Origin of the sequence: Streptomyces sp. DI166, assembly GCF_900091315.1 — a bacterium.
GTDB lineage: Bacteria > Actinomycetota > Actinomycetes > Streptomycetales > Streptomycetaceae > Streptomyces > Streptomyces fuscus.
Genome location: NZ_FLSP01000066.1, coordinates 1 through 49,847, shown reverse-complemented (window position 1 = coordinate 49,847; position 49,847 = coordinate 1). Strand labels below are relative to the sequence as shown.

38 protein-coding genes and 2 pseudogenes are annotated in these 49,847 nt (G+C 70.9%); 15 read left to right on the top strand and 25 right to left on the bottom strand.

Annotated features, from left to right (window positions below; genetic code table 11):
• From GA0115233_RS27635 to GA0115233_RS27600, 8 genes and pseudogenes are all read left to right on the top strand, one after another.
• Nucleotides 1-1,304 (top strand): annotated as a pseudogene (locus GA0115233_RS27635) (hypothetical protein); the annotation flags it as partial.
• A gap of 9 nt (nt 1,305-1,313) precedes the next feature.
• Nucleotides 1,314-1,728 (top strand): annotated as a pseudogene (locus tag GA0115233_RS27630) (roadblock/LC7 domain-containing protein).
• 113 nt (nt 1,729-1,841) lie between these two features.
• Entirely contained in the window at nt 1,842-2,240 is a 399-nt protein-coding gene (locus GA0115233_RS27625; RefSeq protein WP_015657618.1) for a DUF742 domain-containing protein, read from the top strand.
• A complete protein-coding gene (locus GA0115233_RS27620; protein WP_015657619.1) occupies nt 2,221-2,796 on the top strand; it encodes a GTP-binding protein in 576 nt (191 codons plus the stop codon). Before GA0115233_RS27625 ends, GA0115233_RS27620 begins: the two co-directional genes overlap by 20 nt.
• A 377-nt stretch (nt 2,797-3,173) precedes the next feature.
• Nucleotides 3,174-6,392 carry a sensor histidine kinase gene (locus GA0115233_RS27615; RefSeq protein WP_176711957.1) on the top strand — a complete coding sequence of 1,073 codons (3,219 nt, stop codon included), beginning with the start codon at nt 3,174-3,176 and terminating at the stop codon, nt 6,390-6,392.
• A 10-nt stretch (nt 6,393-6,402) separates the two neighbouring features.
• Entirely contained in the window at nt 6,403-6,816 is a 414-nt protein-coding gene (locus GA0115233_RS27610) for a roadblock/LC7 domain-containing protein (RefSeq protein ID WP_004983065.1), read from the top strand.
• 95 nt (nt 6,817-6,911) lie between these two features.
• Nucleotides 6,912-7,487 (top strand): DUF742 domain-containing protein, encoded by a 576-nt coding sequence (locus GA0115233_RS27605; RefSeq protein WP_093723022.1) that lies wholly within the window; start codon nt 6,912-6,914, stop codon nt 7,485-7,487.
• The gene (locus tag GA0115233_RS27600) at nt 7,468-8,049 is read left to right on the top strand and encodes a GTP-binding protein (protein WP_003997631.1); all 582 of its coding nucleotides are present in this window, start codon (nt 7,468-7,470) and stop codon (nt 8,047-8,049) included. Before GA0115233_RS27605 ends, GA0115233_RS27600 begins: the two co-directional genes overlap by 20 nt.
• Before the next feature lie 146 nt (nt 8,050-8,195).
• Here the strand turns inward: GA0115233_RS27600 and GA0115233_RS27595 are convergent, their stop codons facing one another.
• The 3 genes from GA0115233_RS27595 to GA0115233_RS27585 form a co-directional block, all read right to left on the bottom strand.
• Entirely contained in the window at nt 8,196-8,384 is a 189-nt protein-coding gene (locus GA0115233_RS27595) for an acyl-CoA carboxylase subunit epsilon (protein WP_093723021.1), read from the bottom strand.
• A gap of 46 nt (nt 8,385-8,430) precedes the next feature.
• A complete protein-coding gene (locus tag GA0115233_RS27590) occupies nt 8,431-10,014 on the bottom strand; it encodes an acyl-CoA carboxylase subunit beta (protein ID WP_093723020.1) in 1,584 nt (527 codons plus the stop codon).
• 154 nt (nt 10,015-10,168) lie between these two features.
• Nucleotides 10,169-12,463 (bottom strand): polysaccharide lyase 8 family protein, encoded by a 2,295-nt coding sequence (locus GA0115233_RS27585; RefSeq protein ID WP_093723019.1) that lies wholly within the window; start codon nt 12,461-12,463, stop codon nt 10,169-10,171.
• Between the two features lie 157 nt (nt 12,464-12,620).
• Here GA0115233_RS27585 and GA0115233_RS27580 point away from each other — a divergent pair, with 157 nt between their 5' ends.
• The gene (locus GA0115233_RS27580) at nt 12,621-13,226 is read left to right on the top strand and encodes a YceI family protein (RefSeq protein ID WP_093723018.1); all 606 of its coding nucleotides are present in this window, start codon (nt 12,621-12,623) and stop codon (nt 13,224-13,226) included.
• Nucleotides 13,227-13,252: 26 nt separating this feature from the next.
• Here the strand turns inward: GA0115233_RS27580 and GA0115233_RS27575 are convergent, their stop codons facing one another.
• The gene (locus GA0115233_RS27575; protein ID WP_093723017.1) at nt 13,253-13,846 is read right to left on the bottom strand and encodes a YdeI/OmpD-associated family protein; all 594 of its coding nucleotides are present in this window, start codon (nt 13,844-13,846) and stop codon (nt 13,253-13,255) included.
• Between the two features lie 184 nt (nt 13,847-14,030).
• Here GA0115233_RS27575 and GA0115233_RS27570 point away from each other — a divergent pair, with 184 nt between their 5' ends.
• Entirely contained in the window at nt 14,031-14,810 is a 780-nt protein-coding gene (locus tag GA0115233_RS27570) for a serine protease (RefSeq protein WP_093723016.1), read from the top strand.
• An 87-nt stretch (nt 14,811-14,897) separates the two neighbouring features.
• On the opposite strand, the gene GA0115233_RS27565 is transcribed toward GA0115233_RS27570, so the two are convergent.
• The 8 genes from GA0115233_RS27565 to ureA form a co-directional block, all read right to left on the bottom strand.
• A complete protein-coding gene (locus tag GA0115233_RS27565; RefSeq protein WP_093723015.1) occupies nt 14,898-16,253 on the bottom strand; it encodes a hypothetical protein in 1,356 nt (451 codons plus the stop codon).
• Nucleotides 16,254-16,335: 82 nt separating this feature from the next.
• A complete protein-coding gene (locus GA0115233_RS27560; RefSeq protein ID WP_093723014.1) occupies nt 16,336-19,341 on the bottom strand; it encodes a glycoside hydrolase family 3 protein in 3,006 nt (1,001 codons plus the stop codon).
• A 174-nt stretch (nt 19,342-19,515) separates the two neighbouring features.
• Nucleotides 19,516-21,120, bottom strand: coding sequence for a citramalate synthase (gene cimA, locus GA0115233_RS27555; RefSeq protein ID WP_093723013.1), 1,605 nt, complete (start codon nt 21,118-21,120; stop codon nt 19,516-19,518).
• A gap of 337 nt (nt 21,121-21,457) precedes the next feature.
• Entirely contained in the window at nt 21,458-22,714 is a 1,257-nt protein-coding gene (locus tag GA0115233_RS27550) for a TolB family protein (protein ID WP_141689573.1), read from the bottom strand.
• Nucleotides 22,715-22,834: 120 nt separating this feature from the next.
• Nucleotides 22,835-23,434 carry a TetR/AcrR family transcriptional regulator gene (locus GA0115233_RS27545; RefSeq protein WP_093723011.1) on the bottom strand — a complete coding sequence of 200 codons (600 nt, stop codon included), beginning with the start codon at nt 23,432-23,434 and terminating at the stop codon, nt 22,835-22,837.
• 10 nt (nt 23,435-23,444) lie between these two features.
• The gene (locus tag GA0115233_RS27540) at nt 23,445-24,461 is read right to left on the bottom strand and encodes an agmatine deiminase family protein (RefSeq protein WP_093723010.1); all 1,017 of its coding nucleotides are present in this window, start codon (nt 24,459-24,461) and stop codon (nt 23,445-23,447) included.
• Between the two features lie 47 nt (nt 24,462-24,508).
• On the bottom strand, nt 24,509-26,218 hold the full coding sequence (locus tag GA0115233_RS27535) for an urease subunit alpha (protein ID WP_093723009.1): 1,710 nt from the start codon (nt 26,216-26,218) through the stop codon (nt 24,509-24,511).
• Nucleotides 26,215-26,913 carry an urease subunit gamma gene (gene ureA / locus GA0115233_RS27530; protein WP_093723008.1) on the bottom strand — a complete coding sequence of 233 codons (699 nt, stop codon included), beginning with the start codon at nt 26,911-26,913 and terminating at the stop codon, nt 26,215-26,217. The genes GA0115233_RS27535 and ureA overlap by 4 nt, the downstream gene beginning before the upstream one ends.
• 154 nt (nt 26,914-27,067) lie before the next feature.
• Between ureA and GA0115233_RS27525 the strand changes: the two genes are divergently transcribed.
• Complete coding sequence (locus GA0115233_RS27525; RefSeq protein ID WP_107406463.1) at nt 27,068-28,501, top strand: cytosine permease; 1,434 nt, start codon at nt 27,068-27,070, stop codon at nt 28,499-28,501.
• Nucleotides 28,502-28,559: 58 nt separating this feature from the next.
• On the opposite strand, the gene GA0115233_RS27520 is transcribed toward GA0115233_RS27525, so the two are convergent.
• The 4 genes from GA0115233_RS27520 to GA0115233_RS27505 form a co-directional block, all read right to left on the bottom strand.
• Nucleotides 28,560-29,648 carry a branched-chain amino acid aminotransferase gene (locus GA0115233_RS27520; RefSeq protein ID WP_093723007.1) on the bottom strand — a complete coding sequence of 363 codons (1,089 nt, stop codon included), beginning with the start codon at nt 29,646-29,648 and terminating at the stop codon, nt 28,560-28,562.
• Between the two features lie 236 nt (nt 29,649-29,884).
• The gene (locus GA0115233_RS27515) at nt 29,885-30,928 is read right to left on the bottom strand and encodes a 3-isopropylmalate dehydrogenase (RefSeq protein ID WP_093723006.1); all 1,044 of its coding nucleotides are present in this window, start codon (nt 30,926-30,928) and stop codon (nt 29,885-29,887) included.
• A gap of 143 nt (nt 30,929-31,071) precedes the next feature.
• Nucleotides 31,072-31,200 (bottom strand): hypothetical protein, encoded by a 129-nt coding sequence (locus GA0115233_RS41925; protein ID WP_093723005.1) that lies wholly within the window; start codon nt 31,198-31,200, stop codon nt 31,072-31,074.
• A 260-nt stretch (nt 31,201-31,460) separates the two neighbouring features.
• Complete coding sequence (locus tag GA0115233_RS27505) at nt 31,461-32,015, bottom strand: GNAT family N-acetyltransferase (RefSeq protein WP_093723004.1); 555 nt, start codon at nt 32,013-32,015, stop codon at nt 31,461-31,463.
• Between the two features lie 108 nt (nt 32,016-32,123).
• Between GA0115233_RS27505 and GA0115233_RS27500 the strand changes: the two genes are divergently transcribed.
• Complete coding sequence (locus GA0115233_RS27500) at nt 32,124-32,330, top strand: DUF5988 family protein (RefSeq protein ID WP_093723024.1); 207 nt, start codon at nt 32,124-32,126, stop codon at nt 32,328-32,330.
• Nucleotides 32,331-32,398: 68 nt separating this feature from the next.
• Here GA0115233_RS27500 and pruA read toward each other — a convergent pair whose 3' ends face one another.
• Both pruA and GA0115233_RS27490 read right to left on the bottom strand, forming a co-directional pair.
• Entirely contained in the window at nt 32,399-34,030 is a 1,632-nt protein-coding gene (gene pruA, locus GA0115233_RS27495; RefSeq protein ID WP_093723003.1) for an L-glutamate gamma-semialdehyde dehydrogenase, read from the bottom strand.
• A 251-nt stretch (nt 34,031-34,281) separates the two neighbouring features.
• Complete coding sequence (locus GA0115233_RS27490) at nt 34,282-35,208, bottom strand: proline dehydrogenase family protein (RefSeq protein ID WP_093723002.1); 927 nt, start codon at nt 35,206-35,208, stop codon at nt 34,282-34,284.
• Nucleotides 35,209-35,371: 163 nt separating this feature from the next.
• Between GA0115233_RS27490 and GA0115233_RS27485 the strand changes: the two genes are divergently transcribed.
• Nucleotides 35,372-36,559 carry a PucR family transcriptional regulator gene (locus tag GA0115233_RS27485; protein WP_093723001.1) on the top strand — a complete coding sequence of 396 codons (1,188 nt, stop codon included), beginning with the start codon at nt 35,372-35,374 and terminating at the stop codon, nt 36,557-36,559.
• Here GA0115233_RS27485 and GA0115233_RS27480 read toward each other — a convergent pair.
• The gene (locus tag GA0115233_RS27480) at nt 36,556-37,137 is read right to left on the bottom strand and encodes a TetR/AcrR family transcriptional regulator (RefSeq protein ID WP_093723000.1); all 582 of its coding nucleotides are present in this window, start codon (nt 37,135-37,137) and stop codon (nt 36,556-36,558) included. The two genes, GA0115233_RS27485 and GA0115233_RS27480, sit on opposite strands and share 4 nt — an antisense overlap.
• A gap of 97 nt (nt 37,138-37,234) precedes the next feature.
• Between GA0115233_RS27480 and GA0115233_RS27475 the strand changes: the two genes are divergently transcribed.
• Entirely contained in the window at nt 37,235-38,770 is a 1,536-nt protein-coding gene (locus tag GA0115233_RS27475; protein ID WP_093722999.1) for an MFS transporter, read from the top strand.
• A 74-nt stretch (nt 38,771-38,844) separates the two neighbouring features.
• On the opposite strand, the gene serA is transcribed toward GA0115233_RS27475, so the two are convergent.
• The 6 genes from serA to GA0115233_RS27440 all read right to left on the bottom strand — a co-directional run bounded on the left by serA (nt 38,845) and on the right by GA0115233_RS27440 (nt 48,754).
• Nucleotides 38,845-40,434, bottom strand: a complete 1,590-nt coding sequence (gene serA, locus GA0115233_RS27470; RefSeq protein WP_093722998.1) for a phosphoglycerate dehydrogenase — start codon at nt 40,432-40,434, stop codon at nt 38,845-38,847.
• A 232-nt stretch (nt 40,435-40,666) separates the two neighbouring features.
• A complete protein-coding gene (gene ilvC / locus GA0115233_RS27465) occupies nt 40,667-41,665 on the bottom strand; it encodes a ketol-acid reductoisomerase (protein WP_093722997.1) in 999 nt (332 codons plus the stop codon).
• Nucleotides 41,666-41,783: 118 nt separating this feature from the next.
• Nucleotides 41,784-42,308 (bottom strand): acetolactate synthase small subunit, encoded by a 525-nt coding sequence (ilvN, locus tag GA0115233_RS27460; protein ID WP_093722996.1) that lies wholly within the window; start codon nt 42,306-42,308, stop codon nt 41,784-41,786.
• A gap of 21 nt (nt 42,309-42,329) precedes the next feature.
• Nucleotides 42,330-44,177 carry an acetolactate synthase large subunit gene (locus GA0115233_RS27455; protein ID WP_176711956.1) on the bottom strand — a complete coding sequence of 616 codons (1,848 nt, stop codon included), beginning with the start codon at nt 44,175-44,177 and terminating at the stop codon, nt 42,330-42,332.
• 218 nt (nt 44,178-44,395) lie between these two features.
• Entirely contained in the window at nt 44,396-47,383 is a 2,988-nt protein-coding gene (locus GA0115233_RS27445) for a putative bifunctional diguanylate cyclase/phosphodiesterase (RefSeq protein WP_176711955.1), read from the bottom strand.
• 396 nt (nt 47,384-47,779) lie between these two features.
• Nucleotides 47,780-48,754 (bottom strand): 2-hydroxyacid dehydrogenase, encoded by a 975-nt coding sequence (locus tag GA0115233_RS27440; RefSeq protein WP_093722992.1) that lies wholly within the window; start codon nt 48,752-48,754, stop codon nt 47,780-47,782.
• A gap of 76 nt (nt 48,755-48,830) precedes the next feature.
• Here GA0115233_RS27440 and GA0115233_RS27435 point away from each other — a divergent pair, with 76 nt between their 5' ends.
• Nucleotides 48,831-49,829: an aldo/keto reductase gene (locus GA0115233_RS27435; protein ID WP_093722991.1), complete on the top strand. Its 999-nt coding sequence runs from the start codon at nt 48,831-48,833 to the stop codon at nt 49,827-49,829.
• Nucleotides 49,830-49,847 lie beyond the last annotated feature (18 nt).

Sequence of the window (49,847 nt, the reverse complement as noted above, 5' to 3'; positions counted from 1 at the left end):
CGGGCCGTCCGGCTCCGCAGTCCGCGTCCGCCTTCGGGCAGGCGCCCGCCGCGCCGCAGGGCCTGCAGTCCCCGGGCAACGGTGCCGGTCAGGGCCAGGACGCCTTCGGCAACAACCGTCCCGCCCCGTCCGCGTCCCAGGGTCAGGACGCCTTCGGCGGCGGTCGCCCGACGCCTCCCGCGCCGCAGCAGCAGGCGGGCGGCAAGTCGGAGCAGGGCAACGCCGGCCGCCGCCGTCGTCCGCAGCTTCCCGGGGCCCGTCGCGGCCCGCGGGCCGAGCTGCCGGGCGCCGGTACGGGTGCCGGTCAGCCGCGTACCCCGAGCTGGAGCGACGAGAACGCCCAGCCGTCGGTGCCGCGTGCCTCGCTGGACGCCCCGCGCGGCCACGACGAGCAGGACCCGGCGCAGACCTCCCGGATGCCGCGGATCGACGACCGTCAGGGCCCGGCCGCCACGGCCGAGATGCCCGCGGTCCCGCGCGACGGCGGCCGCCCGGCCCCGTCGTACGACTCCGGGCAGAGCACCGGCCAGTTCCCGCGGCCGAGCGCGCCGCAGAACACGGGCCAGGACACGGGCCAGTTCGCCCGCCAGGACCTCTACGGTCCGGGCGCGAGCCAGTCCACGGGTCAGTTCCCGGCCCCGAACGGCTACGACAACGGCTCGACCGGCCAGCACCCCCTGCCGCCGCGGCAGGACCCGGCGAGCACGGGTCAGTTCGAGCGGCCCCAGGTGGGCGGCCCGGCCGACTACAGCCCGCCGCGTCCGGCCACTCCGCCGCGTCCTCCGGCCCGCCGGCCCGAGCCGGAGGCGCTGCCCCCGGCCACCGGTCCCGGTGACGGACGGACGCCGCTGTACGACACGCTGGAGACCAACTGGTTCCGCGGCCAGCAGAACCAGGGCCAGCACCAGGGCCAGAGCCAGGGCCCGGGCCAGCAGGGCGGTGCCGCGCCCGCTCCGGCCCAGCCGCAGTCTCCGGCACCGCAAGCTTCCGCTCCGCAGCGTCCGGCCGCGACCGGCTGGCGCAGTTCGCCGAACGACGATCTCGTCCGGCAGGCAGAGCGGGTCCGTCAGCCGGCCGCGGGCGGGGTCACCACCTCCGGCCTGCCACGGCGGGTGCCCCGGGCGAACCTCGTCCCGGGCACGGCTCAGCAGCAACAGCACCAAGCCGGTCCGCAGGTCTCGCGTGCGCCTGACGACGTGCGCGGGCGGCTGACCAATCTCCGTCGGGGTATCGCGCAGGGTCGTCAGGCCGGTAACGGCCAGACCGGCAGCTTCCCGAGCCCCACTCACCAGCAGGAGCGTTAGTTGAGCCAGATGAGCCAGGCGGCACAGAATCTCAACTGGTTGATCACCAACTTCGTGGACAACACCCCCGGGGTGTCCCACACCGTCGTCGTGTCCGCCGACGGTCTTCTGCTGGCGCTCTCGGAGGGTTTCCCGCGCGACCGAGCCGACCAGCTGGCGGCCGTCGCGTCCGGACTGACCTCGCTCACGGCCGGTGCCTCCCGGATCTTCGAGGGCGGCGACGTGGCACAGACCGTGGTGGAGATGGAGAGGGGGATTCCTCTTCCTCATGTCCATCTCCGACGGCTCGTCACTGGCCGTACTCGCGCACCCGGAGTGCGACATCGGCCTCGTCGGCTACGAGATGGCGCTGCTGGTGGACCGGGCGGGTGCGGTGCTCACGCCCGATCTCCGTGCCGAGCTGCAAGGCAGTCTGCTCCACTGACCCACCTCGGATCCACCCGCCTCACCAAATCACCGTCAGGCCGACACAAGTCCCCCCACCGGCCCCGTTCAGACGGCACGACTGACCCACTTGCTGTCCCGCCCGGAGGATTCATGACCCCGCCCAACGCCTCTCATGATCCGTACGCGGAGCCGTACGAGGATGAGGGCGACCAGCCGCTGGTCCGTCCCTATGCGATGACCGGTGGCCGGACCCGGCCGCGCTACCAGTTGGCCATCGAGGCCCTGATCAGTACGACGGCCGACCCGGCAGCGCTCATGGGGCTGCTCCCGGAGCACCAGCGCATCTGCCATCTGTGCCGAGAGGTCAAGTCGGTAGCCGAGGTGTCGGCGCTGCTGTCCATGCCTCTCGGTGTCGCCCGGATCCTCGTCGCGGACCTCGCGGAGGCCGGGCTGGTCGCCATTCACCAGCCGGGTGGCGACGAGAACAACGGCGGCGCTCCGGATGTGACGCTGCTCGAAAGGGTGCTCAGTGGACTTCGCAAGCTCTGACGGAGGCCGGGCGACCACCTCCGCGAAGATCGTGGTGGCGGGCGGCTTCGGCGTCGGCAAGACGACGTTCGTCGGCGCCGTCTCCGAGATCAACCCGCTGCGCACGGAAGCCGTCATGACGTCCGCGAGCGCGGGCATCGACGACCTGACCCACACCGGGGACAAGACGACCACCACGGTCGCCATGGACTTCGGCCGTATCACCCTGGACCAGGACCTGATCCTCTACCTGTTCGGTACGCCCGGCCAGGACCGTTTCTGGTTCATGTGGGACGACCTGGTGCGCGGTGCGATCGGGGCCGTGGTCCTGGTCGACACCCGGCGTCTGGCGGACTGCTTCCCGGCGGTGGACTACTTCGAGAACAGCGGACTGCCGTTCGTCGTGGCCCTCAACGGCTTCGACGGGCACCAGCCGTACGCGCCCGAGGAGGTGCGCGAGGCCCTGCAGATCGGGCCCGACACCCCCATCATCACCACGGACGCCCGGCACCGCTCCGACGCCAAGAGTGCGCTGATCACGCTGGTCGAGCACGCTCTGATGGCACGGCTCAGGTAGGCGGGCAATTCAGCCATCGCGTACGGCAGTTGCCGTAGGAGTCCCGGAGCCGGCTGTGGCCTTTGACACGGTCGGCTCCGGTGTTCATAACGTTTCGGCAGAGGAATCGAGTGGGGCGGCCACGCGTCGCGGTCAACCGGTCTCGCTGTGCGCACGAAGGCCCCGCCTTTTGGCGGGGCTCGCTCTTTATGACCGTTTTATCTGGGGCTTACATCACGTGGAAAGATCGCATTCCCATGTTTGGAACTGCGCAGGTCCACGTGCTGGAATGCCTGAACTGCCCAATAGTCAAAGACGTACTCACAAGTCGATGACGTACTGGGCCTGAGACACTGCGGCACACCGAAGGTGCCGACCGCCGGAAGGTTGTTGGTCGAGTGAGGCGAAGCAAGAACGGTCCCGAGCCGTCGGCGCGGGGCAACTTCACCCCGCCGCCGCGCGGAGCGGCGCCCGCCCCTGTGCCCGGACCCGAGCCGACGGCCGCGCCCGCTCCGAGCGGCGGCCGTCTCTCCCCGCGCAACTGGCGAGTGCCGACCCGGCTGAACGCGATCCTGCTCATACCCGTGCTGGTCGGCCTGGTCATGGGCGGCTTCCAGGTGAAGAGCTCGATCGACACCTGGCAGGAGGCCGAGGACGCCGCGGACACCGCGCGCCTGGTCCGGGCCGCCCTGAACTACGCGGACGCCCTCTACAACGAGCGCGACATCACCGCCGCGCCGCTGCTGAAGGGCAACTCCCAGACCGACAAGGACAAGGCCACCGTCGAGGCCGCCCGCAAGGCGACCGACGAGGCCGGGGACGCCTTCGACGAGGCCGCGCAGAGCGCGCCGAGCAAGCCGGGCCTGGAGCGCCGTCTGGGCCTGTTCCGCGACGTCGAGCCCGACCTGGCGAAGCTGCGCGAGGACGCGTACACGACCAAGCTGCCCGGTGTGGACACCGAGGAGGGCTACGTCGACGTCGCCCATCCGCTGACCGAGTTCGCCAACGAGCTGGGCCTCGGCACCGGCAACGTCACCTCCTACGGCCGTACGGTCTACGCGATCCATCTGACGAAGGCGGCCCTGTCGCTGGAGCGCTCGATCGGTATGCACATGCTGGTCAAGCCCGGCCCCGGCACCGGCAGCTTCACCAGCCAGAAGGTCGCCCTGTCCTCGTACGCCTACCTGGAGGGCATCGCCCGCCAGGAGTACATCGGCGGCGGCACCGAGGCCGACACGCAGACGCTCCAGGCCGCCGAGGCGGACCTCAAGGCCAAGGGCGCGGCCATGGCCAAGGAGGCCAAGGCCAAGAACCCGGACTACGTGCCGCCGCCGGAGGACCCGGTCCAGATGGTGCGGGGCGTCGCGAGCATGGAGTCCACCGACCCGATCGTGCGCCAGGGGCTCGCCGCCAAGGGCATCACCGCCGAGAACTGGTGGGCGGTGAACACGCTCAAGTACGGCGCCTACCGCCAGATCGAGTCGGACATGGCCGACAACGCGGTGGACCTGGCCGAGGAGATCGCCGAGGACGCCAAGCAGGACACCTTCATCGTGGGTGCCTCCGTCGTCGTCGCCCTGCTCGCCGCGTTCATCCTGGCCGGCATGGTGGCCCGCCAGATGTCCCGCTCGATGCGCCAGCTGCGCAACGCCGCCTTCGGCATCGCCGAGCAGCGCCTGCCGATGCTGGTCGACCAGCTCTCCCGCACCGACCCGGGCCGGGTCGACACCCGGGTGGCCCCGATCCCGATCACCTCCACGGACGAGATCGGCGAAGTCGCCCGCGCCTTCGACCAGGTCCACCGCGAGGCCGTCCGGCTCGCCGCCGAGCAGGCCCTGCTGCGGGGCAACATCAACGCGATCTTCACCAACCTCTCGCGCCGCAACCAGTCGCTGATCGAGGGCCAGCTGACCCTGATCACCGACCTGGAGAACAACGAGGCCGACCCGGACCAGCTGGAGAACCTCTTCAAGCTGGACCACCTGGCGACCCGTATGCGCCGCAACGGCGAGAACCTCCTGGTCCTCGCGGGCGAGGAGCCCGGCCGCCGCTGGGACCAGCCGGTCCCCCTCATCGACGTGCTGCGCGCCGCCTCCTCCGAGGTGGAGCAGTACGAGCGCATCGAGCTGTCCGGCGTCCCGGAGGCCGAGATCCACGGCCGCGCGGTCACCGACCTCGTGCACCTGCTCGCCGAGCTGCTGGAGAACGCCACCACGTTCTCCTCCCCGCAGACCAAGGTCCGCGTCACCGCGACCCGTCTCCCCGACGGCCGCGTGATGATCGAGATCCACGACAAGGGCATCGGCCTGACCGCCGAGGACTTCGCGGACATCAACCACAAGCTGGCCAACCCGCCGACCGTGGACGCCGCGATCTCGCAGCGCATGGGTCTGTTCGTGGTCGGCCGGCTGTCCGACCGGCACGGCATCCGGGTCCAGCTGCGCCCCTCGGGCGAGCAGGCCGGTACCACCTCGCTGGTCATGCTGCCCGACGCCATCACCCATGGCGGTGGCGGCGAGGCGGCGCCGATACAGGACGAGTTCACCGTCTCGCAGATCATCCCGGAGCAGAACTTCCAGGGTGAGAACTTCAACGGCCAGCCGATGCGCACGGCCGCCGAGCTGGGCTTCGACGACAGCCGCTACTCGGACGTCCCGGACGACATCCGCGAGCTGGACCCCGTGGGCCGCTCCCTGATGCGCGAAGAGCGCCGGGCGGCCCTGGAGGCCCAGACGAACGGCCCGCAGCCGGCTCTGGAAGGCTCCCAGGAGGGCGCGTACGACGAGTACGGCGCGCAGCAGGGCTACGACAACGCCGCGTCGAACGGCCACGGCGGCTACCCCGAGCAGCAGCAGGCGTACGACCCGCAGACGGCGTACGAGGAGCCTCAGCAGCCTGCGTACGAGGAGCAGTACTACGCGCCGAACGGCGGCCTGCCGCAGGACGACACCTTCTCGTCGAACGGCGGCTACCCCGAGCCGGGCTATCCGGAGTCGGCTCAGGAGGCCCCCGGGGCCGGGCACGCGTCCGCCCAGGAGTCCTACCCGGCCTTCGAGGAGAGCCGTCAGCAGGACGACTGGCCGCAGCAGGACGACTACCGCGGCGGCTACTCTGACCAGTACTCTCCGGAACCGGAACCTGTGCAGGCCGCTGACACGGATGAGCGGGACCGCGTAGGCTTCGACCGTCCGGGACCGGCCCCCTCCGCCGCCCACGAGCTGACCGACGCCGGGCTCCCCCGCCGCGGATCCACCGCGAGCGGCGCGAACGGCGCCAGGCCCGTACGGCAGGAGACGCCGGCCCCCGCGGAGAACCCCACCGACTCCGGCTGGCGTTCGGCGAACGACGATCGCTGGCAGCAGGCGGCGCAGCTCCGTAAGCCCAAGGCAGGCGGAGTGACCTCTTCCGGTCTGCCTCGGCGGGTACCCAAGGCCAATCTGGTCGAGGGAGCCGCCGCAGCCACCCCCCAGGGCGGCCCCCAGGTCTCCCGCGCTCCCGAGGACGTCCGGGGCAGGCTGAGCAACCTGCGCCGGGGAGTCCAGCGGGGTCGCAGTGCGGGAAGTGAAACGAACGGCCAGGGCTTCGGTCCTGACAGCACCTACAACCAGGAGCGTTAGTGTGAGCCCGATGAGCCAGGCGGCACAGAACCTGAACTGGTTGATCACCAACTTCGTGGACAACACCCCTGGGGTGTCTCACACGGTGGTGGTCTCCGCCGACGGACTCCTTCTGGCGATGTCCGAAGGCTTCCCGCGCGACCGCGCCGATCAGCTTGCGGCCGTCGCCTCCGGTCTGACCTCGCTGACCGCCGGTGCCTCGCGCATCTTCGAGGGCGGCAGCGTGAACCAGACGGTTGTGGAGATGGAGCGGGGATTCCTGTTCATCATGTCCATCTCCGACGGTTCCTCGCTCGCGGTTCTCGCCCACCCCGAGGCCGACATCGGCCTCATTGGGTACGAGATGGCCCTTCTGGTCGACCGCGCGGGCACGGTCCTTACCCCGGATCTGCGCGCGGAACTCCAGGGCAGCCTTCTCAACTAACTAAGAGACGGTGCGTTTTGGCGTCCCGTGGCCGTAAGGTTTCGGGACGCGGCTCCACATGATGGGTGCCAGGCACAGTCGGAGGAGGAGAGAAAGTGGCAACACCCCCAGACGGTTCACATCCGGGCAATTGGTCGTACGGCCCTGCCCAGGGTCAGCACGACGGTTCCCAGAACCGGTACAACTTCCCCTCCGCGCCGGGTCATCGGCAGCCGTACGCGCCCCAGGGTCCGCAGGGTCCCGGTCCGTACGACCAGCCGCAGTCCCCGCGCATCCAGCCGGTGCAGCCGCAGCGACGTGCCCCCGAGCCGTCGCCCGCCGGGGCGTCGAACAACCCTCTGGTGCGCCCGTACGCGATGACGGGCGGTCGCACCAGGCCGCGGTACCAGCTCGCCATCGAGGCGCTGGTGCACACCACCGCGCAGCCGCACCAGATGCAGGGCCAGCTGCCCGAGCATCAGCGGATCTGCAACCTCTGCCGGGAGATCAAGTCGGTGGCCGAGATCTCGGCCCTGCTGACCATTCCTCTCGGCGTGGCCAGGATCCTCGTCGCCGACTTGGCGGAGGCGGGCCTGGTCGCCATCCATCAGCCCGGCGGCGACGAGAACGCCGGCGGCCAGCCAGACGTGACACTGCTCGAAAGGGTGCTCAGTGGACTTCGCAAGCTCTAGCGGCGGTCCTTCCCGCTCCACCACCTCCGCGAAGATCGTGGTGGCGGGCGGCTTCGGCGTGGGCAAGACCACGTTCGTCGGCGCCGTCTCGGAGATCAACCCGCTGCGCACAGAGGCCGTCATGACGTCTGCTTCGGCGGGTATCGACGACCTCACCCATACCGGGGACAAGACGACCACCACGGTCGCCATGGACTTCGGCCGTATCACCCTGGACCAGGACCTGATCCTCTACCTGTTCGGTACGCCCGGCCAGGACCGTTTCTGGTTCATGTGGGACGACCTCGTGCGCGGTGCGATCGGGGCGGTCGTTCTCGTCGACACCCGGCGGCTCGCCGACTGCTTCCCGGCTGTCGACTACTTCGAGAACAGCGGTCTGCCCTTCGTGATCGCCCTGAACGGCTTCGACGGCAATCAGCCGTACAGCCCGGACGAGGTGCGCGAGGCGCTGCAGATCGGTCCCGACACCCCGATCATCACCACGGACGCCCGGCACCGGGCGGACGCGAAGTCGACCCTCATCACGCTGGTCGAGCACGCGCTGATGGCCCGGCTGCGCTAGCCGGTCCCCGCGTCAACTGAGCTGCCCCGGACGGATGTTCACCGTCCGGGGCAGCTCTGTTGTGCCCGGGAACGGCTTCTGCGGCCCTCTGGGCGCACGAAAGGGCCCCTCCCGAACGAGAGGGGCCCTCAGGTTTGTTGCGGCGCTCAGCGCCAGCTGTGCGGCGCGCGGAAGCCGGACTCGCGCTCCAGGCGGCGCCAGCCGGCCCTGGCCCGGCCGGGGTGGGCGGCGTCGGGCTCGGGGCGGGCCGCCGCGCGGGCCAGCAGGATGGCCGTGATGGCGGCGACTTCCTCGGGCTCGGCGTGGCCCTTTTCGACGCGGATGTCAGCGTTCATGGGTGTCAGTCTCCGTGAGAGAGGTTTCCGCAGGGGAACCGGTGGGTTACTGCGGGGGGTTGCCGTGCTTGCGGGACGGCAGGTCGGCGTGCTTCGACTGGAGCATCGCCAGCGAGCGGATCAGTACCTCGCGGGTCTCCGCCGGGTCGATCACGTCGTCCACCAGGCCGCGCTCGGCGGCGTAGTAGGGGTGCATCAGCTCGGACTTGTACTCCTTGACCATGCGGGCCCGCATGGCCTCGGGGTCCTCGGCGTCCGCGATCTGCCGCCGGAAGATGACGTTGGCGGCACCTTCGGCGCCCATCACGGCGATCTCGTTGGTGGGCCAGGCGTAGGTGAGGTCGGCGCCGATGGACTGGCTGTCCATGACGATGTACGCACCTCCGTACGCCTTGCGCAGGATCAGCGAGATCCGGGGCACGGTCGCGTTGCAGTAGGCGTACAGCAGCTTCGCGCCGTGGCGGATGATTCCACCGTGCTCCTGGTCTACACCAGGCAGGAAGCCGGGTACGTCCAAAAGGGTGACGATCGGGATGTTGAAGGCGTCGCACATCTGGACGAAGCGAGCCGCCTTCTCGGACGCCTCGATGTCCAGCACGCCCGCCAGGCTCTGCGGCTGGTTGGCCACGATGCCGACGACCTGGCCGTCGAGCCGGGCCAGTGCGCAGATGATGTTGCGCGCCCAGCGCTCGTGGACCTCCAGGTAGTCGCCGTCGTCGACGATCTCCTCGATGACCTTGGCCATGTCGTAGGGACGGTTGCCGTCCGCCGGGACGAGGTCGAGGAGCACGTCGCCGCGGCGGTCCGGGGCGTCGGTGGACTCCACCCGCGGCGGGTTCTCGCGGTTGTTCTGCGGGAGCATCGACAGCAGGTAGCGCACCTCGGCGATGCACGTCTCCTCGTCGTCGTACGCGAAGTGGCACACACCGGAGGTCTCGGCGTGCACGTCCGCGCCGCCCAGGCCGTTCTGGGTGATCTCCTCGCCGGTGACCGCCTTGACCACGTCCGGGCCGGTGATGAACATCTGCGAGGTCTCACGGACCATGAACACGAAGTCCGTCAGGGCCGGGCTGTAGGCCGCGCCGCCCGCGCACGGGCCGAGCATCACCGAGATCTGCGGGATGACACCCGAGGCCTTGGTGTTGCGCTGGAAGATGCCGCCGTACCCGGCGAGCGCCGAGACGCCCTCCTGGATACGGGCGCCCGCGCCGTCGTTCAGGGAGACCAGCGGGGCACCGGCCGCGATGGCCATGTCCATGATCTTGTGGATCTTGGTGGCATGGGCCTCGCCCAGCGCGCCGCCGAAGATCCGGAAGTCGTGCGCGTAGACGAAGACCGTACGGCCCTCGACCGTGCCCCAGCCGGTGATCACACCGTCCGTGTACGGCTTCTTGGCCTCCAGGCCGAAGCCCTGGGCACGGTGCCGGCGGAGCTGTTCGACCTCTCGGAAGGAGCCCGGGTCGAGCAGCAGCTCGATCCGCTCCCGGGCGGTCAGCTTGCCCTTGGCGTGCTGCGCCGCGGTCGCCTTCTCGCTGGGACCGGCCAGTGCCTGGGCACGGATCTCGTGCAGCTCGGCGACCCGGCCGCGCGCGTCCGTGGGCTCACCCGTGGTCTCTTCCAAAACGGTCATGTAGTGACCTTACGAAGCCCGCGAAGGAAAGCGGGCCGTCGACTCCGTACAGTCTCCGGCCCGTTTTCCTGGTACCACTGAACAGAACCATCGCCCCATGCAGCCGTTCCGACTGCTCAGGGGGCGTGCCGGTTGTGGGGGTCGTACAAAGCCGTCAGTGGAGAGTCACCTCACAGCGGTGGCTCGCACATGCCCTCCCCGGGGTGACACGGACGCGCAGTCGGCGGCCTGTGGCGAGCACCTCGACGGTGTCGTCGGCGCGGATCACCGAGCGCACGGGCCGGTCCCAGGTGATCTCCAGCGGGGCTCCGGTCCGGGGCGGCTCGCTCACCGAGAGGGTAGCGGTACGGCCCTCGCGGCGGACCAGGGCACTGGCGGGTGCCGAGGCGGTGAGCGGGCCCGCGGTGCCGGGGCTCCAGAAGTTCGCCGCGGTCAGGCCGAGGGCGGGGAGGTGGACGGCCTGGCGTCCGGTGTCGTTGGCGAGGACCGACAGCCAGTGCCGGTCGGCGGCGCGGGCGGCGGTGGCGCGGCGGAAGGCGCCGGGGAGCAGGACGTACCGGTAGGCCGCGTCCTCGGGGTCGGTGCCGTGGTCCAGCCAGAGGGTCTGCCAGCGCCGGGTGCGCCGCTCGGTGGCGCCGCCGGTGTTGATGTCGGCCCAGGCTCCGGTGCGGTCCTCGCGCAGCACGCGCAACTCGCCGTCGGGGACCAGCCAGCCGCCGTGTCCTTCCAGGTGGGCCCAGCCGCGGCCCCGGACGAAGGCCTGCTCGCCGCCCTCCCCCAGGTTCCGGTTGTCGACGACCGTCTCGACGGGGACGCCGTCGGCGCAGGTGATGCCGGCGCCGAGGCAGACGACGGCGTCGTCGACGCAGAACCACGACTTGTGGGCGACCAGGGTGGAGCCGAGCCCCTTCAGGTGCTGGCCGATGGCCGCGTACTCGCCGTCGGTGACCCCGCCGACCCAGCGGGCGTCGGGTTTGGGCTCGCCCCACTCGCCGCCGGCCCGGTCGGGCAGCGGGCGGGTGGAGACCGTGGTGCCCGGGAGCCGGTACCAGTCGACGGTCGGCCAGAACCAGTCGGTGTACTGGCCGCCCTGGCCCGGCACCCACCAGGTGAGCATTCCGGCGCCGGTGTGCCAGCCGCGCGGGTTCTCGCCGTTGCCGCACTCGTAGTACGCGATGCGGTCGCTGGCCATGGCGATGTTCGCGACGAAGCCGGGGCGGCGGTGAACGGCGCGGTCCATGGCGGCGAAGAGGTGATGGCCGACGGGTTCGGGTGCGGCGGGCACCTCCGACTCGGCGACGGCGTGCAGCCGGGCGAGGTCGGCGACCGGGTACTGCGGCGCCGTCAGGACCGGGGAGACGGTGTCCCGCTCGATCCAGCCCTTGATCCTGCCGTACCAGCGCTCCCGCTCGGCCTCGCTCGCCCCGCCCGCGAGCAGCGCGATCGCGGCGATGACGCCCTGGCCGTGGAAGTGGTCGCCGCGCAGGATGCTCCGATCGCCCTTGAGGAGGCCGCGGCTGATGGCCCTCCCGTTGACGCTGTCCATGATCAGCCCGTCGTGGATCAGCGGGGCGAAGGCGTGCTCCACGCTGTCCAGGACGATCTGCCGGTTCGGGTCGGTGACCTCCCACGGCGACCCGGCGAGCAGGGCGAAGAGCCGCCCGAGCCCGTCGAGGAGGACCTGGCCGTAGGTGCCCGAGTAGGCGACCCAGGTGTGCTGGACGAAGGAGCCGTCGGCGTAGAGCCCGTCCCCCTGCGTCACGTGGGGGAAGACCGGGGAGAGCGCGTCCCGGGCAAGGATGATCCTGGCCGGTTCCCGGCCGAGGATGCCGCGCAGGGCGACCGAGCGGCACAGGTCGACGCGGTTGGCGCCGGTGGAGGTGCCGGAGTAGTCGGCCAGCACGGAGTCCGGCACGAAGTGGTCGACGGCGGCACAGGTCGCCGCCCGGCGGTCCTCGGTGAGGTGGTCGTACAGGGCGAGGGCGATGTCCATCAGCAGGCGCGGGCTGCCGATCTGCCATTCCCACCAGTTGCCGTAGCGGGTGGTGGTGGGGTTGTAGACGGTGGCGGACAGGTGGTCGAGCCCTCGGACGATGTCGTCCCGCAGTCCCTCGTCCCCGGTCGAACCGGTGCCGGGCTGGAGGTAGGCCTGGGTCATGGTCCACAGGCGGCTGTAGCTGCGGGTGATGCCGGAGGGCGGGTCGTAAGGGTAGCCGGGCCACAACCAGGCCGGGGCGGGCGCCATCGAACTCCGGTACCCCCGGGCGAGCGCACCGGTCTCGGCGAGCCGGGAGGCGTACGGCTCGGCGGCAGGGTCGTAGCCGGTCCCCAGGGCGAGGTCGAGCCAGCGGCGCCGGAGGACCTCGTACGGGTCCTCCGCGCGGCGCGCGCCGACGGCGGCGAGGCCGAGGGCGGCGGCGAGGAGCAGTGCACGGCGATTCATGCGCATGCCTGGTGATGCCCTCGGCCGTGCGGCGGCGAACGCTCCACCGAGGTTGTCGAAATCGAGTTGTTGAAATCTAAACGGAATAGGTCTATCGTCGTGGGTGTTGGTTAGTTCAACGTTCAACATCAGTGAGCGAGACCCGTCCCCCAAGGAGAACGTGATGAGCATCTTCGGCCGCAAGACCACCGCTGAGACCGAGACCCCGGCCGCCGTGAGCGCCGACCTGGCCGCGCTGACCGGTGAGTACACCATCGACACCGCCCACTCCACGCTCGGTTTCACGGCGCGCCACGCCATGGTGACCAACGTCAAGGGCAAGTTCCTGGACTTCTCCGGCTCGCTCAGCCTGGACGGCTCCGACCCCGCGAAGTCGAGTGCCTCCATCGACGTGAAGATGGACAGCATCGACACCGGGTCCGCGGACCGTGACGGCCACCTGAAGAGCGCCGACTTCTTCCGGACGGACGAGTTCCCGACGATGACCTTCCGGTCCACCAAGGCGGAGGCCCTCGGCGGCGACGACTACCGCATCACCGGTGACCTGACGATCCTCGGCACCACCAAGCCGGTCACCATCGACCTGGAGTTCAACGGCGCCGCGAAGGACCCGTTCGGCAACGAGCGCATCGGCTTCGAGGGCAAGGCGGAGATCCTGCGCTCCGAGTGGGGTCTGACCTGGAACGCGGCCCTGGAGACGGGCGGCGTCCTGGTCTCGGACAAGATCAAGCTGAACTTCGACATCTCGGCCATCCGCAACGCCGCGTAACACGGCCCCCTGAGCGCGCCCGCCCTTCACTCCCCCGTAGGTGAGGGCGGGCGCTCGGCTGTCCGCATCCCTTCCAGCCGGGCGACAACCGCGTCGAGCCGGGCGGCGCGCGCCTTGGCGGTACGGGCCTGGAGCAGCCCGAGGACGAGCTGGTACCGCCCGGTCCTCCCGAGCGACTCGAAGGCCGCCCGCGCCCCGGGACTGCGCTCCAGCGCCGCCGTCAGTTCCGCCGGGACGGCGGCGTCGCGCTGCGACTCGTACGCCGCCTCCCACCGCCCGTCGGCCTTGGCCGCCTCGACCTCCGCGAGCCCGGCGGGGCGCATCCGCCCCTCGGCGGCCAGTTCCGCCACCCGCCGCACATTGACCATCGACCACAGGCTGCCGGGGCGGCGCGGGGTGATCCGCTGCAGGAAGTACGACTCGTCCAGCGCCCTGCGCAGACCGGTGATCCAGCCGTGGCACAGCGCCACGTCGTTGACGTCGAGCCGGCCGACGGACGTGATGCCCGAGCCCTTCTTGGCGACCTTCACCCAGATCCCGGGATGCGGAGCCGGGTGCGCGGCGAGCCAGTCGTCGAGGGCGTCGACCGAGGCGAAGAAGAGCGGTTCGTCGGAGGTCATGAGACGACCGTACGGCCGAATCAGGTCGGTTTCCGTCCTCTTCGCCGGTGGGCGGCCTGGCCGGAATTGCCTCCTTGCCGCTCGCTCACAGCCTTTCCATAATCCGAGCAGGATTGACGTGCTCGCGACAATGATCGGGGCACGCCGGTACGCCTCCATCAACCCCCCACGGAAGGCAACCCCGTTGAAGTCTCTCCTCAAGGCGCTCAAGAGATGCGCCGTGGCCGGTACGGCCGCGCTCGCCGTCCTCAGTCTTCAACCCGTGTCCGCCGCGCAGGCAGCCCCCGCGCCCGTCGTCGGCGGCACCCGTGCCGCCCAGGGTGAGTTCCCGTTCATGGTCCGGCTCTCCATGGGCTGCGGCGGGGCGCTCTACACCCAGCAGATCGTGCTGACCGCCGCGCACTGCGTGGGCCGTACCGGTCCCAATACCTCCATCACCGCCACCGCCGGCACCGTGGACCTCCAGTCGAGCAGCCGGATCACGGTCCGCTCGACCTACGTCTACCGCGCCCCCGGCTACAACGGCGACGGCAAGGACTGGGCGCTGATCAAGCTCGCCCAGCCGGTCAACCTGCCCACGCTGAAGATCGCCACGACCACCCAGTACAACAACGGCACCTTCACCGTGGCCGGTTGGGGCGCCAACCGCGAGGGCGGCTCCCAGCAGCGGTACCTGCTGAAGGCGAACGTGCCCTTCGTCAGCGACGCCCAGTGCCGCTCGTACAGCGGTTACGGCGGCCTCATCCCCAGTGAGGAGATCTGCGCCGGTTACACCGCGGGCGGGGTCGACACCTGCCAGGGCGACTCCGGTGGTCCGATGTTCCGCCGGGACGCCTCCAACCAGTGGATCCAGGTCGGCATCGTCAGCTGGGGCATCGGCTGCGCCCGGGCCAACGCCCCCGGTGTCTACGCCGAGGTGTCCACCTTCGCCGCGCAGATAGCCTCCGCGGCGGCCGGACTCTGAGCACCCCTTCGCACCTGACGGGCCCGGCGCCGCGCGCGCCGGGCCCGTACCCGATCCCCGCCCGGCTCCTGGTGCGAGGGTCCTTCCTCAGAACCCTCCGCCGAAGTCCCCGCCCCCGAAGCCCCCTCCGTCGAAGCCGCCGCCGAAGCCTCCGGTGAAGTCGTCGGAGGCGAAGTCGGCGCCCGAGACGTCGCCGCCCTCGTAGCCGCCGCCGAAGTCGCCGTAACCCGCGCCGTAGTCCGCCGCGTAGGCGGGGGAGGCCATCATGCTGCCGAGCATCGTGCCGATGAGCAGGCCGGGCAGGATGCCGCCGCCGAAGTAGCCGCCCGCCCAGGGACCGTAGGCGGGTCCGGCCTCCCAGTACGGTCGGCGGGCGCCGGTGTCGGTGGTGACCTCGCGGATCATCGGGTCCAGTCCGTCGTCGAGGCGGGCCTTGTCGGCCGCGCACACCGGCACCTCACGGGTGGCGCCGCCCACCGGGGTCCAGCTGACGTCCTCAACCGACGGGCCGTGCCGCGGGTCGAAGAAGCAGGGCGGCCGGCGCTCGGGCAGCGGACGGTGCGCACGGCGCGCGGCGAGCACGGCGAGAAAGTGGCGGCCGTCGTCCAGGGCCTGGGTGACGGCCTTGACGTCCTCGGGTCTCGTGGCCGCGTCCATCAGGCGCTTGGCCTGTTCGTAGGAGTCCAGGGCGTGTTCGTAGTCGGTGCGCATCGCGTCGTCGGCGCCCGCCTCGCCGGGGTGGAAGTCCAGGCGCTCCAGTTCCTCGCCGAAGGCGGTGATGTCCTCGTCGACCACCACGCGCAGCTTCTCCAGCGCCTCGCGCTGCTCCTCCTCGTGCTGGAGGCGCCGGCGCCGCACCAGGGCGTAGGCGCCCGCGCCGCCCGCCGCGAGCACCACGCCGGTGGTGACCAGCCCGGCGACCGGGACTCCGTCGTCGGTGGCGGTGCCGCCCCAGGAGGCGGGTGCGGAGCCGCCGACGTTCCGCAGGGCCGCGTCGACGAAATCGTTGAGCTGGGCCTTGACGTCGTCGGTGCCCTCGACGGAGGCGACCAGGTTCTCCACACCCTGGCTGCTCATGACCGAGGAGTCGGCCCGGGCGCCGAAGCGGTCACCGCTGCGCACCGCGTAGAGGCCGGTGATGCCGGTCTCGGTGCGGAGCTTGAGGAACAGGTCGTCCTCGGGCTGGTCGGCCGGGAGGACGGCGACGAAGACCGGCTTGTCGGCGTCCTCGATCTTGTCGGCGAGCGCCTCGGCGTCCGAGGCCGAGAGCTGGTCGGAGGCGGCGGGGTCCACGTAGACGGGGCTTTCGCGCAGCGCCTCCGCCACCGTCGACAGGTCCGCCGCCGCGGACGCGCCGGGCGCACCGGCGGTCAGCGCCGCCAGCGTGGCGACGACCGGGACGAGGGCCCAGCGCACAAGGCCCCGGAGCATCGGAGTCCTCATACTTCGACGCTACCCGACGAAACGGGCAAACGTGCCGGGCCCGGCGGGGCAATCCCGCCGGGCCCGGCAGTCGTACGGCCGTTCAGCCCTCCCGGTAGGCGGTCGTCAGCCGCTCCACGGCCGCTCCGTACCTGCCCTGGGTCAGCAGCCGGTCCGCCTCGGCGAACGGCTTGGCCAGGGCCGCGGTGACCGGCTTCTGCTGGACGATCAGCCGTGCCTTGGTCACCAGGGCCCGGCCCGCCTCGTCGGCCCCGGCCCGCTCGGCCGCCGCGGCGGCGGGACCGAGGGCCCTGAGGGTGGCCGTGCCGCCGTGCGGGACCTTGGTGAGCGTGGTCAGGCCCCAGCCGTAGGGGAACTGGGGGTCGTACGAGGCGTCCCCGACGTTGATCGGGAGCTGGGCCTCGGACTTCGGCCAGGTGACCGGGAGCTGCCCGGTGAAGGGCCGCTTGCCGTAGAGGACATCGGCGACGCCGTCGCCCTCGGTGCCGGGCAGCCAGGAGGCGACCAGTGCGTCGATGCCGGCGAGCCGGTCCCCGATCAGCTGGGGGCGCCCGGAGACGATCAGCACCGCGCACTTCATCGCGGCGCACACCTTGTCCACGGCTGCCTGATCGGCGGCCGACAGTTCCAGGTCGTGGCCGTTGCCGACATCGCCGACGCCCTCGGCGTAGGGCGTCTCACCGACGACGACCACGCCGACGTCGTGACCGGAGGTCGGCGCGGAGGCGTCCTTGGAGTACGTCAGCCGCGAGGTGTTCTTCCTCATGGCCTCCAGGACGGTCGTACCGGGGGTGATGTCGCCGGAGGAGCCCTGCCAGGTGACGGTCCAGCCGCCGGACTGGTTGCCGATGTCGTCGGCGTTGGACCCGGCGACGTACACCTTCTGCGACTTCTTCAGCGGCAGTAGGCCGCCGGAGTTCTTCAGCAGCACCTGCGACTCGGCCACCGCCTCGCGCGCCACCGCCCGGTGCTGCGCGGAACCGATCTTCCGCGCGCCGCTCGTGTCGGCGTACGGCTGCTCGAAGAGCCCCAGCTTGAACTTCTGCGTGAGGATGCGGGACACGGCGTCGTCGATCCGCCGCTCGCTGATCCGCCCGGCGTTCGCCTCGGCGACCAGGGCGGAGTGGAACTCCTTGTAGGAGTAGGGCGCCATCACCATGTCGACCCCGGCGTTGACCGAGGTGCGCACGTCGCTGGCGTAGTCGCCGGGGATCTGGTCGATGCCGTTCCAGTCGCTGATGACGAAGCCGTCGAAGTCCATCCGGCCCTTGAGCACGCCGTTGATCATGTCGCCGCGCGCGTGCATCTTCACCGGGCCCTGACCGTCCCCGATCAGGTCGAGGGAGGAGTACGAGGGCATGACGCTGCCGACCCCGCGGTCGACGGCCTCCTGGTACGGGGACAGGTGCACCGCCGCCAGCTGCTTGCGGGTGACCTTGGTGATGCCCTGGTCGATGGTGTAGCTGCCGGTGGTGGAGGAACCGAACTCGGTGCCGCCGTCACCGACGAAGTGCTTGGCGGTGGCCAGAACCTTGTCGTCGCGGTCCAGGTCCCGTCCGTCGCGGCGGCCCTGGAGGCCCTGGATCACCGTCTCCATGGACTCGACCAGGGCCGGGTCCTCGCCGAAGGCCTCGTAGGAGCGGCCCCAGCGTTCGTCGCGGGTGACGCAGAGGCAGGGTGCGAAGTCCCAGGGGACGCCGGTGGCGCGGACCTCGGCAGCGGTGACCTCGGCGGTGCGCCGGGCGAGCCGGGGATCGCGGGTGGCGCCGATGCCGATGTTGTGCGGCATGACCGTGGCGCCGACCAGGTTGTTGTGGCCGTGCACCGCGTCCACGCCGTAGATCAGCGGGATCTGGAAGCGGGTGGCCCGGGCCCTGAGCTGGTAGGAGTCGATCATCTTCGCCCAGGCCTCGGCGGTGTTGGGCGTCGGGGTCGAGCCGCCGCCGGAGAGCAGCGAGCCGAGGTCGTAGGCGGCGATGTCACCGGGCTTGCCCATCGCGCCGCGCTCGGCCTGGGTCATCTGCCCGGCCTTCTCCTCCAGTGTCATCCGCCCGAGAAGGTCGGCGACGCGCTTCTGCACGGGCAGCTTGCTGTTCAGATACGGCAGCCCGTGGGCGTTCACGACGATCTGCGGGTCCTCGGCGGGCGCCTTGGCTCCGGTGACGGTGAGCTTCAGCGGGACCGTCTCGGCGGGTTCGGCGCTCTTGTCCTTGAGGGTGCGGACCTGGATGGCGCGGGTGGTGCCGGAGGCGGTGCCTGCGGGGAAGGTGAACTCGCCCTTCACGGGCGCGTAGTCACCGCCCGAGGCGGTTCCGCCGGAGGTCTCGTAGGCGACGGTGACGGGCTGCTCGACGGGGACGGCGCCGGTGGTGGAGAGGGTGACGCGCACGGTGGCGGTGCCGCCCTCCTTCACCGGGTGGACGGCGGCGTCGGTGGTGACGGAGGCGCGCAGCGCCGGATCGGCGCGGCCGTACAACTCCACGCCGTCCATGGCGAATTCACCGGGCTTGCCGACGGGGAGGGTGACGGCGTAGCCCCACATCTCGGTCAGGCCGAGGACCTGGTCGATGCCGCCGACGGGCTGGTAGTCGGTGCGGTACACGAACTCCGTGAAGGGCAGCTCGATCTGCTTCCAGCCGGTGAAGTCGTCGGTGAAGGCGGCCTGCCACAGCTCGGACGCCTCGCCGTTGGCGCCGCCGTCCTTGAGCTCGAAGAGGAACCTGTCGCCGCTGTTCCTGCCGTCCCACCAGAAGCGGATGCCTTTGCTCGCCGACCAGTTGTGGGGCTGCTCGTCGAAGGCGTAGCCGTGGCTGAAGCCGCCGTAGCCGCTGATGTCGTAGGTACCGGAGAGGACCTTCTCCCCCTCGGGAGCGTCCTCGCGCGCGCCGAGCCGGAGCGTGGGCGGATCGTCGCTGTCGCCGCCCCAGGTGAAGATGCCGTGGGCGGGCGGCTTGGCGAAGGGGACTTCGCCCTCGAAGCGGTCTATGGGGACGGGGGCGGGTGCGGGATCTTCGGCCGCGCCGGCCGCGGTGAGCGGCGTCAGGGCGGCGAGCAGAGCGCTGGAGACGAGCAGGGCGGTTCTTCGCATGGACCTTCCCTCGACTCTCAAGGTTCACTCAGGACTTAGATCACGCCGTGAGTTAACTAACGGCACGTAGCCCCGTCAAGACGCCACGTCAGACATTTCGGGAAGGCAGGCAAACGGCGCCCGTGTACGGATCCGTGACCGCTCGGGCGCCGTCGGTTGTCGGGCTCTGCCGGACTACTCCGCCGGTGACACCCCCGCGCGCAGGAGGCCGTAGGTGTAGGCGTCCTCCAGGGCCTGCCAGGATGCGGCGATGACGTTCTCGGCCACGCCCACCGTGGACCACTCGCCGGTGCCGTCGGAGGTGGAGATCAGGACCCGGGTGGTGGACTGGGTGCCGTGGACGCCCTCCAGGATGCGGACCTTGTAGTCGACGAGGTCCAGCTTGGCGAGCTGGGGGTAGATCTTCTCCAGGGCGACCCGGAGCGCGCGGTCGAGGGCGTTGACGGGGCCGTTGCCCTCGGCGGTGGCGACGATGCGCTCGCCCTTGGCGAAGAGCTTGACCGTGGCCTCGTTGGCGTGGCTGCCGTCGGGGCGGTCCTCGACGATGGCGCGCCAGGACTCGACGTCGAAGTACTTCAGCGGCGCGCCCTCGACCTCGGCGCGCAGCAGGAGTTCGAAGCTCGCGTCCGCCGCCTCGTAGGTGTAGCCCGCCAGCTCGCGCTCCTTGACCCGCTCGACCACGCGGCCGACCACTTCCCGGTCGCCGCCGAGGTCGATGCCGAGCTCCTTGCCCTTGAGCTCGACCGAGGCGCGGCCCGCCATGTCGGAGACCAGCATGCGCATGGTGTTGCCGACCTGCTCGGGGTCGATGTGCTGGTACAGGTCCGGGTCGACCTTGATCGCGGAGGCGTGCAGGCCCGCCTTGTGCGCGAAGGCCGAGACACCGACGTAGGGCTGGTGGGTGGAGGGGGTGAGGTTGACGACCTCGGCGATGGCGTGGGAGATGCGGGTCATCTCGCGCAGGTGGCCCTCGGGCAGCACCTTCTTGCCGTACTTCAGCTCCAGGGCGGCCACCACCGGGAACAGGTTGGCGTTGCCGACCCGCTCGCCGTAGCCGTTGGCCGTGCACTGGACGTGGGTCGCGCCCGCGTCCACCGCCGCGAGGGTGTTGGCGACCGCGCAGCCGGTGTCGTCCTGGGCGTGGATGCCGAGCCGGGCGCCGGTGTCGGCCAGGACCGTCGAGACGACCGCCTGGACCTGCGCCGGGAGCATGCCGCCGTTGGTGTCGCAGAGGATCACCACGTCGGCGCCCGCCTCCGACGCGGTCCGGACGACCGCCTTGGCGTACTCGGGGTTGGCGCGGTAGCCGTCGAAGAAGTGCTCGCAGTCGACGAAGACCCGGCGGCCCTGCTCCCGGAGGAAGGACACCGTGTCCCGGACCATCTCCAGGTTCTCGTCCAGGGTCGTGCGCAGCGCGAGTTCCACATGCCGGTCGTGCGACTTGGCGACCAGCGTGACCACCGGGGCGCCGGAGTCCACCAGGGCCTTCACCTGCGGGTCGTCCGCCGCCTTGGCGCCCGCGCGCCGGGTGGCGCCGAAGGCGACCAGCTGGGCGTGCCTGAAGTCGATCTCCTGCTGGGCGCGGGCGAAGAACTCGGTGTCCCGCGGGTTGGCGCCGGGCCAGCCACCCTCGATGAACCCCACGCCGAAGTCGTCCAGGTGCCGTGCGATGGCCAGCTTGTCCGCGACCGTGAGGTTGACGCCCTCGCGCTGGGCGCCGTCGCGCAGGGTGGTGTCGAAGACGTGGAACGAGTCGTCCAGCTCGCTGGTTTCCGTCATGGTGTGAAGGCTCCTGATGTATGGATCTCGGTCTGTACCGGAATGACCGGCTCCACCGTCCTCCAATGATCCCTCGCGCTGCTCTCCCGGCTGAAGGTGGGCCAGAAATGCGAAAAACCTCTCGCGGGTGCGAGAGGTCTGCGCGCGGGTCGAGGACGACGATGGCCGCCCGTACCTGGTCGTACAAGGCGGTCACTGCGGACCGGCGCGCCTGCTGCCAATAATCATGGCGAACGAGAGCACGGGGGCAGTCTGGCACAGTCCGCCCCGCGTGCTCACCGCTGTCTCAGTATGCGAACCTCGTCCTGGTCACCGGAGCCCGGTCACCGGCGCCCGGTCACCGGAGCCGGAAGAGGAAGCCGTCGCCGACGCCGTTGGTGTCGCCGGGGACGAGGTCGGGCGCGTACGAGTAGACCGCGAGCAGCCCGCTGCCCCGGGCGAACGCGCTGGGCACCGCCGACCCCTCGGTCTGGGGTCCGCCCGCCAGGGTGCGGGTGACGAGCTTCGTCCGTCCCGTCCGCAGATCCTGGACATGGACGTTCTCCGCGACCGCCTCGTCGCCCGCCTCGGTCTCGACGCTGTACGCGATCAGCCGGCCGTCGGGGCTGAGCAGACCCGCGCCGACCCCGCCCCGGCCCTCGTGGGTGATCCACCGCGTGCCGCCGGTACGGCTGTCGTAGAGGTAGGTCTCCCAGGTGTGGTCCGGCGCCTCGGGGACCACCTCCTCGGCGAAGGACGAGTAGGCGACGTACCGGCCGTCCGCGGAGAGGGTCGGGTAGCCCGGGCTGCCGTCGGTGGGCTCGCCCCCGACCTGGTTCACCAGTTTCTGCTCACCGGTGCGCAGGTCGGCGTGCCACAGCTCGTGCCGCCCGCCGCGCGGATGCCGCTGCACATAGGCCAGACGGCTGCCGTCGGCGCTCAGGGCGACGTACGGGACGTACCAGTCACCCGGGATGCGGTCGCTGACGCGCTCGACCGCCCCGGTGCGGCGGTCGACGACGTACGCCAGGGTCTGGTTGTTCTGCCCGCTCTCCATCCGCCGCGCGCCGAAGGCGACGAAGCGGCCGTCCGCGGACATGTCGAAGGTGTCGAACGTCAGGGCGGTGCCGCCGCCGACCCCCGCACTGACCCGTTCCGTGCGGCCGGTGCGCCGGTCGTGGACATAGACGTCCTCCACACCGCCGCTGGGCGGTTCGGGCCAGTGGACGAGGTTCGTCGCGTCCGACATGAAGGCGACATAGCGGCCGTCGGCGCTGATCCGCACCCCGTGCGAGCCCCGGCCGCCCTCCGCCTGCGTCCCGTCCGACGCGACGTTGACCCGCTCCACGGCCCCGGTGCGCCGGTCGCGCACGAACACATCGCTGTTCCCGTTGGTGTCACCGGGCACCACATCGGCGTCGCTCGTGACGAACGCGGTGTAGCGGCCGTCGGCGCTGAGCCGCGGCCCGCCGGACCCCCGCTCGATCTGCTCCCCCGTCGACCGCAGTGTGATCCGCTCGGGCCCCGGCCGCGGTGCCGCCCCCGCCAACGTTGTCGACCCCGCCACCAGCGCGCCCGCGAGCACGGCGACGGCCACCCCACGCATGGTTCTCAACACGTTTCCCCCGTGTGACTGCTTCTCCCCCGGCCCCGCGCCGAGGGGCTTCCATCGAAGGCAAACGCACCCCGCATCGGGGCGTCAATCCCCCGAATTGAGTACAACCCGGGCGCGGTCTCAGTCGTCCGCGAGGAGGGTCTGCTCGATGAACTCCCGTACGTGGCCGAGAATGTGCGCCCGGTCCGCGCCGCGCAGGCCGATCGCCACATGGATGGAGAAGCCGTCGAGGAGGGCCCGGAGCCGGGCCGCGTACCGGTCCGCGTCGACCGGGCGGAACTCACCGCGCGAGATGCCCTCGGCCAGCAGGGCGACCAGGTCGCGGTGCCAGGCGCCCTCGATGGCGGCCTGCCGGTCGCGGGCGGAGGCGTCGGCGTTCTGCGAGCGGTTCCAGACCTCCAGCCAGAGCGTCCAGTGCGGGTCGCGGTGACCGTCGGGGACGTACAGGTCGACGTACGCTTCCAGCCGTTCCCGGGCGGAGGCGGTGCGGGTGAGGAGGCGGCCGCGTTCGGCGCCGAGCCGGCCTTCGCTCCACTCCAGGGTCTCCAGCAGCAGCTCGTCCTTGGAGCCGAAGTAGTACAGCAGATGGCCGCTGCTCATCCCGACCTCGCGGCCGAGCGCCGCCATGGTGAGCTTCTCCAGACCGCGCTCGGCGATCATCGCCATGGCGGCGGCGAGTACGTCCTCCCGCGGCGGCGCGTTCCGGCGCACACCGGCCATCCGACGGCTCCTAGATGCTCGGCTGCTGCTGTGTGATGCAGTGGATGCCTCCACCGCCAGCGAAGATGGTACGGGCGTCGACCAGGGTGACGGTCCGGTCGGGGAACAGCTCCCGGAAGATGCCGGCCGCGACCTCGTCGTGCGGGTCGTCGAAGGCGCACAGCACGACGCCTCCGTTGCAGAGGTAGTGGTTGATGTAGGAGTAGTCCACCCAGTCGCCGTCCTCGTCCTTCAGGACGGTGGGCGCGGGCACCTCGATGACCTCCAGCTCACGGCCCTCGGCGTCGGTGGCGGCGCTCAGCAGCTCCACGTACCGGCGGCAGCGGACGTAGTCCGGGTGGGCCGGGTCGCGCTGGCTGTGGACCAGGACGGTGCCGGGGCGGGCGAAGGCGGCGACGATGTCGACGTGGCCCTGGGTGCCGTAGCGGCCGTAGTCGCCGGCCAGGCCGTACGGGAGCCAGATCGCCTTGGTGGTGCCGAGCCTGGCGTGGATCTCCGCCTCGACCTGCTGCCTGCTCCAGCCGGGGTTGCGGCCGGTGCCGAGCTGAACGGTGTCGGTGAGCAGGACCGTGCCCTCGCCGTCGACGTGGATCGCGCCGCCCTCGTTGACCAGCGTGGAGGAGTGCACGGGCACCCCGGCCAGGTCCGCGACATGGCGGGCGATCTTCGCGTCGTGCTCCCAGTTGGCCCACTCCTGGCCGCCCCAGCCGTTGAACACCCAGTCCACGGCGGCCAGTTCACGGCCGTCGGTGACAAAGGTGGGGCCGATGTCGCGCATCCAGGCGTCGTCCAGCTCGCGCTCCACCAACTCGATGTCCCTGCCGAGCAGTTCGCGCGCGGAGTCGCCCTGGCCCGGCCCGTGCACCATGGTCACCGGCTCGAAGCGGCGCACGGCGCGGGCGACAGCGGCCCAGGCAGTACGGGCCTCGGCCAGCTCCTCGTCGGTGGTGAAGGTGGGGTTGGGGCCCGGCCAGGCCATCCAGGTGCGCTCGTGCGGGGCCCACTCGGGGGGCATGCGGTAGGTCATCGGCGAAAGTCCCGTGTGTCCGGAGGAAGTTGTCTAGAGGAAGTTGTCTAGAGGAAGTACAGGCGGTTGAGGGAGACGGAGTCGGCCGGTGCGGAGCGCAGGGGCTCTCCGTCCAGGGTCACCAGGCCGGTGTGCCGGTCCACGTCGACGGCTCCGGTACGGGAGTTCAGGCGCAGGTCGGCCGGTCCGATGCCGCGGGTGCCGCGTACGGCGACGCGGCGGCGCCGGGTGGGCATGGTGTCGTGGCCCCGGTCCAGGGCGGCCTGCGCGACGAAGGCGACGGAGAGGTCGGCGGGGGTGGCGCCGTACGCGCCGAACTGCGGGCCCAGGACGAGGGGTTCGCAGGTGTCGGTGGCCGCGTTCGGGTCGCCGGTCACGCCGTAGGCCGGGAAGCCGGCCTTGAGGACAAGCTGCGGTTTGGCGCCGAAGTACTCCGGGCGCCACAGCACGATGTCGGCGAGCTTGCCGACCTCCAGCGAGCCCACCTCGTGGGAGAGCCCGTGGGCGATGGCCGGGTTGATGGTCAGCTTCGCCAGGTAGCGCAGGACGCGCTCGTTGTCGTGCTCGTCCGGGGCGCCGAACTCGGCCTTCATCTTCCCGGCCATGGCGAAGGTGCGGCGAACGGTCTCGCCCGCGCGTCCCATGCCCTGCGCGTCGGAGGAGGTGATGCCGATGGCGCCCAGGTCGTGCAGCACGTCCTCGGCGCCCATGGTCCCGGCGCGGATGCGGTCGCGGGCCATGGCGGCGTCGCCGGGCAGGTCGGTCTTCAGGTCGTGGACGGAGACGATCATGCCGTAGTGCTCGGCGACCGCGTCCCGCCCGAAGGGGAGGGTGGGGTTGGTGGAGGAACCGATGACGTTGGGGACGCCCGCCATCTTCAGCACATTGGGGACGTGTCCGCCGCCGCAGCCCTCGATGTGGAAGGCGTGGATGGTGCGGCCCTCCAGGACGCGCAGGGTGTCCTCGACGGAGAGGCACTCGTTCAGTCCGTCGCTGTGCAGGGCGACTTGGACGTCGTACTCCTCGGCGACCCGCAGCGCGGTGTCCAGGGCGCGGGTGTGGGCGCCCATGTCCTCGTGCACCTTGAATCCGCAGGCGCCGCCCTCGGCCAGCGCCTCGACCAGGGGCGCGTCGTGGGAGGACGAGCCCCGGCCCAGGAAGCCGATGTTGACCGGCCAGGCGTCGAAGGCGCCGAAGGCGTGGCCCAGCGCCCAGGGCGAGTTGACGCCGACGCCCCACACGGGCCCGAACTCCTGCCCGATGATCGTGGTCACCCCGGACGCGAGCGACGCCTCCATGATGCGCGGCGACAGCAGGTGCACATGGGTGTCCACGGCACCGGCGGTGGCGATGAGCCCCTCTCCGGACACGATGGAGGTGCCGGTGCCGACCACGACGTCGACCCCGTCGAGCGTGTCCGGGTTCCCGGCCCGCCCGACGGCGCAGATCCGCCCCTCGCGGATGCCGATGGAGACCTTGCGGATGCCCAGCACGGCGTCGATGACGACGACGTTGCTGATGACGACGTCGCAGGTCTCGCGTACGGCGGCGGCCTTCAGGTGCAGTCCGTCGCGGGCGGTCTTGCCGAACCCGGCGAGGAACTCGTCGCCGTAGTGCTGGGAGTCGGACTCGACGCGGACGGTGAGCCCCGAGTCGCCGAGCCGGACGCGGTCCCCGGCGCGGGGGCCGTGGGTGGCGGCGTACTCGTACGGGGTGAGGCGGCGGGCCTCTGCGGGGTGCCCTCCGGGGCGGCTCATCGGTCGACCTCCTCGGTCCGGATTCCCAGGTATCCGCAGGCGGCGGCCCTGCGCAGGGCCTCGGCCCTGGCTCCCGGCGCATCCAGCGGCCCGTCGACCAGCCCGGCGAACCCGATGGCGATCCGCGCACCCCCGATCGGCACCAGGCCGACCTGAAGGCTCTCCCCCGGCCCGAACCGCACCGAGGAACCTGCGGGCACCGCCAGGCGCATGCCGTAGGCGCGCTCGCGGTCGAAGTCGAGGCGCGGGTTGGCCTCGAAGAAGTGGAAGTGGGAGGTGACGGAGACGGGCACGGTCGCGGTGTTGGTGACCGTCAGGCGCACCTCCGCCTCGGGCTCGGCGTGCTCGGGTCCCGGCAGCAGTGCGCCGGGCGCCTGCTCTCCCAGTCCCCCGCCACCGATCGGGTCGGAGATCACGGCGAGCCGGGACCCGTCGTCGAAGACGGCCTCGACGTGCACCTCGGTGACCACGTCGGCGACGCCCGGCAGTACGTCGTCGGGGCCGAGGACCGCGCGGGCGCGCTCGATGGCCTCCGCGAGCCTGAGCCCGTCGCGGGCGGCCTCGCACACGGTGTCCGCGATCAGCGCGGTGGCCTCCGGCACGTTCAGCCTGAGTCCGCGGGCGCGCCGGGCGCGGGCCAGCTCGGCGGCCCCGAAGAGCAGCAGCCGGTCGCGCTCGGTGGGCGTGAGCCGCATGTCGTTCCCTCCTCGATCCCCGCCGTCCGATCACTCTTAGAACGTCACTCTAAATCAGTCTGACCGCCAAACAAACCCTTGACGATGACTCTCCGGTGACTCACATTGAGTGGCGTTCTAAGCACTGCGCAAGGCGAGGCGAAGGAGAGCGGTCATGCTCAGGGAACAGCGCGGCGTCGACACCATCCCCGAGGAGGAACGCACCAGCGGGCCCCGTGACCTCGTCTCGATCCTGCTGGGCTCCAACCTCTGTCTCGGTGTGATCGTCTTCGGCTGGCTGCCGCCGTCCTTCGGCCTCGACTGGTGGGCCTCGGTCAGCTCGATCCTGGTCGGCACCGCGGTCGGCACGGCCCTGACCGCCCCGCTCGCCCTGATCTCCCTGCGCACCGCGACCAACCTGTCCACGTCGTCGGGCGCCCAGTTCGGTGTGCGCGGCCGGCTGGTCGGGTCGGTGGTCGGCCTGCTGCTCGCCCTCGGCTACACCGCCCTGACCGTGTGGATCGGCGGCGACGTGATGCTCGGCGTCCTGAACCGCCTGTTCGGCCTCCCCGTCAACGACCTCTCCTACGGCGCCGTCTACGGCCTGCTCGCCGCGGCGACCGTCGCGGGCGCGGTCTACGGCTACCGCGTGCTGCTCGCCATGTCCCGCGTCCTCGCGGTCGGGATGACGGCCCTGCTGGTGCTCGGCGTCCTCGCCTACGCGCCGGACTTCACCACGTCCGCGCTCCCCGACGCGGGCGGCTACCTGCTCGACGGGTTCTGGCCGACCTGGCTGCTGGCCGCCGTGGCCGCGGGCCTGTCCGGACCGGTCGCCTTCATCACCCTGCTCGGCGACTACACCCGCTACATCTCCCCGGCCCGCCACTCCTCCCGCACGGTTCTGCGCGCGACCTGGCTGGGTCTCGCCCTCGGCCTGCTCGTGCCGCAGCTCTTCGGCACCTTCACGGCGTACGCGGCCCGCGCCGCCCTCGACTACGCCGGTCCCCTGGTGGACGCGGCGCCCGGCTGGTACCTGGTGCCGCTGCTGCTCGCGGCGAGCGCGGGCTCGGTGGGCAACGCCGGTCTGATGCTCTACTCCATGGGCCTGGACCTGGACGCCATCCTGCCGCGCGCCTCCCGCGCCACGGCCACCTACACGGTCGCCGTCGTCGCCACGGTCTGCGTCTTCGTCGGCCATTACGCCTCGACCGCGCAGGACGCGATGACGTCGTTCGTGCTGCTGCTCACCGCGATCGGCACGCCGTGGGCGGTCATCACGCTCATCGGCTTCGCCCGCTGCGGCGGAATCTACGACGCGGACGCCCTCCAGGTCTTCAACCGCCGCGCGCGGGGCGGGATCTACTGGTACCGGGGCGGCTGGCACCTCCCGGCCACGGCCTCCTGGGCGCTGGGCGCGACGGTGGGCGTGCTGGCGGTGGCACTGCCGTCGTACGAGGGGCCGCTGGTGGCGTGGACGGGCGGGGTGGATGTGAGCTTTGTGCTGTCGGGGGTGGTGGGCGGTCTGGCGTACGTGGTGTCCACGCCGGGAACCGCCGAGGCCGGGGTGGACATTTCAGCCCGTCCGGCGTTTGAGGACGAGGCCGTTTAGGCCGAAGCGGGGGCCCGGGGGCGGCAGCCCCCGGACGCCCGCCTCGGCGCCGGGTGCCTCAGCCCAGCGGGTGCATCCACCCGTGCTTGTCCTCGGCCGTACCCCGCTGGATGTCGAGCAGGGCCTGACGGAGCCGGAGCGTGACCTCGCCGGGCTCGCCGCCGCTCTGCTGCCACTCGGCGCCGGTGCGCTTGACCGTGCCGACCGGGGTGATCACCGCGGCCGTACCGCAGGCGAACACCTCGGTCAGGGTGCCGTTCTCCGAGTCGCGCTGCCACTGGTCGACGGAGATACGGCCCTCCTCGGCCTCGTAACCGAGGTCACGGGCGACGGAGAGCAGGGAGTCGCGGGTGACACCCTCCAGGATGGAGCCGGTCAGCCGCGGGGTGACGATCTTGTTGCCGTACACGAAGTACAGGTTCATACCGCCGAGTTCCTCGACCCACTTGCGCTCGACCGCGTCGAGGTAGCAGACCTGGGCACAGCCCTCGGCCGCCGCCTCCGCCTGCGCGAGCAGCGACGCGGCGTAGTTGCCGCCGGTCTTGGCGTCGCCCATGCCGCCGGGCACCGCGCGGACGTGGTCCTCGGAGACCCAGATGGAGACCGGCTTGACACCGCCCGGGAAGTAGGCGCCGGCCGGGGAGGCGATGACCAGGAACAGGTACTCGTTGGCTGGCTTCACCCCGAGGCCGACCTCGGTGGCGATCATGAACGGACGCAGGTAGAGGGACTCCTCACCGCCGTGCGCCGGGACCCAGGCCTGGTCCTGCTTGACCAGCGCGTCGCACGCCTCGATGAAGGTCTCGACCGGCAGCTCCGGCATGCCCAGGCGCCGGGCGGAGGCCTGGAAGCGCTTGGCGTTCTTGTCCGGGCGGAAGGTGGCGACCGAGCCGTCGGGCTGACGGTAGGCCTTCAGGCCCTCGAAGATCTCCTGCGCGTAGTGCAGGACCATGGTGGCCGGGTCGAGCGGGATCGGCGCGTACGGGACGAGCTGACCGTCGTGCCAGCCGCGGCCCTCGGTCCACTTGATGGTCACCATGTGATCGGTGAAGTGGCGGCCGAACCCCGGATTGGCCAGGATCGCCGCGCGCTCGGCGTCGGCGAGGGGGCTGGCGGAGGGCTTGAGCTCGATCGTGGGCGTCGTCATGAGTGTGTCCTTCACCGGTTGTCGTGACGGGCCGCGCTCACGCCCGTACTGCCAGTGGCCAGTGCTAGGACGTCCGAGCATTCCCTCATTCCGCGGCTCCGCGTTCGATTATCGCGCGCGGGGCACCGCGGAAGAAACGGCGTGAATGCGGCCCAGGGTTCGATGGTCCCACCCGGCGGCGGACATGGGAAAGCCGCCGGGCGTTCAGGACCCGGCGGCTTTGGCGCGCGACCGGGTCAGCCGGCTACGCGTACCGCGAGCGCGTCGCCGATCTCCGTCGTGGAGCGGGCGGGCTTGCCGGTGCGCTCGGCGAGGTCGGCGGAGACCGCCTCCTCGATCCGGGTGGCCTCGGCGTCGTAGCCGAGGTGACGCAGCAGCAGGGCGACGGACAGGACGGTGGCGGTGGGGTCGGCCTTGCCCTGGCCGGCGATGTCGGGCGCGGAACCGTGGACCGGCTCGAACATCGAGGGGTACTCGCCGGAGGGGTTGATGTTCCCGCTGGCGGCGACGCCGATTCCGCCGGAGACGGCGGCGGCGAGGTCGGTGATGATGTCGCCGAAGAGGTTGTCGGTGACGATCACGTCGAACCGCTCGGGCTGGGTGACCAGGTAGATGGTCGCCGCGTCGACGTGCATGTACTCGGTGGTGACCTCGGGGAACTCCTCGGCCACCTGGTTGAAGATGTTCGTCCACAGGTGTCCGGCGAAGGTCAGCACGTTGTTCTTGTGGATCAGCGCCAGCTTCTTGCGCGGCCGGGCCTGGGCGCGGGCGAAGGCGTCCCGGACGACCCGCTCGACACCGAACGCGGTGTTGACGGAGACCTCGGTGGCGACCTCGTGCGGGGTGCCCTTGCGGATGGTGCCGCCGTTGCCGGTGTACGGGCCCTCGGTGCCCTCGCGGACGACCACGAAGTCGATCGACGGCTCGCCGGCCAGCGGGGTGGCGACACCCGGGAGGAGCTTCGACGGACGCAGGTTGACGTGGTGGTCGAAGGCGAAGCGCAGTTTCAGCAGGAAGCCGCGCTCCAGGACGCCGGAGGGGACGCTGGGGTCGCCGATGGCGCCGAGCAGGATGGCGTCGTGCTGCTTGAGGGCGTCGAGGTCGGCGTCGGTGAGGGTCTCACCGGTGGCGTGGTAGCGCCGGGCGCCGAAGTCGTAGTCCTTGGTCTCCAGCTTCACATCCTGAGGAAGGACGGCGGAGAGGACCTTGAGACCTTCGGCCACGACCTCCTGGCCGATGCCGTCACCCGGGATCACTGCGAGATTGATGCTGCGAGACATGTCGGCACCCTACTCCTCGTCCCAGGGGATGACATGCCGTGTCCGCGATACGGACATCCGGTGTCGGGGCGCGACGCGAGGGGCGAGCCCCGCGCCGCACCCCGCGCGGGTGCGGCTCCCGGCGATTCGGGCGGCGGCGCGGCTCAGTGGCCGGTGGAACCGCCGTTGTCACGGCGGTCGAGGGCGCGCTGGAGCGCGGCGGCGGCGTTCTTGCGGTCGGACTCGCTCGTACGGGAGTGGTGACGGACGCGGCGGACGGTCGTCTCGGCCATGAGGAATCGACTCCTTCGAATTCCTGGAGTGCAAAGAGGGGTTACGAGACGCCGGGTGGGCGGGGAGCGGTGCCGCAGGGGTTGCCTGCACGGGGCCCGGCTCTCATCCGCCATTCGCTTGATCGAGCGAGACGTTCGGCTCCTACAAAGTTAAGGGAGGGGCGCGCTTCTGTCTCCACAATTAGTCGGACTTCCTACTATCTGAGACGGCAACCCTGACCCCACCGCGCTGACCTGCTGTTTTGCCGATGCCGTGTGGGTTACAGCACGTCGCCGTCGCGCCAGTCGAAGACCAGGTCCGCGTCCTGTTCCACGTCCGGCTGACCGGCGGGTCCGGGCAGCACGAAGGTGCTCCCCTCCTCCTCCGGCAGCCGCACCACGCCCTCGGTACCGAGCACGCAGACGCGTCCCGGCCACACCTGCCAGCCCCGCGCCGCGTACAGCGCGGCCCCCTCGTCGCTGGCGGAGAGCATCCCGGCGTCGTATGCCTGCGCCACGACCCGCTCCAGCTCCGCCATGACCCGCCCGCCGAGTCCGGCGCGCCGCAGGCCGGCGCGGACGCCGACGCCTTCCACGTACCCGACGCGCAGCCAGCGCCCGGCGTGCCGCACCCGCCGCATGACCACGGCCCCGTGCGCGACGGGCCGCCCGCCCTCCTCGTAGGCGATGGCGTGCAGTCCGCCGAGGCAGTGCTCGAAGTCCTCGTCCGCGAAGTCCCCGTCGAAGGCGTCGTCCAACAGGGCGCGCAGGGTCTTCAGTTCGGCCGGGGTGAGGTCGGCGGTGTGGACGATGCGCAGGACGTGGGAGGTGGTCATGACCCCAGTATCGAACGGTGCTGTCGGCGACCGCGGGGACTCGGCCACTCGACTGATCCCCGGGCCCGGCCGGGGACTACCGTGGGCGAGAGGGGAACGGTGATCGGCATGAACGACACGGCGAAGGTGTTTCTCGAAGGCGGGCCGGACGATCTGCCCGAGCGGATCGTGCCGACCCCGAGCCCGGGACCGGATGTGAAGATCGAGCTGCGCAACGGCTATGAGCACTTCCGGCCGACCTCGCGCCGGGCGGACACCCCGGAGGGGAAACTGCCGGTGTACGAGTGGTGGGAGCGCACGGAGATGCCGGGCTAGCGCCCCCCCGGGAACGACAGGACAGGGGCCGGGCAGTGCGCCCGGCCCCTGTCACGTGCGACGGGGTGTCAGCCCATGTGCGGGTAGGTGTAGTCGGTCGGCGGGACCAGCGTCTCCTTGATGGCGCGGGTCAGCGTCCAGCGCATCAGGTTCTGCGGGGCACCGGCCTTGTCGTTGGTGCCGGAGGCCCGGCCGCCGCCGAAGGGCTGCTGGCCGACGACGGCACCGGTCGACTTGTCGTTGATGTAGAAGTTGCCGGCCGCGTAGCGCAGCTTCTCCATCGTGTACGCGGCGGCGGCGCGGTCGTTCGCGATGACCGAGCCGGTCAGCGCGTAGTCCGACACCGACTCCATCTGCTCCAGCATCTCGTCGTACTTGTCGTCCTCGTAGACGTGCACGGCGAGGATCGGGCCGAAGTACTCGGTGGTGAACACCTCGTTCTCCGGGTCGCTGCACTCGATGACGGTCGGGCGGACGAAGTAGCCGACGGAGTCGTCGTAGGAGCCGCCCGCGACGATCGTGCAGGTCGGGTCCTGCTTGGCGCGGTCGATGGCGGCCTTGTTCTTGGCGAAGGCACGCTCGTCGATGACGGCGCCGATGAAGTTCGACAGGTCGGTGACGTCACCCATGGTGATGTAGTCGACCTCGGAGGCGAACTCCTCCTTGAAACCGGAGTTCCAGATGGACGCCGGGATGTAGGCGCGGGAGGTCGCCGAGCACTTCTGGCCCTGGTACTCGAAGGCACCGCGGGTCAGCGCGGTCTTCAGCACGGCGCGGTCGGCGCTCGGGTGGGCGACGACGAAGTCCTTGCCGCCGGTCTCGCCGACCAGACGCGGGTACGAGCGGTACTTCTCGATGTTGGCGCCGACCGTCTTCCACAGGTACTGGAAGGTCTTGGTGGAGCCGGTGAAGTGGATGCCCGCGAGGTCGCGGTGCTCCAGGGCGACCTTGGAGACCTCGATGCCGTCGCCGGTGACCAGGTTGATGACGCCCTTGGGCAGACCGGCCTCCTCCAGCAGCCGCATCAGCAGCACGGCGGCGTGGGTCTGGGTCGGGGACGGCTTCCACACCACGACGTTGCCCATGAGGGCGGGGGCGGTGGGCAGGTTGCCCGCGATGGCCGTGAAGTTGAACGGCGTGATCGCGTAGACGAAGCCCTCCAGCGGGCGGTGGTCCAGACGGTTCCACACGCCCGGCGAGTTGGCCGGGGGCTGCTCGGCCAGGATCTGGCGGGCGTAGGCGACGTTGAAGCGCCAGAAGTCGACCAGCTCGCAGGGGGTGTCGATCTCGGCCTGCTGGGCGGTCTTGGACTGGCCGAGCATGGTGGAGGCGGCCAGGGTCTCGCGCCAGGGTCCGGCCAGCAGTTCGGCGGCGCGAAGGATGATCGCGGCGCGGTCGTCGAAGGACATCGCGCGCCAGGCCGGGGCGGCGGCGAGGGCCGCGTCGATGGCGTCCCGCGCGTCCTGCTGGGTGGCGTTGCGGTAGGTGCCGAGCACGGCCTTGTGGTTGTGCGGCTGCACGACCTGGAAGACCTCGCCACCGCCCATCCGCTTCTCACCGCCGATGGTGCAGGGCAGGTCGATCGGGTTGTCGGCCAGCTCCTTGAGCTTGGCCTCCAGCCGGGCACGCTCGGGCGAGCCGGGGGCGTAGCCGTGCACCGGCTCGTTGACGGGGGTGGGGACCTGGGTCACAGCGTCCATGGGTTACCTCTTCCGAGTGATTCCCTGGCTTCAGCCCTAGGGAGCCGAAGCCGTTGCGTATGGTGAGCAGCGGTCAGGGCTTGACCGTCACGAACTCGCTGTAGCGAGCCGTGAGAAGCCCCTTCGGGGGCGGAGTCACGAGATCCGTAACTCCTTTCCACGGATCTGGGTCCGGCTCAGCCGGCCGCAGGGCTACGACTGTTGGTTTCCGAAGCTTCTCGGAGACCGACAGCCGTGGCTCATCCAGCGCATCACCCCTTGCTGATCATCGAGCGGGCAAAGAACCGCAGGTTCGCCGGCTTCTCGGCGAGGCGGCGCATGAAGTAGCCGTACCAGTCGGTGCCGTACGCGGTGTAGACGCGCATGCGGTGGCCCTCGGCGGCCAGGCGGAGGTGTTCCTCGGTGCGGATGCCGTAGAGCATCTGGAACTCGTATTCGTCGAGCTTGCGTCCGGCGCGCCGGGCCAGCTCCTGGGCGATGGTGATCAGGCGCGGATCGTGGGACCCGATCATCGGGTACCCGGAGCCCTCCATGAGGATGCGCGTGATCCGGACGTACGCCTTGTCGATCTCGGCTTTGTCCTGGTACGCGACCTCGGCGGGCTCCTTGTAGGCGCCCTTGACGATCCGGACGCGGCTGCCGTTCGCGGCGAGCCGGCGGGCGTCGGCCTCGGTGCGGAACAGGTACGCCTGGATCACGCAGCCGGTCTGCGGGAAGTCCTTCCGCAGCTCCTCGTGGATGGCGAACATCGAGTCGAGGGTGGTGTGGTCCTCGGCGTCGAGGGTGACCGTGGTGCCGATCTCGGCGGCGGCCTCCACGACCGGGCGGACGTTGGCGAGCGCCAGCTCGTGGCCGCCGGGCAGCGCCTGGCCGAACATCGACAGCTTCACGGACATCTCCGCGCGGGTGCCCAGCTCCAGGCCCTTGAGCCGGTCGATCAGCTCCAGGTAGGCGTCGCGGGCGGCCTCGGCCTGCTCGGGGGTGGTGATGTCCTCGCCGACCACGTCCATGGTCAGCTCCAGGCCCTTGGCCGTGAGGTCCTCGATGATCGGGACGATCTCGTCCACGGTCTCGCCCGGGATGAAGCGGTCCACGACCTGCTTGGTGACCGGGGCCGCCGAGACCAGACGTCGCATCCGGTCGCTGCGCGACGCGGCGAGAATCACGGGACCCAGCACGGGGCACCTCCACAAACCATCAGAAACAGGCCGAAACCCAACGCATGGGAAACAGCACGGAGAACCACCGTGAAACCTAAGGATCTCTCCGATCGTCGGCCATCGACAGCTGTCACGCATCCGTGCCGCAGATCTCATACAGATGTATGAGGCCCCTCGGGAAATGAGGGAGAATGCCCGCGTGACGCCCGAATACAAGGCCGACTACCAGGAGCTGGTCGACGAGATCTCTCAGCTGCTGGGCGCCCCGGCGACCCTGGAGAACCGCGACTTCGAGCTGATCGCCTTCGGTGCCTACGACAGCGAGGACGCGCTGGACGCCTCCGCGCTGGACCCGGTGCGCACCCGCTCGATCCTGACCCGCCGCTCCACGGCGGCCGTCCGCTCCTGGTTCGAGGGCTTCGGCATCACCCGCGCGACCGCGCCGGTCCGCATCCCGCCGACCCCGGAGGCAGGCGTCTACCGCGGCCGGATCTGTCTGCCCGTACGCCATCGGGGTGTCGTCCTCGGCTACGTCTGGCTCCTGGACAGCGAGCCCGGCCCCACCGACCGCCAGCTCGCCGCCGCCATGGACGTCACCGTCCGCATCGGCGACCTGCTCGCCGACGAGGCCCAGCACGGCGCCGACCTCAGCCGGGAGCTGCGGGCCGTGCTGAGCGCCGAACGGGGCTGGCAGCGCGACATGGCGATCGCCGAACTGCGCACCGCCCTCGGCACCCGCGCCGACTCCCTGCACACGGTGGTCTGCGTGGCCCCCTGGCCCTCGGCCGACCCGGACGACGCGCCCTCGGTGCGCACGGTGCCGGGCGCGACGGCTCTGTGCACGGTGCCGTGGGGCGCGTCGGGCCACTGTCTGGCGCTGCTGATCCGGCTGCGGTCCGCGCAGACGCCGACCCCGGCGACCTCGGCGGCCGGGCGCCTGCTGGAGCGGGCGGGCGGTGGTGGGGGTGCCGGTATCTCCGCCGCGCGGACCGGGCTCGCGGAACTCGGGGAGGCCTGGCGGGAGGCGTCGGCGGCGGCCCGCGCGGTGCTGGCCGAGCCCCGCCTCGGGCCGGTCGCGGAGTGGGCCCGCATCGGCCCGTACCGCCTGCTCACGGCGCTGCCGTCCGAAGCGGCCCAGGACCCGGCGGTGACCCCGCTGCTCTCCCCCGCCCACCGCGAACTGGCCCGCACCGCCGAGGTCTACCTGGACTGCGCCGGACAGGCGGCGCGCACCGCCGCCGAACTCGGCATCCACCGGCAGACCTTGTACTACCGCCTCTCCCGCGTCGAGCAGCTGACGGGCCTGGACCTGGACGACGGGGAGGACCGGCTGCTGCTGCACATGGCGCTGAAGGGGGCGCGGCTCTAGGCGGCGTTGGCCGCCTCGATGAGCTCCTTCAGCCCCTCGGTGAGCGCGTCGGCGTCGGGGGCGCGTTCGGGGTCGAAGTTCCACTGGGCGATCAGGCCCGTCATCAGGGTGGTGTAGAAGCGGCCCAGGGTGTCCAGCCGCTTGTCCGGGATCTCCGCCTCGGGGGCGCCCGTGAAGAGGGCGACCAGGGCCCGTTCGGCGTCGCGCTGCTGCTGCGCCAAGTGGTCGCGCACCACGGGCAGTTGGTCGCCCATCGCGACGATCTCCACGCTCAGCCGCCACATCGAACCGGGCTCCCGCATGGTGCCGATGATGTTCGACCACACCTCCCGGAACCGCTCGATCGAGCCCGGCGCGGAGGTGATGCCGCCGCCCTGCCCCTCGAAGGCGTCGGAGAGGTCGCTGACCAGGGCGAGGTAGGCCTCGGCGAGCAGGGCGTCCTTCGAGCCGTAGTGGTAGCCGATCGACGCCAGGTTGGTCCCCGACTCCTTGACGATGTCGCGCGCGGTCGTCCGCGCGAAGCCCTTCGCCAGCAGGCAGCGCTTGGCGCCTTCGAGCAGATCCTCACGGTGTCCCATGCGGGCCACCCTACCGCCCGCCCATACAGCCGTCCCATACGGCCGTCTTATACAAACGTTCTAGACACTCGTTTAAGACGCGCGTACATTCACCGTCATGACGATGAACACCGCACCGACCGCACGCGCCGGACGCCGTGAATGGACCGCCCTCGGCGTGCTGATGCTGCCGCTGCTGCTGGTCTCGATGGATGTCTCGGTCCTCTACTTCGCGATCCCCGCGATCAGCGCCGACCTGGAACCGAGCAGCACCCAGCAGCTGTGGATCTTCGACATCTACGGCTTCGTCCTGGCCGGTCTGCTGATGACGATGGGCTCGCTCGGCGACCGGATCGGCCGGCGCCGGCTGCTGCTGTTCGGCGCGGCGGCCTTCGGCGGCGCGTCCCTGGTGGCCGCGTACGCGGACAGCGCCGTGACCCTGATCGCCGCCCGCGCGGTGCTCGGCATCGGCGGCGCGACCCTGATGCCGAGCACGATGGCGCTGGTGCGCACGATGTTCACCGACCCCGGGCAGCGCACCAAGGCGATCGGGGTGTGGTCCGGCGTGATGACCGCAGGGATCGCGCTCGGCTCGGTGATGAGCGGGGTGCTCGTGGAGCACTTCTGGTGGGGCTCGGTCTTCCTGGTCAACCTGCCCGCGATGGTTCTGCTCCTGCTGCTCGGACCGGTCCTGCTGCCCGAGTCCCGGAACCCCGCGCCCGGCCGCTTCGACTGGGTGAGCGTGCCGCTGTCCATGGCCGCCGTGCTGCCCGTGATCTACGGACTGAAGGAGATCGCCGCCAACGGCTGGAACGTCGGCCACGTCGTCTCGGTCACCGTCGGTCTGCTCTTCGCGACGCTCTTCGTGCACCGGCAGCGCACCGCGGCCTCACCGCTGATCCCGCCCGCCCTGTTCCGGATCCCCGGCTTCGGCCCGGCGGTCGTGCTCAACCTGGTCTCCGCCTTCGGGATGATGGGCTCGGCGTACTTCACCACCCAGTACCTTCAGTCCGTGCTCGACAAGAGCGCGTTGGAGGCGGCGCTGTGGAGTCTGCTTCCCTCACTGCCCATCGGGGCCGCGGCGCCGGTCGCGGCCGGGCTGGTGCAGCGGGGCGTGGCGCGCGCCCATGTGGTCGCCGGGGGCTTCGCGATCGCCGCGTCCGGTTATCTGCTGCTGGCGCTGACCGACGCGCACGACATGTGGCTGCTGCTGGCCGCGTGTGCCGTGCTGGCCTGCGGGATCGTCGCCGTGATGTCCCAGCTCACCGACCTCGCCCTGAGCGCGGCGCCGGTGGAGCAGGCGGGCACGGCCTCCTCGCTGATGGAGACCGGAACCGAGTTCGGCGGCGCCCTGAGCATGGCCGCGCTGGGGTCCATCGGTACGGCCGTCTACCGCGCCGATCTGCCGGACGGCACGCCGGAGCCGGCACGCGAGACGCTGGGCGGTGCGCTGGCGGTGGCCGAGGGGATGCCGGGGCGCACGGGAGAGGCCCTGGCGTCGGCGGCGCGGGAGGCGTTCACGGCGGGGATGCAGGCGGCGGCCGTGGCGGGGGCGGTGCTGCTGTTCGCGGCGGCGGTGCTGGGAGCCATGACGCTGCGGCGGATCAGGGTGCGGGAGGAGCACGAGGAGGCGCTCAGTCCCTCCGGCGTGTGAGCCGGGTGCGGAAACGACGGACGCCGGACCGGCTGAGCGATCAGCCGGTCCGGCGTCCTGTCCGTACCGGAACCTCAGACGAGGTTGACCGCGCGGGCCGAGGTGGCCCCGATCTCCTCGGACAGCTCGGCCAGCACCGCCGCCGGGACCGTGTCGTCCACGGTCAGCACGGCCAGGGCCTCGCCGCCGGCCGCCGCGCGGGCGACCTGCATACCGGCGATGTTGATGCCCGCCTCGCCGAGGACGCGGCCGACGGTGCCGACGACACCGGGGCGGTCCTCGTAGCGCAGCACCACCATGTGGTCGGCGAGTGCGAGGTCGACGTCGTACTCGCCGACCGCGACGATCTTCTGCAGGTGCTTGGGGCCGGCCAGCGTGCCGGAGACCGCGACCTCCTCGCCGTTGCCGAGCGTGCCGCGCACGGTGACGACGTTGCGGTGGTCGGCCGACTCCGAGCTGGTGGTCAGCCGCACCTCGACGCCGCGCTCCTGCGCGAACAGCGGGGCGTTGACGTAGGAGACCGTCTCGTCGACGACGTCCTCGAAGACACCCTTGAGGGCGGACAGCTCCAGCACCTTCACGTCGTGCTGGGTGATCTCGCCGTAGACCTCGACGTCCAGGCGGACCGCGACCTCACCGGCGAGCGCGGTGAAGATCCGGCCCAGGCGCTCGGCGAGCGGCAGACCCGGCTTGACGTCCTCGGCGATCACACCGCCCTGGACGTTGACCGCGTCCGGGACCAGCTCACCGGCGAGCGCGAGGCGCACCGAGCGGGCGACGGCGATACCGGCCTTCTCCTGCGCCTCGTCGGTGGAGGCGCCGAGGTGCGGGGTGCACACGACCTGGTCGAACTCGAACAGCGGGGAGTCCGTGCAGGGCTCCTTGGCGTACACGTCGAGACCGGCACCGGCGACCCGGCCCTCCTTGAGGGCGGAGTACAGCGCCTCCTCGTCGACGATCCCGCCGCGCGCGGCGTTGACGATGCGCACGCTCGGCTTGACCTTGCGCAGTGCCTCGTCGCCGATCAGGCCGACCGTCTCGGGGGTCTTCGGCAGGTGGACGGTGATGAAGTCGGAGACCTCCAGCAGCTCGTCCAGGGACAGCACCTTGACGCCCATCTGCGCGGCGCGGGCCGGCTGGATGTAGGGGTCGTAGGCGACGACCTTCATGCCGAAGGCGGACATGCGCTGGGCGACCAGGGCGCCGATGCGGCCGAGGCCGACGACACCGAGGGTCTTCTCGGCCAGCTCTACGCCCGTGTACTTGCTCCGCTTCCATTCGCCGTTCTTCAGCGCGGCGTTGGCCTGCGGGATGTTGCGGGCGGTGGCGAGGATCAGACCGCAGGCCAGCTCGGCGGCGGTCACGATGTTGGAGGTGGGGGCGTTGACGACCATCACGCCGGCCTTGGTGGCGGCGGAGACGTCGACGTTGTCCAGGCCGACGCCGGCTCGCGCGACGACCTTCAGCCTGTTGGCGGCTGCGATGGCCTCGGCGTCGACCTTGGTGGCCGAACGGATCAGGATCGCGTCCACGTCGGCGATGGCCGGAAGCAGTTCCGCCCGGTCGGCGCCGTTGCAGTGGCGGATCTCGAAGTCGGGGCCAAGCGCGTCGACAGTCGCGGGCGACAGCTCTTCAGCGATGAGTACGACGGGTTTCGAGCTCACGTGAGTCCTCACATGTGCGATGCGGACGGCCGTCCCGACGGCCGCAGGCGGTGGAGGGGGGCTTGCCGCGTGGAAGACGCACGACGCTGTGGGCCTGACGCGTATGTAGTACGGCAGTGTAGTGCCGTGGCGGAGGCGGTCTCACGCCTCCTCGTAAGGATCACCCGTCCGTGGTTGGACGCGGTGGACAACAGGGCCGGAGCGGCTGCTCCGGCCCTGTTGCGCATGAGGCTTACGCCTCCTCGTTCACCCAGCTCATGAGCTTGCGCAGCTCCTTGCCGGTGGTCTCCAGCAGGTGCTCGGAGTCCGCGTTCTTGTACTCGTTGTACTTCTTCAGACCGCCGTGGTACTCGTCCATCCACGCCTGCGCGAAGGTGCCGTCCTGGATCTCGGCGAGGACCTTCTTCATCTCGGCCTTGGTGGCGTCGGTGATGATCCGCGGGCCGGTGACGTAGTCGCCCCACTCGGCGGTCTCCGAGATCGACCAGCGCATCTTCTCCAGGCCGCCCTCGTACATGAGGTCCACGATCAGCTTCAGCTCGTGCAGGCACTCGAAGTACGCGATCTCCGGCTGGTAGCCGGCCTCGGTCAGCGTCTCGAAACCGGCCTTGACCAGGGCGGCGGTGCCACCGCAGAGGACGGCCTGCTCACCGAACAGGTCGGTCTCGGTCTCCTCGGTGAAGGTCGTCTTGATGACGCCGGCGCGGGTGCCGCCGATGCCCTTGGCGTAGGACAGGGCGAGCGCGAAGGCGTTGCCGGAGGCGTCCTGCTCGACGGCGGCGATGCAGGGAACGCCGCGGCCCTCCTCGTACTGGCGGCGGACCAGGTGGCCCGGGCCCTTCGGGGCGACCATGCAGACGTCGACGCCGGCCGGGGGCTTGATGAAGCCGAAGCGGATGTTGAAGCCGTGGCCGAAGAACAGGGCGTCGCCGTCGTTGAGGTTCGGGGCGATGTGCTCCTCGTAGACCTGGGCCTGGATCGGGTCCGGGACCAGGATCATGATGACGTCGGCCTCGGCGGCGGCCTCGGACGGCGTCACGACGCGCAGGCCCTGCTCCTCGGCCTTCGCCTTGGACTTGGAGCCCTCGTGCAGACCGACGCGCACGTCGACACCCGAGTCACGGAGCGACAGCGCGTGGGCGTGGCCCTGGCTGCCGTAACCGATGACCGCGACCTTGCGGCCCTGGATGATGGACAGGTCGGCGTCGGCGTCGTAGAACAGCTCGGCCACTTTGGGTTCTCTCCTTGGGTGCAGGTGTTGCGTCCCACCGTATGACGGCGGGCGGAAGTGAAGTTTCAGGGTCTCGGTATACGGGCGGCCGGTGTGTCCCGGCCGCCCGGATCCGTCGTTATGCCGAACGGTCGAGGGCGCGCAGCGACCGGTCGGTGATCGAACGCGCGCCGCGGCCGATCGCGATCGTGCCGGACTGGACCAGTTCCTTGATGCCGAAGGGCTCCAGCATCTTCAGCATGGCCTCCAGCTTGTCGCTGGAACCGGTGGCCTCGATCGTCACGGCCTCGGGCGAGACGTCCACGGTCTTGGCGCGGAACAGCTGGACGATCTCCACGATCTGGGAGCGCGTCTCGTTGTCGGCGCGCACCTTCACCAGAACGAGTTCGCGCTGAACGGCCGAACCGGGTTCCAGCTCGACGATCTTCAGCACGTTGACGAGCTTGTTGAGCTGCTTGGTCACCTGCTCCAGCGGCAGATCGTCCACGCTCACCACGATGGTGATACGGGAGATGTCGGGGTGCTCGGTGACACCGACCGCGAGCGAGTCGATGTTGAAGCCGCGGCGGGAGAACAGGGCGGCGATCCGCGCCAGGATGCCGGGCGTGTTCTCCACCAGGACCGAGAGCGTGTGCTTGGACATGATCTTCTACGTCTCTCTCGCTCAGTCGTCTTCGTTGTCGCCGAAGTCGGGGCGGACGTCCCGGGCGGCCATGATCTCGTCGTTGGAGGTGCCGGCGGCGACCATCGGCCACACCATGGCGTCCTCGTGGACGACGAAGTCGATGACGACGGGGCGGTCGTTGATGGAGTTCGCCTCCTCGATCACCTTGTCGAGGTCGGCGGGGTCCTCGCAGCGGATCGCGTAGCAGCCCATGGCCTCGGACAGCTTCACGAAGTCGGGGACGCGGGTGCCGCGGGCCTGCGGGTTGACGTCGTCCGGGCCGGAGTGCAGCACGGTGTTGGAGTACCGCTGGTTGTAGAACAGGGTCTGCCACTGGCGGACCATCCCGAGGGCGCCGTTGTTGATGACGGCGACCTTGATCGGGATGTTGTTCAGGGCGCAGGTGGTCAGCTCCTGATTGGTCATCTGGAAGCAGCCGTCGCCGTCGATCGCCCAGACCGTCTGGTCCGGCGCGCCGGCCTTGGCGCCCATCGCGGCCGGGACCGCGTAGCCCATGGTTCCGGCGCCGCCGGAGTTCAGCCAGGTGGCGGGCTTGTCGTACTGGATGAAGTGGGCGGCCCACATCTGGTGCTGGCCGACGCCCGCCGCGAAGATCGTGCCCTCGGGGGCGAGCTGGCCGATGCGCTGGATGACCTGCTGCGGGGACAGGGAGCCGTCCTCGGGCTGGTCGTAGCCGAGCGGGTAGGTCTCGCGCCAGCGGTTGAGGTCCTTCCACCAGGCCTCGTACTCGCCCTGGTGACCCTCGCTGTGCTCCTTCTGCACGGCCTGGATCAGATCGGCGATGACCTCGCGGGCGTCGCCCACGATCGGCACGTCGGCGGCGCGGTTCTTGCCGATCTCGGCCGGGTCGATGTCCGCGTGGACGATCTTGGCGTACGGGGCGAAGCTGTCCAGTTTGCCGGTGACGCGGTCGTCGAAGCGGGCGCCGAGGGCGACGATCAGGTCGGCCTTCTGCAGCGCGGTGACGGCGGCCACCGAGCCGTGCATACCGGGCATGCCCAGGTGCTGCGGGTGGCTGTCGGGGAACGCGCCGAGCGCCATCAGGGTGGTGGTGACGGGGGCGCCGGTCAGCTCGGCCAGGACCTTCAGCTCGGCCGTGGCGGACGCCTTCAGCACACCGCCGCCGACGTAGAGGACGGGGCGCCTGGCGGAGGTGATCAGCCGGGCGGCCTCGCGGATCTGCTTGGCGTGCGGCTTGGTGACGGGCCGGTAGCCGGGCAGGTCCATGGTGGGCGGCCAGGAGAAGGTGGTCTGCGCCTGGAGGGCGTCCTTGGCGATGTCGACCAGGACCGGGCCGGGGCGGCCGGTGGCGGCGATGTGGAACGCCTGCGCGATCACCCGCGGGATGTCCTCGGCCTTGGTGACCAGGAAGTTGTGCTTGGTGATCGGCATGGTGATGCCGACGATGTCCGCCTCCTGGAAGGCGTCGGTGCCGATCGCCTTGGAGGCGACCTGGCCGGTGATCGCGACCAGCGGCACGGAGTCCATGTGCGCGTCGGCGATCGGGGTGACCAGGTTGGTGGCACCGGGGCCGGAGGTGGCCATGCAGACACCGACCTTGCCGGTGGCCTGCGCGTATCCGGTGGCCGCGTGGCCCGCACCCTGCTCGTGCCGGACCAGGACGTGCCGCACCTTCGTGGAGTCCATCAGCGGGTCGTACGCCGGGAGGATCGCACCGCCGGGAATGCCGAATACCGTGTCGGCGCCGACCTCCTCAAGAGAGCGGATGAGGGACTGCGCTCCCGTGACGTGCTCGGGCGCGGACTGCTGTCCTCCGGAACGGGGCCGCGGCTGCGGATGATGGGCCCCGGTGGCCTGCTCGGTCATCGGCATTCTCTTCTCGATGCTGAGGGTTTTTGCGAAGTTTGTGCGGTGTACGACGGGTGCTGGTGCAACAAAAAACCCCTCGTGCCGTAAGGCAAGCGAGGGGAGCGCGCCGGAGTGGGTCGCTGAGCGGTCAAGGCTCAGCGTCAGCCGACGCGCTTTCCAAGTACGAGAATTCGGGTGCGCATGGCACTGACCCTCCCCCCGGCACGCACCGTGTGTCAAGGTGGTGGGACGGGAGTCTCATTATGTGAACGGCCGCCGCCCAGTACGGCGGGCACTCCACGGGGCTCCCGGACACCCGCGAACGCGGGCTCCACGGGGCCGTGCGGGACCGGATAGTGGCCGGATCCGAGCGCTCTGCGCAGGCGGTACTCGTCCAGCGGACCGGAGAAGGCCATGCCCTGCCCGTGGGTGCAGCCCATGGCGCGCAGCGCCACCACCTGCTCGGGCAGGTCCACCCCGTCGGCCACGGACTGCAGCCCCAGATCGGCCGCGATCCGCAGCAGCCCGCTGGTGATCTTGTGCAGCCGCGCGGACTCCACGACCCCGTCCACCAGACCGCGGTCGAGCTTGAGGATGTCCACGGGGAGCCTGCGCAGCGCGGTGATCGCCCCGCAGCCGGTGCCGAAGCCGTCCAGCGCGATCCGCACCCCGAGCCGCCGCAGCGCGCTCAGCCTGCGCTCCAGCTCGTCCAGGGACGTACGGACGTCGGTGTCGGAGAGCTCGATCACCAGGCCGCCCGAGGGCAGCCCGTGCCGGGTGAGCAGGGCCTCGATGGAGTCCAGCGGCATCGAGCGGTCCAGCAGGCGGCGTGCGCTCATCCGGACGCAGACCGGTACCGAGACGCCGGTGGCGGTGCGCTCGGCGGCCAGTTCCACGGCCTCCTGGAGCATCCAGCGGCCCAGCTCGGCCGTCCTGTCGCTGTCCTCGGAGACCCGCAGGAACTCGGCGGGCGTGAACAGCACGCCCTGCGAGGACCGCCAGCGCGCCTGGGCGGCGACCGAGGTGATCCGGCCGTCCTCCAGGGACACCACCGGCTGGTGCAGCAGGACGAACTCGCCGTCGTGCAGCGCGGCCCGCAGCCGGGTCGCCAGCTCGGCCTTGCGTACGACGTCCTGCTGCATCTGCGGCTTGTACAGCTCCACCCGGCCCTTGCCGGCCGCCTTGGCGCGGTACATCGCCAGGTCGGCGTTGCGCAGCAGCTCACCCGCGCCGAGGCCGGGCTCGGCGAAGGCGACGCCGATGGAGGCGGCGACCCGGACATCGTTGCCGTCGATGCTGTACGGCTGCGACAGCGTGACCCTCAGGCGGTCGGCGAGCTCCAGGATGTTGCGCTCCCGTGCGGCGCGGTCCCGGGTGCCGTCCCCGACGATCAGTGCGGCGAACTCGTCGCCGCCCAGTCTGGAGGCGGTGTCGCCGTGCCGCACCGCCTCCTGGAGCCGCCGGGCGGCCTGGACGAGCAGCTCGTCCCCGGCCTGGTGCCCGATCGTGTCGTTGACGGCCTTGAAGCCGTCGAGGTCGATGAAGAGGACGGCGGTGCCGCGCAGGGCGGCACCGCGGTCGGAGGCGCGGCGCCCGGACAGGGCCTGCTGCACGCGCTTGGTGAACAGGGCGCGGTTGGGCAGGTCGGTGAGCGGGTCGTGCTCGGCGTTGTGCTGGAGCTGCGCCTGGAGGCGGACGCGTTCGGTGACGTCGCGGCTGTTGAAGATGAGTCCACCGTGGTGACGGTTGACGGTGGACTCGACGTTCAGCCAGCCGCCGTCCCCGGAGCGGAAGCGGCACTCGATGCGGGTGGTCGGTTCCTCGCCCGGGCTGGCGGCGAGGAACCGACGCACCTCGTGCACCACGCAGCCCAGGTCCTCCGGGTGGATGAGGTTGGCCAGTTCGGTGCCCACCAGTTCCTCGGCGGAGCGGCCGTAGACACCGGCGGCGGCCGGGGAGACGTAGCGCAGGATGCCGTTCGGGGCGGCGATCATGATGACGTCGCTGGAGCCCTGCACCAGGGAGCGGAAGTGGTTCTCCTTCTGGGCCAGTTCCTGGGTGAGGGTGATGTTGTCGATCAGCATGATGCCCTGGCGCATCACGAGGGCGAGCACGACGGTGCCGCCGGTGAGGAGCACGACGCGGTCGACGCTGCGGCCGTTGAGGACGTTGTAGAGGATCCCCAACGTGCAGACGGCGGCCGCGAGATAGGGCGTGAGCGCGGCCAGTGAGCCGGCGATGGGGCGGGCCGCCGGGTAGCGGCTGTGATCACCTCCCTGCGCGGGCGGGTGGTGGTGGGCGCCGCCGCGCGGCCCCTGCTGCCCCGGCACGTGCTCGTGCACCACGCGCGTGTACCCCTCGCTCTCCGGCCGCTCGGGGTCGCCGTGCCGGGGCGTGGCCCAGGGGGCGTAGGCGAGCAGCAGGGAGCCGGCGAACCAGCCCGCGTCGAGGAGTTGACCGGAGCGGTAGCTGTTGTGCAGCAGCGGTGAGGTGAACAGGGCGTCGCACATCACGGTCAGCGCGAGCGCGCCGATGGCGGTGTTGACCGCGGTGCGGTTGACCGCCGAGCGCCGGAAGTGCAGCGCGAGCACCATGCTGACCAGGGCGATGTCCAGCAGCGGGTAGGCCAGCGAGAGCGCGGTGTGCGACACGCTCGTCGCCTCGGACTGGGCCGCGGTCTGGGCCAGGGCGAGGCTCCAGGACAGGGTGAGCAGGGAGCCGCCGATCAGCCAGGCGTCCAGCCCCAGGCAGACCCAACCGGCCTTGGTCACCGGGCGTTTGGCGAGCACCAGCAGGCCCACGATGGCGGGCGGGGCGAAGCACAGGAAGAACAGGTCGGCGTAGCTGGGACTGGGTACGGGCCGCCCGAGTACGACCTCGTACCATCCCCAGACCAGGTTGCCGAGGGACGCCATCAGCGAGGAGAGGGCGAACAGCAGCCAGGCGGGACGAAAGCGGACGCGGCGGCTGCGGGCGTGCAGCAGGCAGCTCACGGCGGCCACCGCGGCGGCGGCGCTCAGTCCGAAGTCGCCCATGATCAGGGCGAGTTGTGCCGAACCCCAGCCGAGCGCGGCACCGACGGCGTATCCCGCGCAGACCACGGCCAGGACGAGCTGGGGGACCATGCCGCGCCCGGCGCCGGAGGACGGCGGCCGGGGCAGCACCCCCGACGTGGGACGCACCCGCAACGCGCCGTTGAGGGTGGTGGGAGGCGGCGAGCTCACCGGTCCCTCCCGGTCCGGGCCGCCCCCGCGTCCCGCGGGTCCCGGCGGGCCGGGTGTGTGTTCCTGCGGCGGCCGCTGTGCCTGCGGTGAGGGTGGTGATGGCTGTGCTGGCCGTGGCTGCCGTGGCGGCCTCGTCTGCGCGCGGAAGTGCGCCAGGGTCGCCGCCGGCGGCCCCGCCGCGTCGGATCGTTGGTCCATAGGCCGTGCATCGCCCGTCGCCCCCCTCACAGTCTGAAATGTCCATCCCCGGCGCCGAACGGTGCGCGGCGCAGCCCCTGTCGGGACGATACACCAGTCTCGTCACTCAGGGACATAGGTTCTCTACGCTCCGTGACGACCAGCGGGGATGCGGGCACGGACCGCGTCCGGAGGATTGCGGAGGGTACCCGAACCGGATTACGTCGTTGTTGCGTTGCCCGACGGGCCGGTGGGACCGCCCGTCGTAAGGATCACGTTGCGCAACGGCTCCCGGTTCACGAAGCGGCGCAACTGGTCGGCCAGCAGCCGCTTGGCGCGGGGCATGAACGCGGACGTGGGTCCGCCCACGTGGGGGCTGATGAGGACGCCGGGCGCGTGCCACAACGGGTGCGCGGGGGGCAGGGGTTCGGGGTCGGTGACGTCGAGGGCGGCGGTGATGCGGCCGGTGTCCAGCTCGGCGAGCAGGGCCTTGGTGTCGACGACCGGGCCGCGGGCCACGTTCACCAGCAGGGCGCCGTCCTTCATACGGGCCAGGAAGCCCGCGTCGACCAGGTGACGGGTGGTCTCGGTGAGCGGTGTGGACAGCACGACGACGTCCGCCTCGGGCAACAGGGCGGGAAGTTGGGTGAGTGGGTGCACCGGACCGCGCGCCGTGGTGCGCTCGGAGCGCGCGACGCGCGCCACCCGCGCGAGCTCGAACGGCGCGAGCCGGTCCTCGATCGCGGCGCCGATGGAGCCGTAGCCGACGATGAGGACGCTCTTGTCGGCGAGCGCGGGCCGGAAGCCGCCGAGCCACTCCCCCTTGTCCTGGGCGCGCACGAAGTCAGGGATGCCGCGCAGCGAGGCCAGGATCAGCGTGAGGGTGAGTTCGGCGGTGCTCGCCTCGTGCACACCGCGGGCGTTGCAGAGCCGGACGCCGGGGTGCAGGTGCTTCAGGCCCGGCTCGACGTGGTCGGTGCCGGCGGACAGGGTCTGCACGACCTCGACGTTGCTCATGTGCGCCAGCGGGCGCTGTCCGAGGCCCGCCGGCTTCATGTAGGGGACGACGTAGAAGGCGCAGTCGGCGGGGTCGGCGGGGAAGTCCTCGGCACCGTCCCAGAAACGGTACTGCGGACCCTCCGGGAGCCCCTCGATCTCGTCCGGCGGGATGGGAAGCCACACGTCAGCAGTCATGCTCCGGAGGCTATGTCAGGTACGCGGGAGAGCAGAGGTTAGGTTGGGGTGCCGGAAGAGGGAGGGTTACGGCCAGGTGGAGCGCAGGACGATCGGCGCGGCGGCGCTCGCGGTGGGGGCTGTCGGACTCGGGTGCATGCCGATGAGCTGGGCCTACAGCACGTCGCGGCAGCGCGGTGACGAGTCGCTGAGGGCCGTGCACCGGGCGCTCGATCTGGGGTCGACGCTGCTGGACACCGCCGACATGTACGGCCCGTTCACCAACGAGCTGTTGCTGGGGCGGGTGTTGAAGGAGCGTCGGTCGGACGCCTTCGTGTCGACCAAGGTCGGACTGCTGGTCGGCGAGCAGCACATCGTCGCCAACGGCCGCCCCGGGTATGTGAAACGGGCCTGCGACGCCTCGCTGCGGCGGCTCCAGACGGACGTCATCGACCTGTACCAGCTGCACCGCTCCGACCCCGAGGTCCCGGTCGAGGAGACCTGGGGCGCGATGGCCGAGCTGGTGCAGGCGGGCAAGGTACGGGCGTTGGGCATGTGCGCGGTCGGGGCGCGCGGCGGACGCCGGTCGGGGGCGGGCCTGCACGACGGCACGCTCCGGCAGCTTCGGCGGATCCAGCAGGTCTTCCCGGTGAGCGCGGTGCAGGCGGAGCTGTCGGTGTGGTCGCCGGAGGCCCTGGACGAGCTGCTCCCGTGGTGCGAGGCGCGCGGCATCGGCTTCCTGGCCGCGATGCCCCTGGGCAACGGCTTCCTCACCGGCACCCTCACCCCCGGCGAGGGCTTCGAACCGGACGACGTCCGCGCCCGCCACCCCCGGTTCACGGCCGAGATGATGGCGGCGAACCAGCCCATCGTGGCGGGCCTGCGCCGCGTCGCCCGACGCCATGGCCCCGAGGTCACTCCGGCCCAGGTGGCCCTGGCATGGGTCCTGTCCCGGGGGCGGCACGTGGTGCCGGTGCCGGGGGCGAAGCGGGAGCGGTGGGTGGTGGAGAACGCGGGGGCGGCGGAGCTGCGGCTCACGTCGGAGGATCTGGCGGAGATCGGGATGCTGCCTAGGGCTCGGGGGTCGTGGGACTAGGCCGGACGCGGCCTGGCA

Coding starts and splice junctions, on each gene's coding strand:
- GA0115233_RS27580 (WP_093723018.1), top strand. CDS start 12,621: ATGAGCATCTTCGGCCGCAAGACCACCGCTGAGACCGAGACCCCGGCC.
- GA0115233_RS27565 (WP_093723015.1), bottom strand. CDS start 16,253: ATGAGGACTCCGATGCTCCGGGGCCTTGTGCGCTGGGCCCTCGTCCCG.
- GA0115233_RS27595 (WP_093723021.1), bottom strand. CDS start 8,384: ATGAACGCTGACATCCGCGTCGAAAAGGGCCACGCCGAGCCCGAGGAA.
- GA0115233_RS27505 (WP_093723004.1), bottom strand. CDS start 32,015: ATGACCACCTCCCACGTCCTGCGCATCGTCCACACCGCCGACCTCACC.
- GA0115233_RS27540 (WP_093723010.1), bottom strand. CDS start 24,461: ATGACCTACCGCATGCCCCCCGAGTGGGCCCCGCACGAGCGCACCTGG.
- GA0115233_RS27455 (WP_176711956.1), bottom strand. CDS start 44,177: ATGACCGAGCAGGCCACCGGGGCCCATCATCCGCAGCCGCGGCCCCGT.
- GA0115233_RS27525 (WP_107406463.1), top strand. CDS start 27,068: ATGCTCAGGGAACAGCGCGGCGTCGACACCATCCCCGAGGAGGAACGC.
- GA0115233_RS27585 (WP_093723019.1), bottom strand. CDS start 12,463: ATGCGCATGAATCGCCGTGCACTGCTCCTCGCCGCCGCCCTCGGCCTC.
- GA0115233_RS27575 (WP_093723017.1), bottom strand. CDS start 13,846: ATGACCTCCGACGAACCGCTCTTCTTCGCCTCGGTCGACGCCCTCGAC.
- GA0115233_RS27625 (WP_015657618.1), top strand. CDS start 1,842: ATGACCCCGCCCAACGCCTCTCATGATCCGTACGCGGAGCCGTACGAG.
- GA0115233_RS27545 (WP_093723011.1), bottom strand. CDS start 23,434: ATGGCCGGTGTGCGCCGGAACGCGCCGCCGCGGGAGGACGTACTCGCC.
- GA0115233_RS41925 (WP_093723005.1), bottom strand. CDS start 31,200: ATGGCCGAGACGACCGTCCGCCGCGTCCGTCACCACTCCCGTACGAGC.
- ilvN (WP_093722996.1), bottom strand. CDS start 42,308: ATGTCCAAGCACACGCTCTCGGTCCTGGTGGAGAACACGCCCGGCATC.
- GA0115233_RS27610 (WP_004983065.1), top strand. CDS start 6,403: ATGAGCCAGGCGGCACAGAACCTGAACTGGTTGATCACCAACTTCGTG.
- pruA (WP_093723003.1), bottom strand. CDS start 34,030: ATGGACGCTGTGACCCAGGTCCCCACCCCCGTCAACGAGCCGGTGCAC.
- GA0115233_RS27590 (WP_093723020.1), bottom strand. CDS start 10,014: ATGACCGTTTTGGAAGAGACCACGGGTGAGCCCACGGACGCGCGCGGC.
- cimA (WP_093723013.1), bottom strand. CDS start 21,120: ATGACGGAAACCAGCGAGCTGGACGACTCGTTCCACGTCTTCGACACC.
- GA0115233_RS27535 (WP_093723009.1), bottom strand. CDS start 26,218: ATGAGCCGCCCCGGAGGGCACCCCGCAGAGGCCCGCCGCCTCACCCCG.
- GA0115233_RS27515 (WP_093723006.1), bottom strand. CDS start 30,928: ATGTCTCGCAGCATCAATCTCGCAGTGATCCCGGGTGACGGCATCGGC.
- GA0115233_RS27560 (WP_093723014.1), bottom strand. CDS start 19,341: ATGCGAAGAACCGCCCTGCTCGTCTCCAGCGCTCTGCTCGCCGCCCTG.
- GA0115233_RS27440 (WP_093722992.1), bottom strand. CDS start 48,754: ATGACTGCTGACGTGTGGCTTCCCATCCCGCCGGACGAGATCGAGGGG.
- GA0115233_RS27475 (WP_093722999.1), top strand. CDS start 37,235: ATGACGATGAACACCGCACCGACCGCACGCGCCGGACGCCGTGAATGG.
- ureA (WP_093723008.1), bottom strand. CDS start 26,913: ATGCGGCTCACGCCCACCGAGCGCGACCGGCTGCTGCTCTTCGGGGCC.
- GA0115233_RS27480 (WP_093723000.1), bottom strand. CDS start 37,137: ATGGGACACCGTGAGGATCTGCTCGAAGGCGCCAAGCGCTGCCTGCTG.
- GA0115233_RS27520 (WP_093723007.1), bottom strand. CDS start 29,648: ATGACGACGCCCACGATCGAGCTCAAGCCCTCCGCCAGCCCCCTCGCC.
- GA0115233_RS27500 (WP_093723024.1), top strand. CDS start 32,124: ATGAACGACACGGCGAAGGTGTTTCTCGAAGGCGGGCCGGACGATCTG.
- GA0115233_RS27485 (WP_093723001.1), top strand. CDS start 35,372: ATGAGGGAGAATGCCCGCGTGACGCCCGAATACAAGGCCGACTACCAG.